55 protein-coding genes and 1 pseudogene (1 of these 56 running past the window's edge) are annotated in these 57,671 nt (G+C 62.7%); 19 read left to right on the forward strand and 37 right to left on the reverse strand.

What is annotated here, in order from left to right; all coding sequences use genetic code 11:
- The 8 genes from RHODMAR_RS24615 to RHODMAR_RS24650 all read left to right on the forward strand — a co-directional run.
- Positions 1-1,807 (forward strand): MMPL family transporter (locus tag RHODMAR_RS24615; RefSeq protein WP_008720260.1); only part of this gene is annotated, 1,807 nt, incomplete at its 5' end.
- Between the two features lie 27 nt (positions 1,808-1,834).
- A complete protein-coding gene (locus RHODMAR_RS24620) occupies positions 1,835-2,086 on the forward strand; it encodes a YgaP-like transmembrane domain (RefSeq protein ID WP_008720262.1) in 252 nt (83 codons plus the stop codon).
- 42 nt (positions 2,087-2,128) lie between these two features.
- Positions 2,129-2,548: a DUF302 domain-containing protein gene (locus RHODMAR_RS24625; protein ID WP_008720265.1), complete on the forward strand. Its 420-nt coding sequence runs from the start codon at positions 2,129-2,131 to the stop codon at positions 2,546-2,548.
- Positions 2,548-3,321 carry a sulfite exporter TauE/SafE family protein gene (locus RHODMAR_RS24630; protein WP_008720267.1) on the forward strand — a complete coding sequence of 258 codons (774 nt, stop codon included), beginning with the start codon at positions 2,548-2,550 and terminating at the stop codon, positions 3,319-3,321. The genes RHODMAR_RS24625 and RHODMAR_RS24630 overlap by 1 nt, the downstream gene beginning before the upstream one ends.
- A 79-nt stretch (positions 3,322-3,400) precedes the next feature.
- Entirely contained in the window at positions 3,401-3,670 is a 270-nt protein-coding gene (locus RHODMAR_RS24635) for a metal-sensitive transcriptional regulator (protein WP_042940267.1), read from the forward strand.
- A gap of 53 nt (positions 3,671-3,723) precedes the next feature.
- Positions 3,724-5,091: an MBL fold metallo-hydrolase gene (locus RHODMAR_RS24640; RefSeq protein WP_008720269.1), complete on the forward strand. Its 1,368-nt coding sequence runs from the start codon at positions 3,724-3,726 to the stop codon at positions 5,089-5,091.
- A 187-nt stretch (positions 5,092-5,278) separates the two neighbouring features.
- Positions 5,279-5,608, forward strand: a complete 330-nt coding sequence (locus RHODMAR_RS24645) for a histone-like nucleoid-structuring protein Lsr2 (RefSeq protein ID WP_442970098.1) — start codon at positions 5,279-5,281, stop codon at positions 5,606-5,608.
- 111 nt (positions 5,609-5,719) lie between these two features.
- The gene (locus RHODMAR_RS24650; RefSeq protein ID WP_042940269.1) at positions 5,720-6,082 is read left to right on the forward strand and encodes a hypothetical protein; all 363 of its coding nucleotides are present in this window, start codon (positions 5,720-5,722) and stop codon (positions 6,080-6,082) included.
- Positions 6,083-6,178: 96 nt separating this feature from the next.
- Here the strand turns inward: RHODMAR_RS24650 and RHODMAR_RS24655 are convergent, their stop codons facing one another.
- From RHODMAR_RS24655 to RHODMAR_RS24735, 17 genes are all read right to left on the reverse strand, one after another.
- Positions 6,179-8,566 (reverse strand): DNA topoisomerase III, encoded by a 2,388-nt coding sequence (locus tag RHODMAR_RS24655; RefSeq protein ID WP_008720283.1) that lies wholly within the window; start codon positions 8,564-8,566, stop codon positions 6,179-6,181.
- Positions 8,567-8,635: 69 nt separating this feature from the next.
- Positions 8,636-9,208 (reverse strand): hypothetical protein, encoded by a 573-nt coding sequence (locus RHODMAR_RS24660; protein ID WP_008720284.1) that lies wholly within the window; start codon positions 9,206-9,208, stop codon positions 8,636-8,638.
- The gene (locus RHODMAR_RS28425; protein ID WP_155288950.1) at positions 9,205-9,351 is read right to left on the reverse strand and encodes a hypothetical protein; all 147 of its coding nucleotides are present in this window, start codon (positions 9,349-9,351) and stop codon (positions 9,205-9,207) included. The genes RHODMAR_RS24660 and RHODMAR_RS28425 overlap by 4 nt, the downstream gene beginning before the upstream one ends.
- A 73-nt stretch (positions 9,352-9,424) precedes the next feature.
- The gene (locus RHODMAR_RS24665; RefSeq protein WP_008720287.1) at positions 9,425-9,823 is read right to left on the reverse strand and encodes a hypothetical protein; all 399 of its coding nucleotides are present in this window, start codon (positions 9,821-9,823) and stop codon (positions 9,425-9,427) included.
- Positions 9,824-9,859: 36 nt separating this feature from the next.
- Complete coding sequence (locus RHODMAR_RS24670) at positions 9,860-11,488, reverse strand: M23 family metallopeptidase (protein WP_008720289.1); 1,629 nt, start codon at positions 11,486-11,488, stop codon at positions 9,860-9,862.
- Positions 11,485-11,823: a hypothetical protein gene (locus RHODMAR_RS24675; protein WP_008720291.1), complete on the reverse strand. Its 339-nt coding sequence runs from the start codon at positions 11,821-11,823 to the stop codon at positions 11,485-11,487. Before RHODMAR_RS24675 ends, RHODMAR_RS24670 begins: the two co-directional genes overlap by 4 nt.
- Entirely contained in the window at positions 11,823-13,694 is a 1,872-nt protein-coding gene (locus RHODMAR_RS24680) for an ATP/GTP-binding protein (protein WP_008720293.1), read from the reverse strand. The genes RHODMAR_RS24675 and RHODMAR_RS24680 overlap by 1 nt, the downstream gene beginning before the upstream one ends.
- A 52-nt stretch (positions 13,695-13,746) precedes the next feature.
- Positions 13,747-15,252: an SCO6880 family protein gene (locus RHODMAR_RS24685; protein WP_008720296.1), complete on the reverse strand. Its 1,506-nt coding sequence runs from the start codon at positions 15,250-15,252 to the stop codon at positions 13,747-13,749.
- Positions 15,249-16,811, reverse strand: coding sequence for a hypothetical protein (locus RHODMAR_RS24690; protein WP_157226202.1), 1,563 nt, complete (start codon positions 16,809-16,811; stop codon positions 15,249-15,251). Before RHODMAR_RS24690 ends, RHODMAR_RS24685 begins: the two co-directional genes overlap by 4 nt.
- Positions 16,808-17,644: a hypothetical protein gene (locus RHODMAR_RS27165; RefSeq protein WP_008720300.1), complete on the reverse strand. Its 837-nt coding sequence runs from the start codon at positions 17,642-17,644 to the stop codon at positions 16,808-16,810. The genes RHODMAR_RS24690 and RHODMAR_RS27165 overlap by 4 nt, the downstream gene beginning before the upstream one ends.
- Positions 17,641-18,279, reverse strand: coding sequence for a hypothetical protein (locus RHODMAR_RS24700; protein WP_008720301.1), 639 nt, complete (start codon positions 18,277-18,279; stop codon positions 17,641-17,643). The genes RHODMAR_RS27165 and RHODMAR_RS24700 overlap by 4 nt, the downstream gene beginning before the upstream one ends.
- 54 nt (positions 18,280-18,333) lie before the next feature.
- The gene (locus tag RHODMAR_RS24705; RefSeq protein ID WP_042940271.1) at positions 18,334-18,609 is read right to left on the reverse strand and encodes a hypothetical protein; all 276 of its coding nucleotides are present in this window, start codon (positions 18,607-18,609) and stop codon (positions 18,334-18,336) included.
- Positions 18,610-18,772: 163 nt separating this feature from the next.
- The gene (locus tag RHODMAR_RS24710; RefSeq protein WP_008720303.1) at positions 18,773-19,063 is read right to left on the reverse strand and encodes a hypothetical protein; all 291 of its coding nucleotides are present in this window, start codon (positions 19,061-19,063) and stop codon (positions 18,773-18,775) included.
- A gap of 42 nt (positions 19,064-19,105) precedes the next feature.
- The gene (locus RHODMAR_RS24715) at positions 19,106-19,744 is read right to left on the reverse strand and encodes a DUF6668 family protein (protein ID WP_008720305.1); all 639 of its coding nucleotides are present in this window, start codon (positions 19,742-19,744) and stop codon (positions 19,106-19,108) included.
- 32 nt (positions 19,745-19,776) lie between these two features.
- Positions 19,777-21,465, reverse strand: coding sequence for a cutinase family protein (locus RHODMAR_RS24720; protein ID WP_198289532.1), 1,689 nt, complete (start codon positions 21,463-21,465; stop codon positions 19,777-19,779).
- A 50-nt stretch (positions 21,466-21,515) separates the two neighbouring features.
- The gene (locus RHODMAR_RS27170) at positions 21,516-22,415 is read right to left on the reverse strand and encodes a hypothetical protein (protein WP_008720309.1); all 900 of its coding nucleotides are present in this window, start codon (positions 22,413-22,415) and stop codon (positions 21,516-21,518) included.
- Positions 22,416-22,508: 93 nt separating this feature from the next.
- The gene (locus RHODMAR_RS24735; protein ID WP_042940276.1) at positions 22,509-23,765 is read right to left on the reverse strand and encodes a hypothetical protein; all 1,257 of its coding nucleotides are present in this window, start codon (positions 23,763-23,765) and stop codon (positions 22,509-22,511) included.
- Positions 23,766-24,166: 401 nt separating this feature from the next.
- On the opposite strand from RHODMAR_RS24735, the gene RHODMAR_RS28430 reads away from it, so the two are divergent.
- The 4 genes from RHODMAR_RS28430 (at position 24,167) to RHODMAR_RS27180 (ending at position 26,479) form a co-directional block, all read left to right on the forward strand.
- Complete coding sequence (locus RHODMAR_RS28430; protein ID WP_157226203.1) at positions 24,167-24,304, forward strand: hypothetical protein; 138 nt, start codon at positions 24,167-24,169, stop codon at positions 24,302-24,304.
- A 480-nt stretch (positions 24,305-24,784) separates the two neighbouring features.
- Positions 24,785-25,216 (forward strand): helix-turn-helix domain-containing protein, encoded by a 432-nt coding sequence (locus tag RHODMAR_RS27760; protein WP_042940277.1) that lies wholly within the window; start codon positions 24,785-24,787, stop codon positions 25,214-25,216.
- A 251-nt stretch (positions 25,217-25,467) separates the two neighbouring features.
- Positions 25,468-26,100: a hypothetical protein gene (locus RHODMAR_RS27175; RefSeq protein WP_008720315.1), complete on the forward strand. Its 633-nt coding sequence runs from the start codon at positions 25,468-25,470 to the stop codon at positions 26,098-26,100.
- Positions 26,093-26,479 carry a hypothetical protein gene (locus RHODMAR_RS27180; protein WP_008720316.1) on the forward strand — a complete coding sequence of 129 codons (387 nt, stop codon included), beginning with the start codon at positions 26,093-26,095 and terminating at the stop codon, positions 26,477-26,479. Before RHODMAR_RS27175 ends, RHODMAR_RS27180 begins: the two co-directional genes overlap by 8 nt.
- A gap of 7 nt (positions 26,480-26,486) precedes the next feature.
- Here RHODMAR_RS27180 and RHODMAR_RS24755 read toward each other — a convergent pair whose 3' ends face one another.
- The 3 genes from RHODMAR_RS24755 to RHODMAR_RS24765 are packed head-to-tail and all read right to left on the reverse strand — an operon-like array spanning position 26,487 to position 29,576.
- Complete coding sequence (locus tag RHODMAR_RS24755) at positions 26,487-27,884, reverse strand: cytochrome P450 (protein WP_157226204.1); 1,398 nt, start codon at positions 27,882-27,884, stop codon at positions 26,487-26,489.
- 34 nt (positions 27,885-27,918) lie between these two features.
- Positions 27,919-29,031: a DUF6545 domain-containing protein gene (locus RHODMAR_RS24760; RefSeq protein WP_157226205.1), complete on the reverse strand. Its 1,113-nt coding sequence runs from the start codon at positions 29,029-29,031 to the stop codon at positions 27,919-27,921.
- Positions 29,032-29,072: 41 nt separating this feature from the next.
- Positions 29,073-29,576 carry a hypothetical protein gene (locus tag RHODMAR_RS24765; RefSeq protein ID WP_157226206.1) on the reverse strand — a complete coding sequence of 168 codons (504 nt, stop codon included), beginning with the start codon at positions 29,574-29,576 and terminating at the stop codon, positions 29,073-29,075.
- 291 nt (positions 29,577-29,867) lie between these two features.
- On the opposite strand from RHODMAR_RS24765, the gene RHODMAR_RS24770 reads away from it, so the two are divergent.
- Entirely contained in the window at positions 29,868-30,080 is a 213-nt protein-coding gene (locus RHODMAR_RS24770) for a hypothetical protein (protein WP_037174519.1), read from the forward strand.
- Positions 30,081-30,288: 208 nt separating this feature from the next.
- Positions 30,289-32,118: a hypothetical protein gene (locus tag RHODMAR_RS24775; RefSeq protein WP_157226207.1), complete on the forward strand. Its 1,830-nt coding sequence runs from the start codon at positions 30,289-30,291 to the stop codon at positions 32,116-32,118.
- A 203-nt stretch (positions 32,119-32,321) separates the two neighbouring features.
- Here the strand turns inward: RHODMAR_RS24775 and RHODMAR_RS24780 are convergent, their stop codons facing one another.
- The 14 genes from RHODMAR_RS24780 to RHODMAR_RS24840 form a co-directional block, all read right to left on the reverse strand.
- A complete protein-coding gene (locus tag RHODMAR_RS24780) occupies positions 32,322-33,494 on the reverse strand; it encodes an ATP-binding protein (protein WP_008720321.1) in 1,173 nt (390 codons plus the stop codon).
- 378 nt (positions 33,495-33,872) lie between these two features.
- Entirely contained in the window at positions 33,873-34,871 is a 999-nt protein-coding gene (locus RHODMAR_RS24785) for a hypothetical protein (protein WP_198289533.1), read from the reverse strand.
- 32 nt (positions 34,872-34,903) lie between these two features.
- On the reverse strand, positions 34,904-35,029 hold the full coding sequence (locus tag RHODMAR_RS29460) for a hypothetical protein (RefSeq protein ID WP_269744645.1): 126 nt from the start codon (positions 35,027-35,029) through the stop codon (positions 34,904-34,906).
- A 47-nt stretch (positions 35,030-35,076) separates the two neighbouring features.
- Positions 35,077-35,283 (reverse strand): hypothetical protein, encoded by a 207-nt coding sequence (locus tag RHODMAR_RS24790; protein ID WP_008720325.1) that lies wholly within the window; start codon positions 35,281-35,283, stop codon positions 35,077-35,079.
- Positions 35,284-35,432: 149 nt separating this feature from the next.
- Positions 35,433-36,068 (reverse strand): hypothetical protein, encoded by a 636-nt coding sequence (locus RHODMAR_RS24795; RefSeq protein ID WP_008720328.1) that lies wholly within the window; start codon positions 36,066-36,068, stop codon positions 35,433-35,435.
- A gap of 82 nt (positions 36,069-36,150) precedes the next feature.
- Positions 36,151-36,669, reverse strand: coding sequence for a hypothetical protein (locus RHODMAR_RS24800; RefSeq protein WP_008720330.1), 519 nt, complete (start codon positions 36,667-36,669; stop codon positions 36,151-36,153).
- 238 nt (positions 36,670-36,907) lie between these two features.
- Complete coding sequence (locus RHODMAR_RS27185; protein WP_008720333.1) at positions 36,908-38,836, reverse strand: hypothetical protein; 1,929 nt, start codon at positions 38,834-38,836, stop codon at positions 36,908-36,910.
- Between the two features lie 33 nt (positions 38,837-38,869).
- Positions 38,870-40,576 (reverse strand): DUF3732 domain-containing protein, encoded by a 1,707-nt coding sequence (locus RHODMAR_RS24810; RefSeq protein ID WP_198289534.1) that lies wholly within the window; start codon positions 40,574-40,576, stop codon positions 38,870-38,872.
- Positions 40,577-40,898: 322 nt separating this feature from the next.
- Positions 40,899-41,432 (reverse strand): three component ABC system middle component, encoded by a 534-nt coding sequence (locus RHODMAR_RS29640; RefSeq protein WP_051048268.1) that lies wholly within the window; start codon positions 41,430-41,432, stop codon positions 40,899-40,901.
- 33 nt (positions 41,433-41,465) lie between these two features.
- Positions 41,466-42,527, reverse strand: coding sequence for an ABC-three component system protein (locus tag RHODMAR_RS24820; RefSeq protein WP_051048269.1), 1,062 nt, complete (start codon positions 42,525-42,527; stop codon positions 41,466-41,468).
- Between the two features lie 308 nt (positions 42,528-42,835).
- Positions 42,836-44,011: a site-specific integrase gene (locus RHODMAR_RS24825; RefSeq protein WP_008720342.1), complete on the reverse strand. Its 1,176-nt coding sequence runs from the start codon at positions 44,009-44,011 to the stop codon at positions 42,836-42,838.
- 309 nt (positions 44,012-44,320) lie between these two features.
- On the reverse strand, positions 44,321-44,602 hold the full coding sequence (locus RHODMAR_RS24830) for a transposase (RefSeq protein ID WP_157226208.1): 282 nt from the start codon (positions 44,600-44,602) through the stop codon (positions 44,321-44,323).
- Between the two features lie 259 nt (positions 44,603-44,861).
- Entirely contained in the window at positions 44,862-45,572 is a 711-nt protein-coding gene (locus RHODMAR_RS24835) for a ParB/RepB/Spo0J family partition protein (protein ID WP_232433755.1), read from the reverse strand.
- Positions 45,573-45,740: 168 nt separating this feature from the next.
- Complete coding sequence (locus RHODMAR_RS24840; RefSeq protein ID WP_008720348.1) at positions 45,741-46,430, reverse strand: ParA family protein; 690 nt, start codon at positions 46,428-46,430, stop codon at positions 45,741-45,743.
- A 1,749-nt stretch (positions 46,431-48,179) separates the two neighbouring features.
- Between RHODMAR_RS24840 and RHODMAR_RS24845 the strand changes: the two genes are divergently transcribed.
- The gene (locus tag RHODMAR_RS24845) at positions 48,180-48,659 is read left to right on the forward strand and encodes a hypothetical protein (protein ID WP_157226209.1); all 480 of its coding nucleotides are present in this window, start codon (positions 48,180-48,182) and stop codon (positions 48,657-48,659) included.
- Between the two features lie 137 nt (positions 48,660-48,796).
- Here the strand turns inward: RHODMAR_RS24845 and RHODMAR_RS24850 are convergent.
- From RHODMAR_RS24850 to RHODMAR_RS24865, 3 genes and pseudogenes are all read right to left on the reverse strand, one after another.
- Positions 48,797-49,809 (reverse strand): annotated as a pseudogene (locus RHODMAR_RS24850) (helix-turn-helix domain-containing protein).
- 198 nt (positions 49,810-50,007) lie between these two features.
- The gene (locus RHODMAR_RS24855; protein WP_081606108.1) at positions 50,008-50,670 is read right to left on the reverse strand and encodes a TetR family transcriptional regulator; all 663 of its coding nucleotides are present in this window, start codon (positions 50,668-50,670) and stop codon (positions 50,008-50,010) included.
- Positions 50,671-51,783: 1,113 nt separating this feature from the next.
- Positions 51,784-53,037, reverse strand: coding sequence for a PucR family transcriptional regulator (locus tag RHODMAR_RS24865; protein WP_042940281.1), 1,254 nt, complete (start codon positions 53,035-53,037; stop codon positions 51,784-51,786).
- A gap of 430 nt (positions 53,038-53,467) precedes the next feature.
- Between RHODMAR_RS24865 and RHODMAR_RS24870 the strand changes: the two genes are divergently transcribed.
- The 4 genes from RHODMAR_RS24870 to RHODMAR_RS24885 form a co-directional block, all read left to right on the forward strand.
- Entirely contained in the window at positions 53,468-55,219 is a 1,752-nt protein-coding gene (locus RHODMAR_RS24870) for an FAD-dependent oxidoreductase (RefSeq protein ID WP_008720356.1), read from the forward strand.
- A 226-nt stretch (positions 55,220-55,445) separates the two neighbouring features.
- Positions 55,446-55,766, forward strand: coding sequence for a 2Fe-2S iron-sulfur cluster-binding protein (locus tag RHODMAR_RS24875; RefSeq protein WP_008720357.1), 321 nt, complete (start codon positions 55,446-55,448; stop codon positions 55,764-55,766).
- A gap of 24 nt (positions 55,767-55,790) precedes the next feature.
- Positions 55,791-57,179 (forward strand): cytochrome P450, encoded by a 1,389-nt coding sequence (locus RHODMAR_RS24880; RefSeq protein ID WP_008720358.1) that lies wholly within the window; start codon positions 55,791-55,793, stop codon positions 57,177-57,179.
- Positions 57,176-57,671: the beginning of an NAD(P)/FAD-dependent oxidoreductase gene (locus tag RHODMAR_RS24885; RefSeq protein ID WP_008720359.1), read on the forward strand. The gene runs 713 nt beyond the window's last position; the window shows 496 of its 1,209 coding nt (coding positions 1-496); it begins with the start codon at positions 57,176-57,178; its stop codon lies beyond the right edge, outside the window. The genes RHODMAR_RS24880 and RHODMAR_RS24885 overlap by 4 nt, the downstream gene beginning before the upstream one ends.

The following is a 57,671-nucleotide window of genomic DNA, read 5'->3' on the forward strand; positions in this document are numbered from 1 at the left end:
GTTCGACGGTGACACTCGCTTCGGTGAGGTCATCGCCCCCCAGCCGGGCATGACGATCAGTCCCGACGGTCGGACCGGCATCCTCATCGCCGGCGCGAACGCGAGTACCGACGACATGGTCAAGGCCGTCGACGAAGTGAAGGGCGAGCTGACCGCACTGTCCGGCGACGGCATCGAGGTCTACCCCACCGGGTCCTCCGCACTGTGGTCGGACTTCAACAAAGCCAACCACGATGCCATGATCCAGGCCGAATTGTTCTCCTGGCCGGTCACTTTGGCGATCATGGTGCTCGCTTTCGGCTCCCTCGTCGCCGCGGGATTGCCGCTGCTACTCACCGTTGCCGGCCTGGTCGCATCCGCAGGCGGACTCGTTCTGCTCAACGGCGTCACCCCGATCTCGGTGTGGGCGATGAACTTCGCGATGATGTTCGCCCTCGCCCTCGGAATCGACTACGCCCTGTTCATCGTCGCCCGGTTCCGCGACGCACTGCGCAATGCCGACCCTCGGGCCGCGGTCGCCGAAACCATGGACACCGCAGGCAAAGCCGTCGTCCTGTCCGGTTTGACGGTCCTGGTGAGCCTTTCGGCAGTCCTGCTCGTTCCCGCACCGGCGGTGCGCACCATGGCCGTGGGCATCATGCTCGCCGTCACCTTCGTACTGATCGCCACCATGACCCTGCTCCCGGCCACATTGGGGGCACTCGGCTCCAAGGTCAACGCCGCATCCCTGCCCTACGCCAAGCGTCAGCAGCACCGCTCCCCGAAGTTCGCAGCCTGGGGTGAACTGCTACACAAGCATCCCTGGCCTTTCGCGCTGGTCTCCGTCGGCATCCTCATCGCCCTCGCCCTTCCGGTCCTCGGACTGAAAGTCGCGATGCCCTCGATCTCCGTCGTCCCAGAAGACGCACCGGTCCGCCAGGGCTACGAGCTCGTCCAGGCCCAGTTCGGTGAGGGCGCACCGGGCGCACTGCAGATCGTCGTCCCGTCCTCGGATGCCGCCGCGACCGCCACCGCAGCCACTACCGTCGACGGGATCTCCATGGTCACCCCACCCCAACCTGCGGCGGACGGCTCGAATTACTCTCTGCTACAGGCACTTCCCACCGTCGATCCCTCGGACGAGAGAATGGGCACGATCCTCGGTGACCTTCGCGCGCAGCTGCCGGAATCCGCACTCGTCGGCGGTGCGCCTGCGGAGAACCTCGATCTGCAGCAAGCCCTCAACGACTATCTACCGTTGGTGATCGGCATCATCCTGGCCCTCGGCTTCGTTCTGCTGCTCGTGGCTCTGCAGGCGCCACTGATCGCGGTCCTCGGCACCGCAGTCAGTCTGCTCTCCACCGCCGCCGCATTCGGTGTCGCGAAGCTGATCTTCCAGGACGGGCACGGTGCGTCATTGCTCGGCTTCACCCCACAAGGGTTCCTCGACGGTTGGGGGCCGGTGTTCTTCTTCGCGATGATCTTCGCGATCGCCATGGACTACACCGTGTTCCTGCTCGCCACCGCCAAAGAGCACTACGAGAAGACCGGGGACCCGAAGTCTGCTCAGGTAGACGGGCTCGCCCACTCCGGCCGGGTCATCTTCGCGGCCGCCGCGGTGATGGTCGCTGTGTTCTTTACCTTCGCTCTCTCCGATCCGCTCCCACCGAAAGAAATGGGCATCATTCTCGGAGTCGCGGTATTGCTCGACGCCTTCCTGATCAGGCTGATCCTGCTGCCGGTCCTGCTGCGTCTGACCGGACATGCCGCATGGTGGTCGCCGGTTTGGCTGCGCAAGATATTGCCGTCGATCAGCTTCTCGCACTGACGCCCTCTCACCCCGAACGGAGAGATCATGATCGACCCGAACACCACCCACTCGGCCGCGTTCGCGGGATGGCCGATCGAACGTATCGTTCCCGCCCTCGCTGCCGGCGTCACCGCCACCGGCTTGGTCCTCGGCGAACTCCACGCACCGCAGTGGCGACTGCTGAGCGCGTTCGCTGCCGCGAACCTCGCCCTGTACGCAGCGGTCGGGTGGTGCCCGGCCAGCGCACTCCTCGCCAGGGTGGGCGTGCCGAGTATTCGCCGTCCCCGAATCGGGTAGGCACACATCACCGCAGTTCGATAATCGAAAGGAACTTCCCTCATGAACATCGCGCTCTCGACCACCCTGACCGACACCGACTTCGATACCGCAGTCGACGCCGTCAAAGCCGCCCTCTCCGACCAAGGCTTCGGTGTTCTCACCGAAATCGACATGCAGGCCACGTTGAAGGCCAAACTCGGCGAGGACATGGAGCAGTATTTGATCCTCGGTGCCTGCAATCCCACCCTCGCGCACCGCGCCCTTGGAGTCATGCGCCAGATCGGCTTGCTGTTGCCGTGCAATGTCGTCGTCCGCGCCGACACCGCCACATCCGGATCGATCATCGTCGACGCGATGAACCCCGACATCATGGTCCAAGCCACCGGCGAACCAGCACTCTCCGACGTCGCGGCCGAGGCCACCACCAAGCTTGAGGCCGCCATCGACGCACTCGGTGGCCAGGACACAGCCCACAGCTGATGACCTTCACCCTGGCACTGGTTCTCGGCGTAGCCGTCGGCATCCTGCTCGGTCTCCTCGGAGGCGGCGGGTCGATCCTCGCCGTCCCGGTTCTCGTCTACGCCCTTGGAATGGACCTGTCGGAGGCGATACCGACATCGTTGCTGGTGATCGGTGTCGCCTCGGCGACCGGGGCCATCCCTAAGGTGCGGGCCAAGCTCGTCGAATGGCGACTGGCGGCGATCTTCGCGGCCACCGGCATCGTCGGCACTCTGGTCGGCAGCGCCCTGGGCAGGCATCTGCCCGAGGCCGCCGTGCTGATCGGCTTCGCGATCGTCATGATCATCGCCGGGACGCGGATGCTGCGCAGCAACGACGATGTCGGGACCGCCTGCAAAACCGGCAATTCCGGGATCGACTGGCGGCGATGCGCACCACGGTCCATCCCGACCGGTTTCGGTGTCGGTGTCCTCACCGGACTGTTCGGCGTCGGCGGAGGATTTCTGATCATCCCCGCACTGGTGCTGTTGCTGGGAATCGAGATGAGCGTCGCTGTCGGAACATCGCTGGTGGTCATCGTCGCCAACTCCGCCGCCGGACTGATCGCTCAGGCCGACGGGCTCGGCGGAAACTGGCCACTGACAGCCGCGTTCGCCGGTGCTGCGATCGCAGGCTCGCTGGTCGCCGGAAAACTGAGCACACGCATCGACACCGACAAGCTGCGCACGTGGTTCGCCTACCTGGTGTTCGCCGTCGCGGGCTACGTACTTGTCGACACCCTCGTTCTGTCATGACCGACTGCACACACCGAACCGATGCCCCCGGGGGTAATCTGGAACCACTACCACCACAACACACCATCAGGAGACCGCAATGATCGGCGACGAAGACAGCATCGCACTGGTACTCAACCGTCTGCGCCGCGCACACGGCCAACTCGCCGGAGTGATCGGCATGATCGAGAACGGACGCGACTGCAAAGACGTCGTCACCCAACTCGCCGCAGTCTCTCGTGCTCTCGACAAAGCAGGCTTCAAGATCGTCGCCACCGGTCTCCGCGAATGCATGACCGGCGACACAGGCGACAACAAAGAACCTATGACCGAAGCAGAACTGGAAAAACTCTTCCTCGCACTGGCCTGAGCCCTCTTCACGTCGGAGACGAGGCCGACCCGACTACACCGTAGGAGTACCCCGTGAGCACGACCGATCCAGACATCGCCATCATCGAAACGTCGAGCCTAGGCGACCGCAGCTATCTGATCAGCCACGACGGCATCGCCGTCGTGATCGATCCCCAACGTGACATCGACCGCGTCCTGGCACTGGCCACGGAGAAGAACGCCGCGATCACCCACGTACTCGAAACCCACATCCACAACGATTACGTCACCGGCGGACTCGAACTCGCACGCGCTACCGGAGCCGAATACGTTGTGCCCGATGGTGACCCGGTCGAATACGAGCGACGAGCGGTCGGCGACGGTGATGTCGTCGACGCGGGATCGGCGACATTTCAGGTGATGCACACCCCGGGCCATACACATCATCACGTCAGCTACGTACTACACATGGGCGACGAGCCGATCGCGATCTTCACCGGCGGCTCGATGCTCTACGGATCGACCGGCCGCACCGACCTGCTCGGCTCCGAGCACACCGACGAGCTCACCCACGCTCAGTTCCACTCGGTCCGTCGTATCGCCGCCGAACTGCCCGCTGATGTCGAGGTCTACCCCACCCACGGGTTCGGTAGCTTCTGCTCCGCGACCCCCACCAGTGGAGATTCGTCGACGATCGGTGAACAGCAGCAGTCCAATCCCGCATTGACCCAGGACGAGCAGACCTACGTCGACGAGTTGATCGCAGGACTGTCGGCCTACCCCGCGTACTACGCCCACATGGGCGTCATCAACACCGCAGGCCCGGCCCCGATCGATCTGACCACCCCTCAACCCGTCGACCCCGACGAACTACGCAGGCGCATCGACGCCGGACAGTGGGTCGTCGACCTTCGGGCGCGGACCGCCTTCGCGGCCGGACATCTCGACGGCTCCCTCGGTTTCGAGCTGTCGACCACGTTCGTCACCTACCTCGGGTGGCTCTACCAGTGGGGTGCACCGCTGACCTTGATCGGCGACACATCCGATCAAATCGACGAGGCCACCAGAGAATTGGCGCGCATCGGCATCGACAGCCCCTCCGGTTCCGCTGTCGGAGAGATTCATTCGCTGGCCGGTGATGGGCGCGTACGGTCCTACGAGGTGTCCGACTTCGCTGGACTCGCCGCAGCCACCGCCGAACGCAAGGTAGCCGTGCTCGACACGCGTCAACAGTCTGAGCACGCGGACGGTCATATCCCCGGTGCTGTCAACATCCCTCTCCACGAGCTGCCGCACCGACTCTCAGAAGTCCCCGACGGCGAAGTATGGGTGCACTGCGCCTCCGGCTATCGCGCCTCGATCGCGGCCTCACTGCTCGACCGCGAACACCGCACCGTGACGCTGATCGACGACGACTACGACCACGCCGTACAGCTCAAGCTTCACACTGCGCGCACCTGACGGACGCGCCGGACAGGCCCACCCGCTAACACGAGTACACGCCTACAACTGAGCCGCCTGACTGAAGTGCTCGACCTGAAGCCCAGGTCCTACAGGGTCGGAAGTTCGCTCGCCGCTTCCACGCCTCCGGCGACGTTCGAGGTCGAGCCGCTTACGGCGGGGTGGGATCGACGTCGAATTGTCCGGGGTGAGCGGTCCTGACGTACCGTACTGCGGTGGTGTTACCGATGCCGAAAACGGTCATCAACGTGACGGGATCGACCTGAAAGCGAAGAACGCCAACGACTTTCATAGAAAGCTCGACTATTACATCGAGCATTCGACCCGGGTCGGCGGCCGCAAGCGCAAGCCCTCCCCCGTCGGCGCGACGACGCCCGCGAAGACCGGGATACCGGCCACGCGTGATCCTGCGCAGACACGCGCGATTCGGCAGTGGGCATTCGATCAAGGTCACCCGATCAGCGATCGCGGACGTATCCCGGCCGACATCGAAGAAGCGTACAACGCCGCTCACTGACCAGCCCGTGGAGTCTCTTCAGCTCAGCAACAGTGCGAAGAGGGAAGCTTTCTAGTGCTCGTCGCCCCCTATGACCCAAAATCTGTCCGGAGGAACGCTAGATTGCCCCGTATGAGCGAGAACGTTGGCGTGGCTGCGGTGCCCGATCACGTGCTCGATGGGCTTGCCGAGGTTCTGATCGACCGGATCGATCAACTCCTCGATCGGGTGACCGATCGGGCTGTGGGCGCGCCGCCGCCGGGATCGGCGGCGTGGGAGTTGGAGTGGAGTGCCCGAGACACTGCGATCGGACGTGCACGCGTGGCCGAACGCTCGCGTGTGCGAGAGGAATTGGCGCGCCGCGCGTGCGCCGAACTCGGTATCGCCGAAGGTTCCGCAGCGGCGGTGCCGGCTCGGCACGCTCCCCCGGTCCGACCCCGACGGACGAAGTCCGGACGTGTCCGCGTCGACGAGGCACAGCTGACCTTCTTCTGAACCGGCTGCTCGGACTCGTTTCCCGATGTGTGCAGGCGTACGACCCCGTTGTTGTGGCCTCGTGGACGGCTTGTTCGGCCCGCGTGCGGCACCGGTTTACCGTCGCACGGTGCGTTTCTTGGTGCCTGCGGTGGATTTGCGGTCCTCGAACTTCAGCTTGAATCCGAATGTCTTGCTGCCCTGGTAGGTGCCTGCGGCCAGTGCGCCTTTGGCCCGGTACGTCTTACCTGTCTTGCTTGTGGCGTCGAATTCGATGGTGTCCCCGGCCAGCAGCGACGCGAGTTCCTGCTCGGTGAAGTCCTTCCCCGACCAGTGGTCGTTGGCACCCCATCCGCGGCCTTTGAACGTGACCGGTTTGCCTTTCCACACTCCACTGACCAGGTCTGTGCGAGGTGCGCGTTCTTCGAATTGAGGGTTGAAGCTCACGTGTGGGTACTGCTTGCCGTCCTTGTCCCTCACTCCTGGTTCTAGTTTTCCCGTGCAGGTGAACGTCTTTCCCGACTTCGCGCTCGTCGCGGCGATCTCGATGACCTGTCCGGCGAGCAGTGCCGCTACTTCGGTGTCGGTGAACCGGTGGCCACCGAAGACCCGCTTCGCCCGGGTCACGACCGTGCCTGCATGGGTGAAATGCAGCTCCGGCGGCAGGTCGATCATCTCCACCGTTTCCCTGGTCACCCCGGCTTTGCCCATCCGTGCCGTGAGTTCGCCGGACAGCATGCTCGCATTTGCCGTCATCGTCTTCAGGTCGTGACGAACGAGATCGGCCACGAGGGACAGGTAGTCGGCTGCTTCGCCGGTTCCGGCCTGGATCTGCGCCATCTGCTCGAAGACCTGCTCGGTGATCGTCAGATCCCCGATGTGTGTGCCCGGCAGGATCCGATGGTTGAGTTCACCGATCGCGCTGAGGGTGATCTTGCCGCGCTTGTCGACCATTAAGGCCTTGCCGGCCGAGTTGTTCGTGACCTCGGCATAGGTGCTCGTTCGGGTCGCGCCTGTACCTACGCTCCGCTTCTCGAGCTGTTTCATCAACCATCCCATTGTCGGATGCGGCGGCCGCGGCGGGAAGCCCTCGTGGACGAACGGGTCCGCGACAGTACCCAACGCCGTCGCACCAGTGGGTTGCTCGTCGCGCTCGCCGTGCTCCTCCTCGACGACGAACACACCTTTCCATCCGAGCACTGCGGGCACATTCAGCGAGCCGACGAAGCTCGGGTACTGCTCGACGTGGCCGCGATGCTGGTCGTACTCGTAATCGGGCGCGAGCATCGTCAGGTAGTTCTTCGCGAGGAGCTCGTAGATCTCTTTGCCCAGCTCGCCGTAGGCCTTCTCCACTGCCGCGAGGCTCGGCGGTACGTTGGGCCCCGGACGGTTGGCACCGTGCGCGCCACCGGACTTGACGTGGCTCGTACGTGGGCCGCGATGGCTCAGCGCCGCCGGATCCACGCCCACCACACCGGCGATCGCGTCGACCGATGGAAGCAGCTCGTTGAACTGCTCGATCGAGATGAACTTGTCCTCGGTGCGCGGGTAGGACACCACCTGCGCCTCGTACATCTTCTGATAGGTGTCGAGAACGTTCTTGGCTCCAAAGCCCTTCTTCGCGAGCAGTGACGACAGTCCGGCCAGGTCCATCAGTTTCGGCGGTCCCGTTTTCTTGCGTGTGGTCCCGTCGTGGACGACCGGTGACGACTGCAGGCCGCCAGGAACATCGTTCTCGTTCTCGAATCGATCGACCTCGGGGTCGGTGTACGTCACGCCGTTCTCGTCCCGAAACCGGTTCTCGTAGAACGCCTTCTTGACGTATCCGTGGTGCGCGTCGAGCCCGTCACCGACGATCACGACCATTGCGGACTTGAGTCGGCCGTTACGTAGCACGGTGGTCGCGCCCGCGGTCTTGGTCGCGAGTCTGGTGAACTGCATCGAGAGCATGTCCCACTTCGACCGGAAGTCGGCCTTGCGGTAGTCGCCTTCGGCGGCGATCGCGGTGACCGGGCGACGGGCTGTGAAGGCCTTACGCAGCGATGCAGGGGTTTCGTCCAGGAACTCCATGCGTTCGAGCTTCTTGTTCTCGAGGCCCAGGTACTCCACGATCTCCCAGCCCAGCAGTGAGCCTTCACCGGTGGGATCGAGATCGGCTGCATTGCAGATGCTCTCGCAGCCCGAGAGGGTCGCCTTCAGCTCAAGGAGCAGGCTTTTGGCGTCCGGATCGGTGACCAGCTTGCCGCCGGACACCCGGCGCCGGATCTCTCGCTCCCAGCGGAAGTCGTCGGCGTTCCACGGGAGATGCTCGAGCTCCCAGCTCTTGTACTTGTCGGTAAGAGGCGCGGGCACCATTGCGGAAGGGTCTTTCAATTCCAGCAGGTGGCCGCGAGCGTGGACGATGACGTACTCCGTGCCTGCGAACGTGCCACTCATACCGCCCAAAGCGGTCGCGAAGTTACGAGCTGCGGAGGGCTTTTCGGTGAGGATTCCGACTTTTCCCATGACAATAGATCCTTCTCTGCGGTTCGTGCGGCGTGTGGACAGCGAGGGTGTTGCCGGTGGCCAGTCGGGCTAGAGACCTGCGCTGACGAGGCGATAGTTCGCGACTTTCCAGCCGTCGTCGGTGCGTTCGAGGTCGACGGCTCCGGTGTAGCCGGTGAACGGGGTGATCTCACCGCTGCGGTGTTGGACGACGCGGTCGATGACGACAGCCACGGTGGCCTGGTTGTCACCGTCCGTCTCGGCGGCTGTGCCGTCGGCGTAGATGCTGGTGTCCGGTCGAGCGACGGCGGTGACGACGTCTCCGCTGCGCGCCCACGCCGGCCATTCCGGGATCGGTTGCGGCGCTGGATCGGGTGGCGTGGTCGCGGCGGTGGCCATCGATCCGGTCACGTTGTCGCGTTGCGCGTGCAGGGCATCCCACGGTGAATCCTGCACTGCGGGTTGCCAGGTGTACACAGCGGACATCACCGACGTCGCGACACCCACGGGGTCGGTGGCGGACGGGTCGATGGCGATTCCGGCGTCGGTACCCGGTGGTGGCGGTGTGTCCGAACCACGGGACAGGAACACGATCACGGCCGCGATGGTCACCACCCCGACGAGACCGAGACACGCGAACACGATGCCTGCTCTTCGGCTCATCTCGTGGTCTCCTGCGAGTCGGAGTCGTTCGCTGATTCAGCGTCGGTGTCGCAGATCTGGCCCAGCGCAGCGGCTTTGGCGATGACTTCGAGCCAATCGACGATCGGTGCATCCGCCTGGCGGTTGTGGAGGATCTGTGCCATATCTGTGCTCCTTGGTCTGTGATGGTGCCAGTGTCCTGGTGGCCACCGACAACAAATGTGGTTGTGGGCCTTGCTAGCCGACGGTGGGCACTCCTGCTGCGGCGACAACGCTCACCGTCCATATCGCCGACATGACGAGCGCGGTCGCCGCCAAGTGGATGGCTTTGCGGAGCGCAGTGACAGTCCAGTTCTGCGCTCGCGCAGAGGCGTCGGCGACAGCGATGAGGCTGCCTATGGTCATCGCCGCGGTGACGACGATGACGGCCCACCAACCATGCGCGAGAACGTCGCGGGTCGCTGCGGCGCGGCCGCTGTCCTCGATCGTGGTGATCATCGACTCCAGGATCAGTCGGGCGACGGGAACAGCCCACACCGTCCATACGATGACCGAGGTCAGAGCCAGGGCTGTCAGTGCTCGATGCCGATCGTGGGACGTCAGGTGGTGGCTGGTGCGTGTCGGTGCGGTGCTCATGAGTGGGCCTTTCCGTCGAGCATTGGTCGGTGGCGGCTATCGGGCCAGGTCGTAGTCGGATGCGGTGGCGGTGATGGTGGTGACGTAGTTCTGGGTCTCCGAGTACGGCGGGACGCCGCCGAACTGTTGGACCGCGCCGGGGCCGGCGTTGTATCCGGCGAGCATCAGCTCGACGGGATCGCCGGTGATGGCACCGGATTCGATCTCCGGGCGCAGGGTGTCGGCGACCGAGCAGTTGTAGCGGCCCTGCGCCATGACAGCATCACCGATGTCGTTGGGGTCCCCCTCCCCCGCTGCACCAGTGACCACTCCCTGTTCGTCGACGGGAAAACCGAACGACGCCCAGGTACCGGGAAGGAACTGCGCATACCCCTCGGCACCGGCGGGGCTGGTCAGGCCGGGTGTGAAGCCGGATTCCTGTTTGAGCTGAGCGGCGAGGACCGCGGGTGAGAGTTCGCGGCATTGCTCGGCCGAGAGGGTGAGCCACGGCTCGAACTCGGGCGGTATCTGGCCGGCGGCGAGTTGTCCGTGATCGCCGAGTCCGGCACCGGGTGCGGTGGTGCAGGTGCCGGTTGCTTTGGGTGCGGATCCACTGCCGCCGGGGACGGGCCCGTAGGTCTGACCGGGTGCCGGTGCGCCGTGGCCGACGGTGGTGACGTGGACGTGGTCGAAGTGGTTCTGGGTGGGCGATCCCCTGTCCTCCATGGTGTTCGGTTCACCTTGGGAGGGGATGTATTCCTGTCGCCAGATCATGTACTCGATCTGGAAGTAGTCGCGGTTGCTCCACAGGTAGTCCTTGACCTGGTCGCCGAGTGCTCTTCCTTCCTCGGAGGACCAGTTGTCGATCATGATGTCCGCGGCCCGGCCGGAGGGGTGGTCGTCGAATCCCCCACCGTCGGCGCGCCACCCGCCGATCGTGGTGATCTGCGGGAACTTCGCGTGCACGGCGCGGGCGACGCGGACGGTGTCGACCTGGAAGTGCTCTTCGGATCCGACGGTGGCTGGGAGAGCGGCCATCTCGGCGGAGCCGCCGGTCGAGGGCGCGAGGGTGGCCGGGGTGCCCGTTGACGGGAGTGGGCTTTGGCCGGCCGGGCCGGTGCCGGGGTCGGCGGCGGCGTCGTAGAAGGGTTGCGGGTCGATCGCGTTGCCCTGTGCCCAGCCGCCGGGGTGGTACTCGAAGTGCAGGTGCGCACCGGTCGACTGTCCGTTGTTGCCGATGTCGGCGATGTGCTGACCGGCGGTGACGCGGTCCCCGACCTGCACGAGCACACCGTCGGGGAACATGTGGCCGTAGACGGTGGAGACGACCGCGCCGTCGATGTTGTGATCGAGGACGATCCACATGCCGAACCCGTCGGCGGGTCCGGCTTTCGAGACGACGCCGTCGGCGTAGGCGTAGATCGGTGTCCCGACCGGACCTGCGAGGTCGATGCCGTTGTGGTTGGTGCCCCACCGCGTCCCGAACGGGCTCGAGACGGTTGATTCGGTGGTCTTGACCGGCTTGGCGAACGACCCGGCCGGAACCCCGCCTGCAGCAGAGGAAATGCCCTTCCCGGGAAGACAATCGGTCGGCACTTCCTCGCGGACACCGGTGGTGACGAACAGGACCACGAACAGGGCCAGCGCGAGGACGACGGTCAGAGCGATCGCGCCGCCCTTTTTCACAACGCGGCCGCCGACATCGACTCCGCGCCGATCGATCGCGGGGCGTGAGCGGCCAAACGCTCGCTGAGGGAACGGTTCTCCGACCGCAGCCGGGCGATCTCCTCCTCGGCGGCGCGTAGTCGTGCGGTCACCTCGTCCGCTGCGGGGCGACGCGGCGAGCCGTACTTGTCCTTGATCCACCGGGCCACGGTGTTCTCGTGTGCCCCGATCGAGACAGCCAAGGCTGCAACGCATTCGGCGCGGGAGGCGTAGTTGTGGCGCGATTTCTCGTATTGATCGAGCGCCCACGAGTGGGTCTGCGCCGAGTATTCGGCGCGGGGGTACTCGGCGGTCATCACTGCGCTCCGACCAGTACAGAGTCTTGGCCGTAGTGGGCGTCGTCGGTATCGGCGGCGTGGTGCTGGCCACCAGCGAAGTACTCGGCGAAGCGGGCATTGGTGTCGTGGACCCCGGTGTCGTATTCGACGTCGGTGAGCACCGTCTGGATGGGGATACCGGGGGTGTTGTCCTTGGCGACCTTGATCAGGAACTTCCCGCGCCCGATCGGGTTCCGGACCGTGCGTCGTTCCGAGCCCCGGAGTGCTGCCCCGCGCGACCAGGACGTGACCATGCCTGCTTCGGCGGCGGTGAACTTCAGCTCCCCGGACAGGCGTTCGACCTCACCGATCGGCAGTCCCCCGCACACGACCATGCCGGCGCGGTCGATGAACCCCTTGGCGGTCTTGATATCGGCTTCAGTGGGCAGGGTTTCGAGGTCACGGCCGGTGTGGGTGATCATTAGCAAACCCGTTGCGTCGGTGCGGTTGAGGCGGGTGATCTCGTTGACGCGGGCAACCATGCCCGGTCCGGCTCCGATGACCTGCCACAGCTCGTCGAGCGCCATCAGGAACAACCGTTGCCGGTCCAGGCCTGCGTCGGCGAGCAGGTGCGCCGCTTCCACGGTGCCGTAGGCATCGGCCCAGCAGGAGAGCATCACGGCCGCTTTGAGAGTGGTGTCTCCGCGGTCGAGGCTCGAGACGTCGATGCAGATCATCGGCGCATCGAGGTCGATCGGCTCGGTGGTGTGGTCGGCGAAGATGTCCCCGAGCGGGCCGGAGGTCAGTGCGCCGAGGGCCTGCATCAGTTCGGTGATCGCCTCGCGGTAGCCCTCACGATTGGTCTTGTAAGCAGCTTGAAGCATGGCCGGTGATCCGGTGTCGATGCGGGCGTAGAGGTCTTTGAGCAGCGGCGGGTGGGTGTAGGAGAATCCGCCGTCGGCGTACAGCTCGCGCAGCGCGATACCGATCAGGGAATTCTCGAAGGCCTTCACCGAGTGCGTGTCGTAACGGATCAGCTCGACCAGGGCGCAGACGGCGTTGATCTGGCGGGTGGAGATGGTGATGGTCGCGACGTCGATCAGCTCGTCGAGCTCGGCGATCCGATCGGGGTCGGTGGCCTCGTCGCGGGCGGCGATCGCGCGGACGACGGCTTGGCCGAGGGCTCCGGCGGCGAGGGGGTTGAGATGTCCACCGCCGTGCCCGAGGGTGATGACCTGACCGCCGACCAGGTGGGTGAGCTTGACGTATTCGCCCTTGATGTCGCCCGCGACGATCGGGGTCTGCCCCCACCCGCACGCCCCGAGCAGGATCTTGCGGATCAGCGTCGACTTCCCCAGACCGGGCAGGGACAACACGAACATCGAGGGGTTGCCGATGAGCTTGTCGCGGAAGTACGCGAACGGATCGCACGAGACGGCGTTGCCGGTGATGGCGTGCTGACCGACGATGGTGCCCGCCGAGGGTGCGGCTGCGCCGATCGCCCACGGGTTGAGCCCGCACATCTGCACCGAGGTCGCTTCGTACTCGATCGGGGCCGGGACGGTCGACATCCGGCCACCACCGGCACCTTTGAGCCCGCGGGTGCTCGACGACAGTGCTGCCCGCCACCAGGGGTCTCCCGCTGCCTCGTGGACGGCTTGTTCGGCCTGCGGGTGGTCGTTGCGCCACCGGGTCAGCCCGAGGCCGCGCCGGGAGAGCGTGGAGGGCTCTTCGGCGTCGCCGGTGGCGATGAGGGCGGCGAGCTCGGCGTAGTCGGTGTCGCCGATGATCCACCGCACGAACGCTGACGGCTGCGGCGCTGACGTCTCGTACAGGCCAGGCTCGTCTGACCTCATCTCGTCGTATCGCGGGTCGTAGTTCCTGCGCGGGCGGTGGTCGGTCGTCGTCATTGTGGGTGTCTCTTTTCTCGGGCAGGGTGGGCCGGATGCGGTCGGCGGCGCTCTAGCTGCGGCGCACGAGGATCGAGGTGGAGATTTGATCGGGAAGGAGTACTCCGACGCCGAGCCCGGCGGCGAACGCGGCGTCCTGGAAGGCGAACGCGCGCCGCAGCCGCAGGCGGGAGCGGGCGGCGAGTGATTCGGTGACGGCGGCGGCGTTGGCGATCTCTTCGACCGATCCGACGGTGATGGTCAGTAGCGCCGAGTAGCGTTCGTATCCGGCTCCGGAGACCATTTCGCGTCGGGCCTGCTCGGCGATCTCGTGCCGCTTCTCCGACCCGGCGGAGGTGATCTTGTTGCCGCGAGAGTTGATCGCGTGCAGGGCGTCTCGGTGTTGCTTGTCGACCTTCTTCGCGGCGTCACCGGCGGTGTAGGGGCGGTAGACGAGAGTGAGGCGCTTGCGCGGGAGGTCGTCGTGTGGCTGCAGCAGCGGTTTGAGGACGGTGTCGGTGAACACCGACTCGGGAGGCGCGGCCATTTCCCAGACGACCGAGACTCCGCCGTCGTGGCGGTAGTGACCCCACTCGGTCTTCGCCCGTCCCGGTCCGGCGTCGTCCCAGTCGACGCCGTGCTCTTCGCCGGAGATCTCGAGTTCCTCGAAGTCGTTCTCGGTCGAGGGGTTGTAGGAGCGGTGCACGACCGCGGTGATCTCGGCGGCGGTCATCGGTTGTGCGTCGATCCCGGCACCGGAGAGCGACTCGTACAGATCCGGTAGACGGCGGGCCAGTTCGGTGGCCATCTCTTCTGGATCCTTCTGCCGCTCACGGGTGGTAGCGCGGAAGGTGATCGACAACCGGGCCAGGGTGCGGTGCCGACCCGAGGGCATCCGGACGGCGGACTGCTCGACGAACGCTGTCGCCAACGGCGGTGCGCTCGCCACGAGTTCGTGTTCGGCTCGCCGCGCCAGGCGGAGCCCGGTGGCGGGAATGTTCTCCACCACCACCACGGCACCGACGATGTCGCCGGGCAGGCCGAGGTCGGCGAGGTAGACACCCCAGTCGGCCGTGTAGAGATCCTTGTCGCGCTGCACGATCGCCTCGTCGCCGCCGGGCAGGGCATCGAAGACGACGGTGTAGCGGTGATCGTCGGGGTTGTGAATCATCCCGAATTCGTTGCCGTGCCGATCGATTCCCATGTAGACCTTGGTGCGGGGGAGCAGCCCGGGGAGCTTGTAGCGGCCACCGGGGATCCTTGAGTGCGGTCCGGCGTGATATTCGGTGGACTTGTCGATATGCTTGCGCCGCAGCCATTGCATTCTCAGTTGTCCTGTCTCGTAGAGGGTTCGGCCGTTCGGGGCTATGACCAAAGGGGCGAGGACGAGCGCGCCGACACCCATCAACGCGAGTCCGACGACAACGTGGACGAAGATCAGAACCGCGAACGAGACCGCGAAAAATCCTGCGCCGTAGGCGATGACCTTCGTCGGTAAGCCGAACGCGAACGTCGACTGCGGCCGGTTGCCCGCGGAGTAGATCGGCGGCTCGTACGGGGCTTCGAGTTGCGCGCTCATCGTTGGATCCGTCCGTGGTAGTTGCCGACTGCGCCTTCTGCAGCCGAGCCGAGAGCAGTCGAGGCCGAGCCGGCGGTGCGGCCGGCGTTGCCGGCTGCCTTCAGCGCACCCGCTGCCCCACGCAGGCCTGCCGAGGATGCTGTGCGCCCTGCCGACCCGACGGCCGAGCCGACCCTGCGGGCTGCGCCCATCGGACCGGACGATGCGCCCGCGTGCGAGGGACTCGATCCCCCGTTGTAGCGGCCCTGAAAACCGGGAGACGAACGTGCGCCGGTACCTGCGGCACCCGAAGATCCGCCTCTGCCGCCGCCACCGGAGGATCCGGCGATGGTGTTCGCCGCTGCCCCGAGGGTGCGCGATGCCGCCATCCCGCCTACCCCCATCACCGCACCCCCTGCTGCGCCGAGCGCCCCTACTTCCCGCCCACCGGCGGAGATGGTTTCCGCTGCGGGAGCGACGATCTTGACCAAGGTGGGCAGGGAGAACCCGACGACGGCTAGCAGGATCGAGCCGATGATGACCGTGGCGATCTGATCCGAACTCGATGCCGAGGATGCCCAGAACGCGAACAGATACAGAAGCGTCGCTACCGGCTTGAACAGCAGCGCGCCGAGAGTGAACGCGATCATCGACTTGTAGGAGCTACGCCCGGTGCCGGTGGCCGACGCGGCCGCGGCGAGCGGGATGACGGCGACGACGACGCACAGCACGGCCTCACGGATCAGCAGGGCGATGAGCTGGGCAACCGAGCCGAGGAAGGCGAACCCGGCGCAGGCGAGAGCGAGGATCGGGCCGAGACCGGTCTTGTCGTCGAACGCGGTGATGGCGGTGATCTTCTCGTTCAGGTCCCCGCCGACGAACTTCTCGAGCGCGTAGGCCGAGGCGACGTCTCCGACCTGGTGGAACATCAACACCAGGATTGGTAGTAGCGACACGGTGACGACGGTGCGCACCAGCATGCTGGCTGTTTCGGTGGCTCCTTCCATCACGGCTTGTTTGCGGGCGATGGCGAGTTTGGTCATGGCGAACACGATCGAGGCGAACAAGGCGATGACGGTGAATCCGGTGATGATGTTGCGTAGCCCCGACATGGCGTTCTCGGCGGCGAGTCCTGGTATGCCCGAGGACATCCAGAAGGTCATGACGGTGCGGAATGCCTGGCTGTTTCCTTCCATCACGGCTTTGGTGAAGTCGCCGACGGGGTCGCCCCAGAAGGCGGACGTCGCGGAGGAGACGGCAGTGGATATCGCGTCGCCGGGGTTGTCCTCGAACGAATTGGTGAGGCAGAACGTCTCGGGGACGATGTTGCCGGTGATGTCGTTCATGAAATCTTGGAAGCCGTTTCTGTCACTCGCATTATCGGCGAGGCACTCGCGGCGATCCTTCTGAAAGTCGTTGCCTTGGTCCGCGATATCAGCGACACCGGGTACCTCTGCGGGTGGATCCTGTGCGTAGGCGACGGCATTGCTGCCAGCCACGATGCCCAGGGTGATCACCGCGAGCATCAGCACCCGGACAGTGGCGCTACGCAACCGTGCAGCCACGGTCGGCCGCATCACGCGAAGCTCCAGCGGGTGAAGGAGCTGATGTCGGTGATCTCGGTGTTGCCGGAGACCGATCGAGAGTCCAGACGTGCTTTCCAGTGGTCGCCGTCGTAGAACAAGCCGGCGCGCAGCACCGAGAACACCGGTGTGGTGCGGCGTCGTCCGTTTTCGTCGACGGGCACTTCGATGGCGTATTCGACAGAGGCAAAATCGTCGGTGCAGGAGACCACGTGGAAGCCGACAGGGGCGGGGAGCGCCGATGCGGCCGACGATGCAGGGTTGTCCCATCGTTCGTTGGCGGTGAGGGCTTCGAGTTCGGCGGTTTGCACGGTGAGCTGCTCGTAGGCGTCTTTGGCGACCGCTCCGGGGCCGTAGAGCGCGGCCAGCCAGTTCCAGCCCGCCAATGCCGCACCCTGCGGGCTGCGGCTGTATCCGGTGAGAACGTTTCCACTGATAGCGTCCGGGCCGTCTGTGGTCGACACAAGCATCGGCACCGCGGTGGTCTGCTGGATCTGTACCCCGGTCGGTGAGGTGACCGGTGTGTTGGTCGGGGTGCATTCGACCCGTGGCTCCGGTGGGCTCTGCGGAAGCGGCTGCCCGATCGGGTTGTTGGGGACGGTGACCTTGCGCCCGAGGATGTCGACGACCGGTGTCCCGAAACCGCGTTGCCCGTTGCTGCCCGAGCCCGATGCGTCGGTGGGTTCCGGTTGGGTGCTCGACGGTGCGGCCACGGGCGGTGCGCTGTCGTCCTCGTTCATGTTCGGGACGATGAAGAAGATCGTTCCGACGATTGCTACGACGACGAGGGCCGCGACTGCGATCAGAATGCTGCGGATGTGGCGGCTCATGAGGTGCGCTCCAAAGTGGTGTAGCCGTCGAGGGTGTCGAGTTCGACGGCGTCTATGTTCTCCTCGGCGGTCGGTAGGACAATGCGCCAGTCATCGGATATCCATTGCAGAGCAACGGGATAGGAGTAGACCTGGTCGTCGGTGCCGATGGTTTGCGCGACCGACACTGCTGCCGAGAGCGGGTTGTCGGTGTAGTCGGTGACCTCGAAGCCGACGAACTTCGGTGCGGCGTCGGCGGGGACCGATCCGGAGACGGTGACGGCGGTGCGTGCGGCCGCGAATTCGTCTCGCCCTGGTCCGGGTGCGGTGACGGTGTTGACCACTTCCGGCCATGCGCGGTCGTCGGCGACAGCGAGTGCGGTCTGCCCGTTGATCGCAGCGAGCACCGCGCCTTGCGGGGTCTGGGTGTATCCGCTGCGGTTCACCGATGTGCCGGCGAAGGGCCCGGCGACCCGTGAGGTCGGCACCGATACCCCCGCGATCTCGCGCCAGGTCAGCTCGGCCGGGGCGGAGTGCAGATCGGGTGCTGCGTCCGGGGTGGCGGTCGGTGTGTCGTCGTTGCCGGATCCGCACGCAGCGAGTGCGAGGACGGTCGCCGCTGTCGCGGCGATCCGGAGTGTGCGGGAGTCGGTCATCAGATGAGGCCTTTCGGGTCGAATGCAGCTCGGGCGCAGCGAATGTCGGGGTTCTCAGGCGAGGACGGCTTTGGCGATTCCGGATGCGGAGCCGATGACGGCGGCGCAGATGAGGATGCGGGCCAGGGTGGCGTCCTCGACGACTTGTGTTCCGGTGGATTTGCGTTGGTTGACGAACATCGCCCCGCACACGAACAGTGCTGCGATGCAGGTGATGATGGCGAACCAGAGCAGCCACGACAGGCCCTCCATGATCGGCTGCCACACCTCGTCGGGCCACTCCACTGGTTCCGTGGGTGGTTGCGCCAAGACCACGGCAGGTGTGTTCACGTCGTTGTTCCCGCGGCGGGAGAGTTGCCGAAACTCAGACGGATGCCGAGGGCGATACGCATACCGCAGGAGATCAGTGGCCCGCTCCCCAGGCATTTGTGAGGCAGGTACCCCATCTCGTCTGCCGTGTCGTACAGCCCGTCAAGCTCGCTGGGCTGGGAGGTCAAAACACGAGCCCGTTGATTAGACCCGCCGCAGCACCGACGACCACGGCCCCAACAAGGTTCCACATGATGGCGGACCCGCCGTCAGATCCTCCGCTTTTCTTAGATATTCCGAGTGCGGCGGCGGCGTAGACGAGTGCACCGACCAACCAGACGATGGCGCCCCACATCAACCAGCCCAGCAACATGGATACTTTGTCGCCAATTTCACCGGTGGGTACCTGCGGGCTTACGTCGCCGATGTTCTGGGCTAAGAGGTCGGTGGCCGACGCGGCGAGGGTGGTGATCATGATGGTCTCCTTGTGTAGTAGTCGGTGTTGTGCAGTGAATGGTCAGCGACCTGCGGCGATGCGGGCTGCGGTGAATATCTCCCGCCCGATCGCGGCGAGTTCGGGGTTCGGGGTGGTGGTCGAGGGAGCGGGTGCCCGCAACCGCCCGGGTGGGGGTGGGTCGGGCTCGGTGGGGGTCCAGATCGCGAGCTCGCTCTGCCTGTGGATGCGCAGATCCTCGACGTACGGGATCCGCCACACCGCTGGTGCTGCGGAGGCGACGACGTCCGCCCATCGGCGCAGGGTCTTGGGGAGTGGGCCGGGAGCGTCGGGTACCAGGACCAGTCCGAGGAGAGTGCAGTCGCCGACGAGGCCGGCCTGAGCTTGCAGGAGAAGGTCGTGGGCGGCGTCGAGGCCGGCGCGGTCGGTGCGGCAGACGACGACGACATTGCGGTGCCGGTCGGCGGCGGGCCAGCCCCGGCGAGCATCGCCCGCCGGGGCCCAGATCTGAGCGAGTGTGCCTGCGCCGGAGCGCCCGTGAGCGGCGAGGAGCCACATCACGGGCGGGCGACCGTGGACCGCGACCGGGACGTCGTGAATCGGTGCTCGACGTTCGGGCGGCGGTATCCGCAGCCCTGCCGGGGTGACCGACACGTCGTCGTCTCGGTAATAGTCATGGTGCTCAGCTGGTTGTGCGGCCATCTCGGGCGCACCTCCTTCTCCGGCGTTCTCGGTCACCGAGTGGTGGTTGGTGAGACGGTGGTCGGCACAGCGGCAGAAACAGAGGGGGTCGTCGTGGTGGCCGCTGTGGTCGTCGTTGCGGTGCCGGTGGCCCCGACGGTGGCGTGGGCGGCGAGGATGCTTCCCGCGCTGCGGACGGCGTCAGTGGTGGCGAACAGCGACGCACCCTGTGTGATCACTGCCCCGACCTTGTCGGCGAGGCTCTGATCGCCGGTCAGGTCAGCGGCGAGCGCGACGATCCACCGCACGGTCAGCTCGACGGGGGTCTCACCTTTGGACCCGACCGGAACACTGTCGTAGGAGCCGTGTTTGGTCGCGGTGTTCCAGTACGAGGTGTCGGTGACGAGCTGCGCGAGACCGGCGTTCTCGTCGATCGTGTTCGACACTTCTTTGAACGCGACGTCGACGGCCGAGTCGATGGTCGCCGGGGGCACGAGCTTGACCGCGGACGAAAGGACCTTGGTCGCGAGAATGCCCAGGGCTGCGGGTGGGTTGGTCAGGCCGACGGTGGCGAGCTGGCCGATCGTCTCGGGGGTGATGACGTCCTTGGCGACGGTGATCGCCGCGCCGATGGCCATACCGGCGATCTTGGTGACCGCGCCGACCGCTTCGTCGATCATCTCGTCGGTCGAGGTGGCGGAGGGGTCGGAGTACTTCGCCATCTTCGACAGAACAGTCTCCGATGACGAATTGACCTCGAATCGTCCTGCCTTGGAGTCGAAGTCGATGTTGTCGTTGATCACCGACGCACCGGTCATCAGGGCAGTGCGCCCGACGGCGGTGGAGACGTCGGTGAGGATCCGGACGGGGTCGCGGGTGTCCATCGAGGACTGTCCGGCGATGGAGGCAACGAGCTTGGCGGCGGGGGCGTCGATGGGGGTGTCGCACGCGAGATCGCCTGCGGTGCAGTACGAGGCGACCCGGTCGGAGACTGCTCCGAATCCGGCGATCTTCGGTGTCGGTGCGATACCGCCGCCTGCGGGGGCGGCTGCGGCGACGGCTGGGGCGAGTTGGACGGTGTCCACGGCTGCACCGATGGTGCCCGGAGCCGGAGCGGGTGTCGATCCCCCGCTGGCGATGACGTCTTCGCCTTCGGCGCGGGTGGGGTCGGAGAACAATGCTGCGCCGGCGAAGTGGTCGGCGTCGACGGGGCCGGTTCCTGCTCCGATCTCGCGGGTGACCTGGGAGGCGACCTCGCCTCCCTGGGAGTAGCCGGAGAGGAAAACCTTCGTGCCGGGGCAGCGTGCGGCGATGTCGGAGATCATCTTGGTGGTGTTCTCGACGCCGATGTCGACGGACTGGGCGTAGGGAACGGCGGAGCGATCACCGGGCTTACCGCCGAATGATGCCGGGTAGGGAACGTAGCTGCGTTCGAGAGCGGGTCCGTCGCCGGAGTTCGCATCACGCATCGCCGGGACGGTCAGCCGGGAGAAGAAACCGGAATCGGCGTCGGGTGAGGAGTTCTCGTCGATCTCGGTGGTACCGGGGACGACGACCAGGTGCAGCACCGGGCAGTCGCCGTCGGTGCTGGATCGGCTGGTGGTGGCCGATCCGGACGGGGTAGGTGTGGCGGACGGCTGCGCGGCCGCGACGCCGCTGGCGGAGACCACGATGGTCACCGCGGCGGTAGCGGCGAGCAGGCGCACAGTGAGGCGGCGAACCTGGTCGATGGATGTGTGCACGGCTTCTCTCTTCTTTGGTGGGATCCAGCGGATATGCCTGGTCATGGGGGTCAGCGGGAGACGATGGCGGAGATGAGCGTCGTGCCGTCCTGCTGCTTGGTGGTGGTGATCCGTTGGCGACTCATGCGCCCGTCGATGCCGGGTCCGCGCTCGACGACGGTGACGTCGTAGATCCCGGCGTCGATCGGGTCGGCCAGGACACAGAACTCGACATCGGGTTCGAGCTGGTCGATCCCTGACTGGAGGCGCTGCGCGGACGCCATCACCGCATCGGGTGCACCTGCGGCGCGGGCGGCGACCCCGTCGCGGTCGAAGTAGAAGGCCTTCTCGAACCGCCAGATCGCCACCGCGCCGGGGTCGGCACTGTCTTCGGTGACCGGGTCACCGTCGGCTTGCCCCCGGCACCAGGTGACATCGGCTGCGGCCGCACCGGCCGCCGCGGGAGCGGTCGAGGTCGGAGCTGCTGTGGTGGTGACGATCTCGTCGGGAAGCAGTACGGGCGTTGGTTGCGGTTCGTCACCGAATCCGGTGAGCACCAGCCCGGCTCCCACTACTCCCCCGATCAGGACCGCGAGTGCGGTCGTGACGGCGACGGCGGAGCGGTGGCGTCGCCACCATGACTGTGGAGCCGGTCTGGGTGCGGTGTAGGGGCCTCCAGCGCGAAGTAGAGAGGTCCGTTCGTCGAAGGAGCCGTATGCATCCGTTGGCTGGGATGCGGGGCCACGGTCAGGGTGGTCCACAGCGATGTCGTCGGTAGGGTGCTCGACGAACCAGTCGTCGTCCGGCTCGGTGTCGGCGGACTGGTGCTCGGTCATGACTGTCAGTCTGCGCTCGGTCGGATAGTCGGAAGCTGCTGCGGCAGTCTCGATCTCGGCAACGACCGGGTCGGCGAACCAGTCGTCGGTGCCGTGGTGGGTGTCGGCGTCGGTGGTGCGGTCTCGAGGTGCCACAACAGGCCTTTCCAAGGGTCGAGGTGAGGAACGAACGGGGTCGAACCTTCGGATACAGCCCGGCCACCAGAGGTCGGGCTGCACACCCGGAGGTCAGATCGCGAGGTTCAGACCCGCCAGTGCTGCTTTCGCCTGGTCGAGAACAGGCGCGGCGGCGGTGTTGACCGCCGCTACGGTGTCCGCCACGGCAGGCTGCTCGAGCACCGTCGAGGTGAACTGTTGGACCTGCTCGTAGGCAGGTTCGGTCCACCCCTGGACCGCCGTGGCGGCCTGGTCGACGTCGGCCGGGGCGAGGTTGAGGCTGCCCTGGATCTGGTCGACGGTGGTGTCGATGGCGTTCTGCACGCTGGGGGAATCGACGGTCAGCGGCGCAGCAGGGGAAGCCGGAATGCTTTCGGGTGCCGGAAGCGGTGCGGGCTCTTCGATGATCTGCTGCTCGCCGCCGAGGACGGTGGCACCGAGGATGCCGCCGATGACCGCACCTGTGCCGGTCAGGCCCAGCACGATCGGAGCCGAAAGGGCAGCGCCGACTCCTGCTCCGGCGAGTGCTGCTGCGCCGGGGATGAAGACCCATCCGACCGGTCCGCCCCAGACGATGGCTCCGGTGCCGGTGGTGGCTGCTACGCCGAGTCCGCCGCCGATGGCGGCTGCGGTGCCGGTGATCACTGCGGCAGGGGCCACGGAAGCGGCAAGGCCGACAGCGCCACCGGTGAGGACACCGGTGGCGGTGCCGGCGGCGATGCGGTCGGCGCGGGATGCGTCGGCGAATCCGTTGTCCACGAGCCAGTTTCCGCCGTCGGCCTGTACCGCGGCTCCGGTGTTGTTGAACTGTTCGACCAGGTTCGGGTCGAGCAGGTTCGGGTCGTACGGGACGAGTTCGCCGCCGACGAGGACGTAGCCGTCGGGTGCGTCGATCGGTGCGATGACCTTGCGCTGCACAGTCGGGACAGGCGGTGGGGGCGGCGGGGTCGCTTGCAGGGCAGGGGGTGCGTCGGTCGGTGCGGCTTGCGGCGCGGGAGTGGGCTCGTAGTAGGTGGTCTTGTACGAGGACTGCTGATTGCCGGACCGGTAGTCGTCGTAGCTACGCCACTGCGACTGCTGCACCTGCGGTGAGGCCTGGTAGCCGGGCAGGAACGGACGTTCACTGGTCGGGGCCGGCGGCGGCGCGACGGGGGTGGTGTCGGTGATTCCGGACTGCGCGGTGTCGGGGGCGGTCACGAAGTCCTGCGGTGCCGCGTGGGCGGTCGCGGTGCCCCACGCCAGTGCGACGGCGACCGGCACGGCAGTGAGAACGAGTGCCCGTTCCCTGCGGCGGCGATGACGCCCACCGATTCCTTGCTGAGGAGACATGACTGGTGGTGCCTTTCGTAAGGCGCTGCGATGCAGCGGTATTGGGTGATGTGTGGCAGGAGTCGTTGATGGTGGAACCACCACCGTCCGCGCTGGGAAACGACCGAAAACGAGGGTCAGCCTTCGGGTGAACCCTCAGCGCGGACGACGGTTGATGCCTTGGGCGTGAAGATCCAAGGCATCGGGCGTATTCCTTTCTGTCAGTTGAGGTGTGGGGATTGGTTCGATGTCCCGGCGGGGTCGCGCAGTTCGGCAGACGATGAGCGGTCGAAGCGTCACCGTGCGACCCTCGCGCCGGTCCACCAAATGAGCTACGGCGCAGTCTCAGGAGTCGGACTGTCGCTGTAGCTCTCGACTGGGTGTCAGGCGGGACCCCCAGTCGAGACTGGGGGTCAGGCCACGTGACTGAACTCGAGATCGCCCTGGAGTTCGTTGGCGGGCAGGCGAAACGTTTTGTCCGCGTCGGTCCACTCACCAAGGAGTTCACCGGTCGTCTCGCACCGCAGCTGGTGGGTCTCATGGGAGCCCTCGGGCAGTGAGCACACGACGAAGTCGAGGATTGTCGCGGTCGTCGCCGGGCAAAGCTGCGGGTTACAGCCAGGATTGAGCTGTAGCAACGTGCCTGGATGAGAAGATGTCATAGTCGTCCTCCCGAACCGATTGCAGTTCGTTTACGGCGAAGCGTGGGTGCCAGCCCGCGCTTGCCTAGATCAGTGATTGGACTTGGAGCTCGATGGAGAAAAGAACCCTCAGCGCCGCCAGAGACGCCAATCAACGATGGCGCTGAGGGTTCCTCTGCAATCCGGATGTGCAGGGTTCTGCTGCTTCCCCGGACCGCATCGCTCAGACAATGGTCTGTGCAAGATCATGTGAACTTTGCTTCAAGTCCCCGCGAGGGCTTAGAAGGTGATCCACCTATCTCGTTTATCGTAACGGTTTATAGCAACAGTGTATAGCGACAGTTTGTGACAACAGAGCAGGGGTCGGGCAGCATGGATCGTTATGTTCGGGTGCCCAGGATGAGTCGACGCCCTTTGGAGGGGTTTGAGCCTTCGCGGCTCCTTGAGGCGAGACTGAACAAGGGCTTCTCTCAAGGAGAACTGGCTCTGCGGGCGTCTGTCAGCTCGGCATCCATATCGGCCTGGGAGGTGGGACGATCGACACCTCAGGTGGACCGACTTCAGCGCGTCGCGCAGGTACTGGGCCTTGAGATGGCCGAGCTGATTCACATACCCGAGACCGAGTGCAAGCTCGTTAATCTCCGCGAGCTCGCCGGTTGGACGCAAGCTCAACTTGCCCAGCGTGCAGGAATTTCGACACCGCTGCTTGCGGCGCTCGAGCGCGGGCATGCGTCGCTTACTGACGCCGTGTGTGGACGGATTGCCGTCGAGTTGAAGCTCCCGGATGCGGCTGTCGCCGAGGCGTTCGAGAGGGGTCGAACCAGACAGTGAAAAGGGTGCAAGGCGCTCGGGTAACACCGTCATAGTCACCGCCGACAAACACCCACCCCCGTTGCGCATACGCAAACCATACGCAAGTGTTCACATCACGCAAGTGGTTGAGGTGTCTGCATGTTGATGGGATCCGATCACTTTGAACAGCAGTTCGACCTTCAATCAGAAGATTTACAGGTACTCTTCGAGTGGCACGGAGGCGTGTAACTCGCAAGTTGTACGCAAATGCCGAAATGAGAGCAGGCAGCATGGGTGGGAGCGCCGCAGAACGCCTGCGTGCAGCTGTCCTGGCAAGGCGGGATCAGCTTAAATTCAGCCGTCGGCAGGTGTCTCTCAATGGAGGGCCGTCCGAACCGACGCTATTAAAAATCGAGCGGGGCCAAGGCGACGACCTTGGGGCGGCGACATTCCGCAAGCTCGATATCGGGTTGCAATGGGAGGCTGGATCAGCGGCGAGAGTCGCAGTAGGCGGCACGCCCGCGGCAGCGGCAAGATCTGACGTCGCTCTCGCCTCTGGTGGCCTCTCGGTTCCGGTAGCCGCCGTAGCCGAAGTAACCAAGCTTGTCGGCGAACTGCAGGACCTGGCCGACGTCAGGGAAGACCAATCGCTGCGATCGATCTCGGAGCGCCTGGCGCTGGCTATTCGACCAATCTACGGCTCGTATGTCACCAGCGTGCTTGAAGCTAACCGGCGTTCCTCTCCGGGTGGACTTGCCGCAATCCTCCAGCTGTTAGGGCCGTTCCTCGACGAGCCGATACCGACCGACGCAGCTGATGTCTCAGAATGGCAATATCGGCGGTGGCTCGCCGGCCAAACCGATGGTCTGACCAAAGCGCAGGAACAACGATTTCAACGGCGGTTGGAGCAGTCCGATGAGTAAATTCCCGATGCGCCGCAGGATCGACGCACTCTTCGATACTTTCCATCTTATCGACGAGGCCGAAACGTCCAACGAGACTGTCGTGGAATATCTGGTCGAGCGTGGGCACAACATCTCCGTTGAGGCCTTCGAGCAGCTTCGATCAGGTGCTGGAACTCCAGAGATGCCATCTGCAGCGGTTGTTTCCGACATCGCTGGCTTCTTCCGCTTCTCAAGCGATTACCTCACAGCAACGGAGGACGACCAGCGCTTCAAAGACTTGCAGGAGCAGCTCGATACGCTGAGGGTATTCCGGCAACAAGGGGTGAAACGGCTGCGGTTTCGGGGGCAACCAACATCCTCGGATCGAGCCGCTCTGATTCGCGCTTTGCGCGGCTGAGCCCAAGTCACGTCCGAGGATGCAATTTCACGCGTAGCCCCTCAGGCTTCAACGTGATGGTCTCCCGCACCTGCAACGTGTAATCGGGATCCGGCTCGATGTCGAAGTCCTTGATAATGGTCGCCAAGACGATCAGGATCTCGTGGTACGCAAACTGCCTGCCGATGCAGGCCCGCATCCCTACCCCAAAAGGTCTGTAGATTTCGGGATGCCGACCACGCGTCCTCTCAGGGAGGAAGCGGTCGGGGTTGAACTCTTCGGCGTCCGATCCCCACAGGGCGTTACGGTGCAATTGCAGTAAGACGACGAACACCCACTCACCCTTCTCGAATGGATGTCGACCTCCAAGCATTGTGTCGGCGTTCGCCTTTCGGAAGTACCCAGGTGCCACCGGCCACAGGCGTAGGGTTTCGTCGACTATTCGTCGGGTTGCTCTGAGCTTCGACACCTGCTCGAACGTAGGGGTGCCGTCCGTCCAGACAGATTCGATTTCGCGGCGTGCTTCCTTGACCACTTCAGGGTGGAGCGACAAGTAGTGCAGTGCAAATGCGAGAGCCCCCGCCGACGTCTCGTGACCCGCCACAAGGAACGTCAGAATCTGGTTTCGGACGTTGGCGTCGTCCAACAGCTCCCCGCTGTCCGGATCGGCCTCGACCAGCATGCGGTCGAGCAGGTCGCCTTTGCCACCCGGCCCGGTGGCTTTTCGGGTTGCAACGACATCATCAACCAGGGCGTGCACCATCCGCACGTCCTCGCGGTGCTGCTTCAACTGATTGCGAAAGATAGTCTTCTCGACGAGGGGATGCGAGTAGGCGGCACGGTTGATGTAGCGCAGCTCTCTCAGCATGGCACCAACCAGAACGTGTTCACCAGAGTCGGTGAAGGAGTCGAAGTCGTAGCCGAACGCGCAGCGGCCGATGATTTCGAGCGTTGTCTTGTTCATGTCGGCCGACACATCGATCCATGACTCAGCGGGCTTACTGTGCCACAGCGAGGTCAATTGCCCGGCCGCCTCGACCATCGTCTGGTGATAACCGCGCATCGCTTGAGCTGTGAACGACGGAGCAAGAATGGCGTGAGCTTTCGCCCAGTTCGGTTCTCTGTTGTGTGCGGTGAACAGGCCATCTCGGACAATTTCTCGAAGGTTCCGGATGGGTACTCCCAGAAACTTCGACCAATTCCGATCGTCGTTGATCTCGACCAGCAGGTCAGGGTCCGAGACATACGTGACGCGGGTGCCGACAATGTTTCGCTCGTAGATACCGCCGTACCGCTGCGCTCCCTTCATACCCCACTGACTCGAATCGGTGATGTGAAGGTCCCAAAGATCACCGAGAAGGGGTATTCGATGGGGTGGGTGCGGCAGCACCCTATCCTTCGCCTTGATACGTAGGGGATTGCTCACAGACTGGCTCAATGTGACTACTTCCTGAACGTTGTTAAGCGTGGGTTGAGATGGCCGATTGCTTTGCTGTTTCCCACCGGCACGCGATCTTGTTCAGCGCGCGCACTTCCTCGATAAGGTCGCGATCCCTGTCAGCGGCGTGTAGTCGTATGTAGTCGCCCGGGGCCCCGCCGGAACGTTTTCGTTCCAGAGCTGCGGCGACTTGGAACGCGGAAGCCGTAGCTGGGTCAGTGTGGTCGTCGATGGGCGTCGCGAACCGTCCGAGCACCAGTAAGCAGTCGCGGATCTCGACCGTCATCCGTTGTAAGGCTTCTATACGTCCTGATCCGGCGGCTGCGTGGTACTTCTTATCCAAACCGGGAATATCGTCCTTGCAGGTGGCGACTAGGTCCTCGCGAAGTGGCTGGAGCTTCCGAATGGACCGAGTTGCCGGGTCGAGGTCTGCGAGTTCGAGTAGTAGATAGATTGGCCGAATAATGGCGACAATTGCACCAAGAAGTAGAATATAAACGAAGTTATTCTCATTTGCTGCGAATCTGAACTCGACAAACGACGTGCCAGTTCCGGTTGCGGCAAATACCGAACTCGCGAAGATGGAGATTGCCTCTTCCGTCGCCCAAGCACCAGCGACCAGAAGAACTAGGTATGTTGCGATGTGTTTTCCTCGAAGTTGTCCCCGGACGAGATCGCGCACGCTGACGTAGACCAGAGGGACGCTTACGGCGGCGCACCAGGCGGAAAAGATCGAGAAGTATGCGACCGTTTGCCAACCTTCGGTTCGGTCGATGTATTGGTCGAGCACCCGAGCGTGGGTGCCGAACACGAGCATGAGCGGGACGGATATGTAGCCAGCTAGCCATACCGGCTTGTCCGTGATCCACCGGTCGGAGAATCGAGATCGTGCCCACGACGACACCAGCACTAGGACCAACGGCACGTAAGCCATGACGATCATGGTCGTACCAAGTTGGCGGGTGAACCCGACGGATAGCCCGACGTGGACTGCCATGAAGTTCTGGGCCTCTTCTTCACGGAAGACAGCAGCCAGGATTGCAAAACCGAGCGCGTACGTCACCAGCCGCTCTGTGTGTGAACCGGAACGCCCGAACAGCAGAATCATTCGCGCAATGAATGTTGCGACCGACATCAGGATGATTGTCCAGCTGATAAGTCCCGGAACGGAGCTAGTCATGCCGTCCCCCACAACGATCGCATAGCGGCCGAATCGCGGAAATGCGAGACCTTTGTCATCACCAAATCCGCCAAGAGTTCAGCCTCGCTCTCCTGCTCATTTGAAACGAGGTTGCGACCTAGAGCGCTGCGAAGAGCGTCCGGGGGTACATCGGAAAGTAGTAGCCGCAACCAGTCTTCGTCCGGCTCCTGGTCGGATGAGTGACCAAGGACCATGTGGGCCGCCTCGTGGCACAGCACCTGAATTAGATGGCGCTCTGTCATTCCCAGGTCGTACAGGATGATGTCTTTATCTGTGCAGTCACACCACACGCCGCATGGTGAAGACTGAAGATCGCTGTACAGCTCGCTGCTATCCGATGACCGCACCCCACGAAGTTCGATTGGCCGGCCGCGGTATTGCGAGAGAGCGTCGATGAACGCGTCGCGGTTCCACGGGGAGGGAATCATCGCTTCAATAGTTGCGCGCGCCTCGAAGACATCTGCCATCGAATCGTTCATAGGAGCCCCCCAGCTGCCGTCTTCAGATTGCGGTGCCAGGGTACGGCATCGCTGCGAGGCTCTCCGAGCAGCAGTTCTCCACACCCTCCGGCCACAAAGGGACACCGGGCGGTCCACCGCTTCCAGTCGCGAGACCGGGAATCGCTCTACCGTCTAGCCTCAAGGACGCGGGCGACTCACATCGATGTAATTTGTTCGGTCGCTTACGGCGTGTCTGAGCCCGCCGAACGTGATTCTGCATCAGGATAGGCACTGGTTGGGACCGATGATGCAGATGAAGGAGGCCACGCGATGCCGATGCCCAGTAAGGGTGACCGGAAGCCGTTGACTGTCCGAATCCCGCTAGAGCTGATCAAGACGCTCGAAGAACAACAGAGTTCAGCAGGTGTGACGTCTTTGGGTCAATACCTGGCCGACCTCATCGCGATCGTGAACGACCGCGAGGACCTCGCACTTGAACTCAACCGACCGCAGAACCAAGGGGTGTTGCCCCTGACTGCGTGATCGTTTAGTTCCGAACCGACATTCGGGACACACGTTCAACTGAATTAGCGCAGCACAGATAACGAAAAACCCCCGGCGGGCGGGCCGAGGGTTCTCGAAATCAGAGAAGCGAGTGACTAGCTCGCAACTCGGGTGTTGCTACTCCCCGAAGGGACTTGTCTTGCGTGACATGTCTCAGGGTACATCGTGCCCTGAAGTAGGTACAAGATTGAATGCTCGTGTCGTCCACCCGGATGCGACTGCGGACCGACTGTGGCATCGATTCGCACCGGCCATTGCTGCGCGCCGATCGATGAGGCTGTACGACCCGACGACGCGTAAATACGTGTCGTCGGGGCCGTTGACGGTCAAAAGGCCGGCACTGCCATCAGCTGTGCCGCTGTTCTCACGCGGGCGCGCCGGCGTCGTTGCTTTGGACTTCGACACCAAACACCACGGCCACGCCTCCGTTGTCGCCGACACCCAGCGTCTGTTGGCCTGGTTGACCGAATGCGGTGGCCGCGCCGTCGTCGACGAATCCACCAGCGGCGGCCGACATGTGCTGATACCGCTGGCACCGGGAAAAACGGTCACCGCAGACGAGGTACGGCCGTTGCTGCGCCTTCTTTCAGCGCGACTTCCCACGTTGGACATCACACCGATGACCAACGACAAAACCGGCTGCATCACCGTCCCAGGCTCACAGTGCAAAGAAGGTGGCTACCGCACCCTCGTCGACCTCGACCCGCCTGCAGCGTCCGACATCCTGACCGTCGGGTCCGATGCCGGCACCCTCCAACGGCTCGAAGCCCTGCTCGGAGGAACGGGCCGCGCGATCACCAGCCCGATCGACACACACATCCGAGCCGAGACGTCCGCCGAACGCGTCCTCGGCAGCAGCGATGACGCCCGATTGCATCCGCGTTTCTGCCGCTCCACCCCTCCCCCGCGCTGCGTCCTCGACTTCGCCAGCACCGGCCGCATCGACACCCGCCGCTGGCCCTCACGCTCGGAAGCACGCCAGTCCGTCATCACCCACGCCGTCCTCGCCGGAGCCAGCACCACCGACATCCTCACCCGCGTCACCGAGCCTGACTGGGCGGGTGTGCGTGCCGCATACGCCCGCTACGCCGAACCCGAACGCGCCATCCGCCGCGACACGGCCCGCGCCCTCGACTGGGCCGCATCAAGCCTCCCCGACCCAGTCCGGGATATCGGGCACAAGCAAAAGCACACAGGGGGTACCTACGATCCAGTACTTCGTTTATGGCTTACCCACGCTCAAACCTGGGTCGCTTCCGAGTTCCTTCACCGGCGAGATCGCTGGACTACACACGCAGTCGTTCAAGCACTGGCGTGGGCTGCTGCAGTGTCGGGCCGGATAGTCGAAGGTGTCCCTACAGTCGGCGTCGGTGGCCGCTCACTGTCCATCGCCGCCGGCATGCTCCCCGAATCAACGGTGTGGTCAGTTCTGGAGCGGCTAAGGGATATGGAAGGCTCACCGCTGTTGTTGATCGAACGCGGGGTAGGTCAGAACCCTGACCGGTATGCGCTTGTGCCGACACACGCAGGACGAGCAATGACAAAGGACACTCTGACAGAGCCCGCGGAGGTCGAGTCGGTACACCCGGCATGGAGTGTCATCGGATGGCGGCACCGCATCCTTTACGACGCAGTAGCCGCTGCATCAGAACGACTCACCCCGGACGAGTTGTTCACCGCAATCGGGATCGGCCGCACCAGCGGGTACGAAACCCTGTTGGATCTGCGTATCGCCGGTCTGCTCACGGTCGTGAACACCCGCGTCGGTGTCGGTCCCGTCGACCTCGACGACATCGGCCATCGTCACGGTCTCACGTCGGCCGTTCGTGCCCGCATCGTGCGCCACCGCGCCGAACGCATCGTCTGGCGAGAATGGCTCGCAGCCCGCGACGAGTCACGTACCCCGAAGGAACCGGATCGGTCGTTGTTCGCGATCGCCGACGATCACCCGGCCGATCCACCCGACCACGACTACATCATGGCGGTGATGAACACCGGCCCACCAGACCCGTTCTGACGCACTGCGTACCGGCCATGAACTGAGAGCAGACGCGAGCGCCGGTTTTGTTCGCATTTCTCGCTCTCACCGCGCCCACCGCGCGGCTGGACGCGGCAACGCCGGATCGAACTGGATTCTTACACCGACGTCGCTGTGTGATGCCGGTGCTGCACGATCTGTCGACGTGCTCGATTCGACTCGGTCGACGTTGGCTGTCGAGCTCAGATAATCGGTGCGTTGGGTTGGCGGCGGATGAAGTCCGCCATCCCGGGAACGGTGAAGGCAACCAGGCCGCGGGCGGGAGACCAGATCAGCCCTTTGCGTATGCACGAGTCACGGTGCGGTGCCATCGACTGCGGGTTCGATCCGAGGGCCTCGGCGAGGGATGCTGTCCGCGGAGTGTCGGTTCCGCTGCGCGCGATGGCAACCAGATAGCGTTTTTCTGCTTCGGTGGCCCGTAGCCACCTTGAGCTGTAGAAGCCGGCATCGAGCGAAGCGTGGCCGGTGTCGACCGCGTCCTCGGCGTCGGCGAGGGTGAACGGGGATTGCTGGGCTGCCTGCCAGAGCTCGTGACCGAACACCTGAAGGAAGTACGGGTATCCATCGCTCGCCGCGACGACGTAGTCGGTTGCCTCGGCGTCGATGGCCTGGTTCAGTCGGGTGATGGGTGTGGCGAGCGCATCGCGGGCCTGATCGTCGGCGAGCGGACCGATGGTCCTGTAGTCGAACTGGCGCTCGGCGTACGACCGTGCATCGGCCAAGGCCTGTGCAAGGTTCGGCAGGCCTGCGCCACACACGAAGAACGGCCATTGGCGCTGGGCTGCACGGTGCTGGGTCGCCAGGATCACCTGCAGCAGCGCAGGTTCGAGCTCCTGCATCTCGTCGATGAACAGCCCCAGCGCGGTGCCGTCCTTGCGGAGTTCCTCGGTCAGATCTTCGACGAGATCCTCGAATTCGACCCCCAAGGTCGGCTTCTCGGTACCGGCGGAGCGAGCGAGCTCGACTCCGACACCGAACGCAGTGGCGGACACCGAGAACTCTTCGGTCAACTGCCGGATCTTGTTCGCGACCGGGCCGGCGAACTGGCGACGACGTACAGCGCGGGAGATGTCCTTGGCGATCCGTCGCCGCAGCGCCTCGGCACCTTCCACGCTGGTCTGGGCCTCGACCTCGACCACCACCCAGTTGTGGCGGCGGGCTTGATCCGCCATCGTCGCCAGGAGTGTGGTCTTGCCTACCCCTCGAAGTCCCTGGAGCATCAACCCGCGGTCGTAGCGCCGCTGTTTCGTACGCGCGACCAACAAGTCGAATCGTTCGAGCTCGGCGGTGCGTCCGACGAGCTCGGGTGGGCGGGTGCCAGATCCTGGTGTGAAGGGGTTCAGTCCGTACTCCATGCACTTAGACTATCGGATCGTATGCATGTGTATTAGATTTTATCTTATATTTGCGGATACAATCTGATATAGCGAACGGCTCGGCGCAAATCCAGGCGCACTACGTCGACAAGCTGTACCCGGCGCGGAAGCAAGTACTGCGACGCCTTTGCGCTGTCGCTGTCGGCTGATGGGGCGGGAAGCGGCTACCGCACCGTCAAGAAATGTTGACAGTGTGCCGGGATGCAGTGCTGGGCCCCGCAGACCACACGTCATTCGTCGCCGACATGAATTCAGGTGCCGGCCCGCGTTGCGGCAACGAAGGTGGTGTCCGGCTTCTGCGCTCGATGAGGTGTACGACGGTGGGGTCTCGGTCCGCTACATCCTGAGCCCAACGTGTCAGGTGCTACCACCGCTGGCGGATGAGTCGAGGAGTTGCAGGGTGCGTTCGAGGAGTTTCTCGATGCGGTCCTCGACGTCGTCGACCATGTCCGGCACATCGGCGAGTGCGGTGTGTGCGCGGCGACGTGCCTCGACACCCGAGCGGTAGTACCCGGAGTCGAGCTTCGCGGCGACCAACTCCGGAGCGGTGATCGGCTCACTCCGATCGGCACCGTCGGACGGTCTGATGATGGGGCGACGTGGAGTGTGCAGCGGAGAAACGCCGGTGCGGTGCCTGGCGATCACCGCTCCGACCTCGGCCGCGGTCAACGCCGTGACCGGCAAAGGCAGGTGGCCCCACCGGTCGATCGGCACCGCGACCGGACCAAGGCGCTGCGGCAACCCGGACATATCGGGAAACGTGTTGCGCTGCATGTGTTCTGCCAGCAACGTTGTCGAGGGGTAGCACTCGGAGAACTGCAGGACCGTGTGCCACCGGTGCCATATCGAGGCTGGCTCGAAACCAGTGGCGCAGTTGGGGGCGATGCCGACTCGATGGCGGCCGTCGATCCACACACTGCCACTGTCGGTGGTGATGTCGGTGCGGTCGAGTTCTGCAATTGCCCTGTAGGACAAGCCGGCTCCGGCGAGAACCAGAAGGACTGCGTCGCGGCGGCCGAACAATGCAGCCGTCGATCCGGAGATCGGCAGTCGGGCCGCGATCGTCTTGTACTGCTCGGCACGCCGAATCGTTCTGTTGCTACGTACCGAGTTCAGTGCGATCCGGATCGAGGTGACGCGTCCGGGAGCGGGATGGCCGGCGTCGAGGTGAGCGCGGTTGATCGCGGAAACCCGGCGCAGCTGGACCGCGTCGCCGGCTGGGTTTTCGGCGAGGAACTCCGCCAGCGTGATCGGCGACGCGGGTAGCGCCTCGACGTCGGCCGCAGCGCACCAGTCGACGAACAGCGACCACTGATAGCTGTAACCGCCCACCGTGCTGCCCCGTCTCGGTGTCACAGTGCGACGGTACCGGGTTGAAGGCCGACCGATCAGAGGCAGCCGCCGAGGGTCGTTCCGCCGCGAACGTGGGGCGCATGCGCGTCGACGGCATCGCTGTCGACGGTCGATGGTGCAGGTACGCCACAGGCATTGATGTCGGCTTGCGATGAATCCACAGGACGTAACCAGTCCTGTGGATTCATCGTCTGTACGTACTCGAGTCTTACTCGGCGAGCTTGGCGATCGACTGCGCCCAGAGGAAGTACTTGTTGCGTCCGAGATCGCCGATGGTCTTGATGTTGAATGCGGCCTTGAGATGCTCGGCATCGCCAGGGCTGACGCCCTGCAGTGCTTCGACGGGTGCGTCGACGAGCTCGGTGAGTGGCTTGTCTTCGTATGCTTTGTCGAGCTTGTCAGCGATTCCAGCCATGGAGGTGCCTCCTTGCGTCTCGGATAGCGGTGCCGGTTCGACACCGCCACCCGAGGGTACGGAACGCCCACTAGAAACCGTTGCGCTGCAGGGACTGCGCCTCGGCGAGCGCGTCGAACGCGCTCTTTGAGCCGTGGCCTTCAGAATACTTAGAACGGTGGGTACGTGGTGGGATCGTCCAGCGTCGTATCAATTCGTGCGGTGCGAAGAAGATCTGAGATAGCGGACTCCCCGGCGCCGATGGTGGCGAAGTGGGGGTCGACATCGTTGGCGATGCACCACGCACGATCGGCCGGCCACACAAACGCAGGTATCGGCAGCTCACCAGAGTCGTCCCGGGCGTCCTTCCACGTCGACACGTCCTCCGCAGTACCTCGGAAGAGGTAGCAGGGCCGCTCCGGGATCGAGACTGTCGCGGCCCTCAAGTGGTCGAGGTTTTCGTAGCCCTCCCAGATCAGGAAATAGCACTCGTCCACAGTCGTGGTGAACCGGGCGAGGGCGGAGACAGTGATTCCGAGCTGGGCGATCCCGGACGGTCCGTCGTTGGTGAAATCGGTGTCCATTTCGCGCTGACCGTCGTAGGTCGGGTCCGGGATGAACCTCAACCGTGCGTAGCGCTCGTACCCCGACGGGCCGCGGGTGACCAGATCCCACCAGTCGCGTCTCTGATCGATCAACCATCGAGCAGGTGAGCCGTCACGACACGGAGTAATGGTCACCTGGACTCCGCCGTCTGCCGACAACGCGCCTGCCCGCACGACACCGGCGAGCGTGAACGGCAACACCAGGTGTTTCGGAGGGTGGCCGCTCCAAGGCGGGCCGTCGCTGCCCGTACTGCCATCTCGGCGCTCTCGCCCTGCCGCAACGTCATTCGACGATGTCCCAGTCCAGCACCCCGTTGTCGACCGCTGCTGTGTACCAGCCGATCGATATCCGATCGGTCACGGCCAACCTGACGTCGCGAACAAATGCTTCCAAAGACGGCCAGGTCGGCACACCCAGGTGCCCGCCGTCGTCTGATCGGTACGACACACTCCCCCGCATCTCTCCCGAACGGGTGTCGCAATACATCAGATTCGAATCCCAAGCCGCGATAGGGACGTACCCCGGTAGGAACAGGTGATCTTCTGCCTCGACGCCCGCCTCGACCAGGTTGTTGACGATCTCGGCGTAGGTCCCGTCGTACATATCTGGTTCTGTTGCAACGATATCCGCCATAACTTCGACCATGTCGGAATGCCGCTGAGGTATCTCCACGACCTGCAGCAGACGTCCAGCCGGAACGACGAGTCCCGCGCCGCCGACCTCGTTCTGACCGTCGTGAAAACCGAAGAACTCGCGAAGCTCGTCCGGCCACGGAACCGTCGCTGCCTTGGCCCGCTTCACCGCGCTCGTCGACGCACATGGCCTGAGCGTTCGCGCCGTCACCGGCGCGCCACGTCATGCAGCGCAGTCACGAGGAGGTTCCACTCATGAGTCAACGACATTGCCCGACCCTACTGCGCAGAGGACTCTTTCAATTATCGCAACGCAGATCGCTTCGCAACAGTTACCGCACCGTCAACGGATGTTGACGCTGTCCCCCCCTACGTTGTCGGTGCGGGATGCTGAGGGGGCATTCGACTCAGGAATTGAATAAGTCTTTGAGCTCAGCTTTTTGTCTCAGGTCGTCGGCTCGCTGCACTTCTGCGAGTCGTCGTTGGTCCATGACGGTTTGCACGTCAGTCCCCGACAGGGCAGAGGTGACGGCATGGCTCAACGCTTGCAGCGACAGCGCCCGGGCGAAGTCCACTACTGAGTCGCATGCGGAGGGCGAGAGCGGCCCTCCGTGGATTGCTGCATTGCGGGTGCGTGTGAGTCGGGCTACTCGAACGTCGACCCGACGTTCTTCTTCGTCGAAGGCATATTGAATCGACCGACCTGAGCTGAGTATGTGTTCGACTTCGCGGAGTCGCCGAATGAGTGGGTGCTTCGTATAGATCGTGTTCAGGTCTGCGATGTAGCCCAGCGCCTTCAGTCGGTCAAAGCTCGTTCGCCATGTGCCGCCTTCGACTTCGTCGCGGATCGTGTCGAGGACAGGTTGAGGTGACGCTGTAGGAGACGTGTCCGGGAGGGTTCGTACGATTGCTTCGAACGTTGTCTGGGTGGCGCGCTCCAGGAAAGCCAACCTGGTGTATTCCTCAGCGAGGTAGGTCTTGACGAACTTGTACCACTTGTCGGTGGCACGGGTTGCCCACGTGTTGAGGTGTTCGATGGCTCGTACCGCTGCCATGACGATCGACTCGGAATCGTTGGCAGACTCGATCTGGTCGATCAGTAGCTGAACGGGCCGTAGGTGGCCGGCTACTTCGGATGTGATGATGTACCCGGAGTTGGAAAGAGCATCCAAATTGGCAGCGGTACAGTCATTTTCCGGAAAGATGGTGGTCTTCCGGCGGTGTTTGGGACCCCAGTCGAGGCGCGGCATCCTGCCCTGGCCGAATAGGAGCTCGCCGTTGAGGACCGTCCAAGTGTCCTTGGATGGACGGGTAAGGGTCAACAGGGCATCGAGGTGAGCGCGGGCTTTTGCCCCCGCGAGATGCGGTTCGGCGGAGGGAATCACGACTCGCGCGTACACGAGCCCCGGTTTGTGCTCAATACCTGTGTACTCGTCTATCTCCCCCGACTGCTGAAAGCTGCTGATCCGATCTGTCAGGAGTTCCTCGGGCACCACGGGGAATATCTCGCGGGCCACGTCATGGTCGATGATCCCACCGGCCAGCACTTGAGCTGGGTAAAAGGTGATGTTGTCATGTGTCAGGCAGCTGAGCGCACGGGTGTATGCGTCTGCGATTCGGAACCACACCACCGACTCAGTACGTCGCGCTCGTCGCACGATCCAACGCTCGGACAGATCCATTCGTCCAGGGTCATCGAGACCGGTAGGACGTGACTGGTGGCGCGGGTCGAACTCGAAGGCTTTGTCCCCCAGCGCTTGCTGGGCTCGGCTCACCTGATGGCCGTGGTCGAAAAGAATACCGACTGCGGTTTGGGACGTTCCCCAGGGTCCGTCATCTTGTCGCCTGTGTCTGATCAGCGCGAGGAGATTGTCCCGTAGGAACGCGATACGGTCGTACGGGTAGACGAGATGGTCGTCGTTTTTGCACGCTGCCACCAGGTCGCGCCAAGACGCGAGAAGGACGATGTCCTCGTCGAGGAGTGCATGCAGGGCTATCGCGTAGCGGGTAACAAGAGCACGTTTGGTGTCGTCGACGTTAGGGTTCTTCCCGTTACGCGGGATGAACAGTTCGTTCCGGATGGCGTCGAGGATCGCTGTGATCGGTGTCGTGAGAATACCTGCCATCTTGGGGCCCAGGTATTTGAGGGCGTCGTCGAGGTCGGTGGCGAGCGACCGCCAAGTCCAGTAGTCATACTTGCCAGGGGCCGCACAGATGTCGCAAATTTCGGAGCTGATCGCAACCAGAGTCATGTATCCAGTTGTGTGAGTGATCAATCCAGCGGTGTTGACGTGGCTGTTCAGTTCTTCCAGCCAACGAGCGTGCTTCTCGAACATCTGCGTCCTAGGGGATCGATGGTAGTGGGAGCCTCAGGCATCTGTGGCGTCCGTAGGACCAGTGTCGGTCCACTCTGCAGGTACTAGACGCGTGCCGTCACGCCATCGATGGACCACTGCGTCTTGGAACCACTGTTCCTCCGCTAGGTCGGCGTGATCGCTGACGATGATCTGCATCCGCGGAGCCAACTCCTCGACCACATCACGCATGACGGTAAACATCGCCAACACTGCGGCGCGGTCTGCATCGTCTACGGCCCCGGCGTTCTTGGCGATCTCTGACGGATAGAAGGCTTGTGTCGGTTGGTCGATCATGAGGAAGCGCGGTACTGGCCGGTTGTTCTCGACGAAGTACTGGTGTAGTGCCAGGTGCGTCGCGAGATGATAGCCAATCCAATTCGCGGCACTACCGATTCGCTGAAGGGGCAATGGTCCATCACTGGAGTCGGTTACCACGGTGAGGTTCGCGAGGTCGAGACGTACACCGTTCTCGACGTGCTCAAGACCCAGTCGTTGCGCCAGTTCGGTCATAGTGCGACCGACGACGTTCAGCCTTGATAGCAATTGCTCCCTGTCGATGTCGGGATCGAGTTCGGAAAGGAGTCGGGCCACTCGTTCGTTGGCGCTGTCCAGGTTGCCGCGGAGGCGAACCAGCGCATCGTTGGTGCCTGTTGATAGGACGCCCAGTAGCGCTTCCACACGCCCCCGTGTGTAATTCCTGGCGGCGTCAGCCTGTCGGTGAAGTCGAATCGTCTCGTCGGCCGCGTCGAGGGCCTGAACAGTCGACTCGACCGCCGCCAATTCTTGGCGGAGCCTGTCGGCCTCGGTTTCGATTGCTACAAGAACATGTCGGTGAGAACTCGGTGCAGCGTCGAGAGATGTCAACTCTTCGCGCAAGCTTTGCAGCCGTTCAGCAAGATTGGTGAACGTCGGGTCGGGCTCCACCAATTGCGATGCGCACACTGGGCACGAGCTTGTTACTTCGGTCGTTTCGCCGTCGCTGGTCGGCAGGAGTTCGAGGCTGGTCAGGCGTCCCGCGTGAAGCTCAACCGCTTCAGTGAAATCGCGTTCGGCGTCAGCGCGGTCGAGCAGCAGGTCTCGGTCATTCATCGCTGCTTCGAGCTGGTCGCGTAGATCTATACGACGCGCTATCAGCGCTCTACGGCGATCTCGGAGTTCCTCTGACTCAGGGTCAGTCGATGAGCCGGCCGCGGATGGTGCCTCTTCGATGTCCGACGCAGACGCATAAACCGCCTCGCGGAGAGCCGCGATGATCTGGGGGCTTTCGGTCAGATGCTGCTCATTCGTCAGTCCCGCGGTGTACGCCTCCTCGAGCAAGCCCCGGAGATTTGCACCCACCGCCGCGGCCTCTTCCTCAGCAGCGTGAAGCGCTGCCTCTGCCCGGCGCTGGGCACGGTTGGCATCTCGAAGTTCCCCCTTTTTCGCAGCGGCATCAGCGGGGACCGCGCCGAGGAAATAGGGGATGGTGTCTTTCAGGTGCTGGGCCACCGTGTACTCAGCTTGCCGGTGGAAAAGCAGGTTCTGGTTTGCGATCTCACCTTGGTCTTGAAGGCATAACCAAGATGCGTGGCCTAGGTGTGCCTCGAATGGGGTCTGACCGACCCCTCCGCCCTTGGGCTCGATTACGTTGTCGGAAATACCTATTCTGCGCCCCAGTTGAAGACGAACGTTGCCACTGTCAGCATTCTCGACCAAGTCTGCGTGGTCGAGTAAATCCATGGTTGGTCCACCGAACTCAAGCATGGCTCGCTGCGTCGATGCTTGCCCCTTCGGAGGGGCAGGCCTACCTACGAACGCACGAGGACCGTCGGGTGCGTCGGTGAGCTGCCACAGCGCTCCGTACCAAGCGACCAAATCAGTGATCGGCCCTGCGGGCACTAGGTATGTGTCGCGTCCGAGACAAAACTCCGTGATGGCGAGCAAAGCGCTCTTACCTGTTTTGGATTCGCCGGTAACGATGTTGAGTCGGCCCGGGGTGAATCGCACGTCTCGGCGGCGACCATCATGCGCGTAAAGCGCCAGCGCTAGTAGCTGCACACCCTTAGACTTTCACACCTAGTAGAGCGAACGCGGTAGCAGACGATTCGAGCTGAGCAAACCATCGACCGACGAAGCCTGCCTTCGAAATTATCTGGGTGACGTCACCAACGACAGCCGGTCGGCGACGCAACTGACCTGAGAGGTGCGGACCGTCCAAATGGAGAGCGCCGCAGCGTAAGCCAAATCGAATGCCCTCTCTGACTGGTTCTGTGAGTGCTTTGGCGCGGGCGCCAAAGCCAGCCGCAAGCAGAGGGTTGGACGTCACCCACCGGGCGAGGTGCGAATCGACGCGCGTCGGTAGTGAGGTCCGCGTGTCACGGTGAAGTACCAATGGCACAACCAAAAAAGACAACTCGAAGGGCATGAGCGTATGGTCGCGGCGCTCGTACTGCACTGCGGCTGCGGCGATGGCTGCGGCGATAATGGCGGGGTTCAACAGATCCGCTACGGCCGAGCTGCGCTGACTCCACGGTTGCATTTGTAAAGATTGCCACGAAACCTTCAAGGTAGATCGAATCAGGTATGTGGCCCACATCGTGTCGTGTTGGTAATTTCGATGAATCGGCCTTTACTCGGCGGGTAGCAATAGTGCGGCGAGGTGTTCCTCGAAGTCGGGATGCCAACCGATGGTCTGAGTCTCTGCTAGTGCATGCCGGCGTCCGCGGGCGTGGAACGGTTCTTGGAACTTAGCCCGGATAGAAAGGGTCGAGTTTCCGAGCGCGTGCAGGAGTTCCCGCCCGGCCGCTCGTTTCTCCGCCTCAGCGGCGTCGACGGGGAGGTTGGAACACATGTGGTCGAACTCTCGCTCCCATTCGTCAATGAGGCGCGTGGTGAACTTGTTCAGCTCGTCGTAGTCGACCAGATGGATGTCGAGCCAACGGGTCTCCTGGAGGTACGCCCGCTGATAATCGATAATTGCTCTATTCAGCGGACGAGGCGCAAGATCAAGAAGTGTCAGCTGGCGCACGTACATTCGATGCTCGTGTTGCAGACTGGCTGGATCGATGTCCTCTGCTTCGATGAGCGAAGGCAAATTGTCCCTCGTGTATTGGTCACGTATCCGTTCAAGCGCAACGAGCATCTCCGTGACCGACATGGCCGGCCGCGCACCCTTCAGCATGTCGATGGCTGTCCGACCCCACCAACCCCAAACCTGATCGAGATACGTGCTGAACTGATCAGTCGGTGCACCTGGACGAAGCAAGGCAGCTACTTCATCCTCGACCCCGTCGAGGTCCGCGGACTGATCCGCGATGTAGATCCGGCCAACGAAGGTTGCACGTTCGGTAGGGTCCAACCGGAGAAACTGCTCCCGGGATGCCTTCGTACCTTCTGCAGTCGAATCGCGCGCGGTTTTCTCCAACCGCGCAAGCGCAGACGTCACGTCACGATCTGACACCCGAAGGTGGGACGCCGCAGACCCCGAACCGGCGGTGCTGTTCGTGACAAGGGTAAACACCGGGCCGTACACATCGCCCGCCCGCCCAGCGTCCATCCACACGCGCAGGGTTCGCCACATGTCATCAGATGCGTCGGTCAGGTTTCGTAGTGCGGAGACATGTAGCTTTAGCTGCTTTAGTTCCGTCGGTGTACCGTCCTGATCCCACGCAATGTCGTCGAACATTTCCATGGTGAGACTTCGGCCGGGGTTCGTGGCGCGTGATCGCAGGAGCTCCAGCAGACCCCACCGCGTCTGGTGAAGGTAACCGAGGGTGCTTGCAGCCGCAGAGTGATCGGTGTTCGACAATGGTCCCTCAGTCATGTCGTCACGCTCCCATCCAACTTCTTTTCACCCCTCGGCTACAACTTATGCGCGTCCGATATCAACGGCCAGTCATACAACAACCGTCACTGAAGGGGCTGAGATCATTTGCATCTCGACTGCCCACCGTAGGCAGCTGACGGCCGATCAGTACCGGGTTGAGGGAAACCGACTGGCTACAGCCCTATCTTGGTGACCGCGTTCCCCATCAGCGGCGCATGCTCGCGTCGGTAAACCTCCACCGAGTTAAGGCTGGCGTGACCAGTCTGACGTGCGATAGCGGATCCGTCGGCACCGTTACGAGTGCCTTGGGTGACAAACCCTGCGCGAAGCGAGTGCCCGCCGAGCTTGGCAACGACGGTGGGGTCGTAGCCTGCTTGCTGCGCGCGGCGTCTGATGCATTGGTGGATTGCCGCCCCGGACAGTGCTGTGGTGCTGAGGTTCCCGTTCTTGGCGATGGCGCGGAATATTGGCGCGCGCGCAGCGGTGCGGGGCACTCCCCCACGGCAGACGTGAGCGTCGAACGGTGCTTGCTTTCGGAGTAGGCGGATCACAGACGGCCTGCCACCGACGTCGAATGCGGCGACAAGCTGGATCCAGCGGATGTAGGCGCATGGTGGGCAGGTCTCGTGGGAGTCGGTGTACGGCAGGGCCTTCACCGCTCCCCTGCCCTCTTGGTCGGTTTTCGACTTCCGCAGCCGCACGTGCAGGCCGTCGTGCCGGTGCACGGTCACGTCCCCACACACCAGGTCGGAGAGTTCGCTGCGGCGGAATGCGCCAGCGAACCCGAGTAACAGAATCGCGGAATCGCGGCGTTCGAGCACCTCGTCTGCCCACCCGCGGCACTGTTCGCGTGCTGTCTTGATGAGGAGCTTGATGTCGTCCACCAGGAGCGGGTCTCGCGGGGTGCGGGGCCGGTCCCCCGCGGCGGCGTACTCCCGCCGAATCCCCGACAGCGTCGCAGTAACCAGTTCGTGCGCGGACGGAGACATATGCCCGGTTGTGCGGTGTTGATGGTTGATCGCGGCGATCCACGTGCCGAAGGTGGCAACGGCGTAGGCCCGCTCTCCTGCTTCGGTGCGGGTGTCGGCGGCATCGACGAGATAGGCGGCGATGGTAATCGGGTGCGCCGGCAACGTCACGTGACCATTCGTCTCGCACCAGGTGGTGAAGCGTCTCCACGCCGCTGCGTAGGTTTTGCGGGTTCCCTCGGACCGGGAGGAGTGCACGGCACTTGCGATCCGCTTCGCGACGGCGGGTGGGATCTCCGGCTCGACCGCGACCGACCTGCCAGTGTCGGCAGTGCCCGCAACAGTGGTCACGGCCAGTGTTCGGCCTGGTCGGAAGTCCATATCGGCAGCCTAGCGCAGGTCACCGACACGCCTGCAGCGCAAAACTGTGCTGAGCTGGCATTTTGCCTCAGACGGTGCGGAAAATGCAATTTACATTGCTTTAATCCTAGAAACTAAGGGTGACTAGTAATAACCATTGATCAGAGTGGCAGGTCCCCGATATTCGGGCCACCGTGGCTCTAGAACACGGTGGCCCGAATATCGGGGACCTGCCAGAGCGGGCAAGCCCAACAGCTTTGCACGCCAGACGTTTCGACAGACTCATGGTGTTCACGAGCATGTCGACGGCGCGGCGCTTTGCAGCTGGGCTCAGAATTTTCCCTTCGCTACCTCCCGCAGTGCATCCTTCTCCAGCTCGGCCTCGGCGAGCAGGCGTTTGAGCTTGCCGTTCTGCTCGCGCAACTCTTTGAGTTCCCTCGCGGCATCGGTGTCCATCCCGCCGTACTGACGACGCCAGTTGTACAACGTCGCCGCCGACACCTCGAGCTCCGCCGCGATCTCCTCCTGCGTCTTGCCCGCAGCAGTGAGCTCATCGGCACGGCGCAGCGTGCGCACGATGTCCTCGTCAGAGTTCCGCTTCCGTCCAGCCATGTTCTCCATCGTCCTATCCGCCCAGCTCATGGGCAACAAGACTCCAAAACGAGATGGCTCCGTTCACTGGGGACACGCCAAGCGCGCCTTTATCAGCCCCGCCGGGGCGCGAGCTGACGTACTGCGCATCTGGCACACACCGGCGTAGCTGGGCGGAAGTGGCCGCTCCACTCCCCCATCGTCCGAATCGGATGATTAGCAACAGGGCCTCGGCGGAAGAACTTCTTCCGCCGAGGCCCTGTCGATTTGAAAAAGTGCGTCAGATGTCCTGAAGCGTATTCACGAGCTCGCGTATGTCTTCCTCGCTGAGCGCTTCTCTGATCACTTCTGCCACTGACTGGGGATCGCTTTTCAGTTTCGTCAGTGCCCGGACGGCGGCGCTGCGGGATGCTATCTGCTTGTCAGCATCGGAGGGGCGGCGTGGCTTCTTGTCGTCTGCTTTCGGCGATGGCGGGTCCTGCTGGCGCGAGGCCCACTTAGCAACCTGCTCCGCAGACGGAATCTGCGCCAGCGCTCGAGCGTCTCGAATCGCGAGATCGCCCGAACGCAGTTTTTCCCGCAACTCAGGCTCTAGTTTGAGCAAGGCGCGCCGCTGCGAGATCCAGCCTTCTGAGCGTCCCAACTTTTGAGCGGCCTTGGTGGCGCTTCCGAGTTCAGTAACAAGGAGGTTGACAGCTTCTGCCTCTTCGATGACGTCAAAGTCTTGCCTGTCCAGGTTTTCAACTATTGATGCCCACAGGATGGCCTCTTTGGATGATGCGAGGCTGTCCTGAACGACTACATCCATTCCCTTGCGGCCATACTTCTCGCTCGCAGCAAGCCGGCGGCAGCCGTTGACCACAACCCAACGTGCAGAACCGATGATGGCGACATCCTCTGGCCAAAGATCGAGCCATCGTGCGCTCGTAACAACCGTCCCAGGTTGAAGCTGCCGCTCTGCGATCGTGGCCAGATCGGCGAGGTCCCCCACCGCTGATCGTGGATTCCGAGGGTTGGCTACTAGTTCGGACAAAGGCACGTCTGGTCTAAATTGGCCATCCACAGGGATGGTTGCATCCACAGGCGACCTATCCCCTACCGAACCAACAAGACTAGAAAAATCGACTCGGCCGCCTCGGGACTTCTGTGAAGTAGCCACTTACTTACCCACTTCCAGCTCGAGGCATAGGCGTTGGAAGTCCTCGCGTGCCTGCAGCGATGCCCGATTCGGCGGGTACTCGGTAACCACTTGCCCTTGAGCTGCGGCTCGACTGTGCACCTTATAGTGCCGAACAACTGTGTTGGCGAGTGGCCAACCTTGCGCTTGGACGAAAGCTTCGGTCTGCTCGAGATCAACTCGGCCGTCTCTTGGATCCCAGTTGTTGATGACGACAATGAACGGGATTCCCTTCGGCTCAAGCACTTTGGAGATCGTGCGGGCTGTCGGGTCGAAGCTGAGTGGCTCCGGGACGATCGGGACAATCGCGAGATCGGTTACTGAAAGTACAGTGTCGAGCGCTTGCCCTGAAGTGCCGTTATCTACCGCCCCGGGGCGATCGCCAATCCAGCCCGGAGTGTCAACGTAAACGTGCTTGATTCCATCCAAGTTCGGTAGATGCCGGAGCATCTCGGGGTCGTCGATCTGAGTGACCCGAAATGGAAGGTCTTGCACTCGTTCGGCCCACCACACTGCTGAGCCCTGAGGGTCTATGGATGCTGCCAAAACTGGCGATTCGCTTTGCTTGGATCCGGATCGAGTCAGAACGTCATTTTTGACTGCCGCCAGGTTCATTGTGAGGGTACTCTTCCCCACTCCGCCCTTCTGGCTAATTATTACGTGTACGGGCATTGAGCCCACCTTCCGTTTGCTTCACCGCGTCGCGGCTACTTCGGTGTGGTGTTCTTGCGATGATCTTTACCGCGGTAAAGATCCGCGAGAACGCGTAGCACTTGGAGTTGCTTGCGCCCTCAAAATGTACATCACGAGGCGCGCTGAGTCCTCGGTTAGAGCTTCGACTCGCCGGAGCATGTATGTGATCCGGTGGATAGCCCTCCCGCCGGGCGTCGGTGCTCACCGGCTCGTTACCGCTGCAGCATTTCTTACCGTCGAGCCTTTACCGCGGTGAACGTCGAAATCGCAGAGAAGGCGGTGCCCTGCCTGTCTGATTCACCATCTAGGTACGGGCAAGCCAGATTGCCGCGTCTGAGCGGATACACCTACACGCCGTTGCATAGTCGTGCGATGGTTCTGCCATAGGTGCAGCGGCCTGAGTGCTGCGGCTGGTGGCCGTCTCCCAACATAGGCTGGGTCGCTGGTCGGTTGAGCAGTTGTCAGGAAGGTTCGGTGCGGCCAGGTTCTGTCCGAAGTTGCGATCTTTACCGCGGTAAAGATCGGATACTTTGACCTAGCTGCAGTGCTGGGCAAGAGCTATTGCAGTTCGTGTAGGTGTGGTTGCATGTTGTTGCAGTGCTTTGCGATCTTTCGCGACCAGGAATTCTGATGCAGTTGCTGACAAAGTCGGAGTTAGTGTGCAATCGTTGTCGGGCGGGTTTCGGACAGTGCCAAGTTGGTTAACACGCCCATTCACGATGGGCGGGTCGTTACGCTATGTTTCCGAGCGGCCGCTGAATCCATGTCTTTACCGCGGTAAAGGGCGGCCTCGCACCGCCGGATGTTAATTGCTGTTCATGCGGGTGAGCCGTGGAAGGGGGAGGTCTAGTGAGTTCGCGTTCCACTATTTGCCATCCCGGCAATTTCAGCCATCCCGTTGCATGCTGGTTTGGCCTGAATTTGTACGGTGCACTTTTGTAAGTGCAATCGCGGTTGGTGCGCTCATTCGTGACCCAGTATCGAGGATATCGGAACCCTACTGTCTTTTGTCACTGTGACGAAAGGACTCGAGTTCAATTCGGGATTTACTGTTTCCGGGGCGATGTCCTGAAAACTCACAGTGCCTCTCCAGGGGCCAGTTGGAGGGCGCAGTCCTTCGAGTGGCGCTATTCGATGGGATCCGCTCTGACGGGCTTGGCCCGCGCTGGGGGAGTGGCATCGTCTATTAGCCCCGTGGTTGAACAAGATCTATGTGATTGCCGGCTGCCGGGCCCCGCATGACGAAGAGGCTGGGCAACCCGATCCGCTTCCTTGTGATCTTTACCGCGGTAAAGGCCGGTCGATAGGGGGCTTGTGCATGTGGAGCTGCACGCTAGCCGTCGAGGTCCCTTTATGGCTACTCGGGCGTGCCTCCGAGGAGGGCCTCAGCGCCATGTTTCGTTGAGGCCGAGTGAGATGTTTGGAAGGCTGCATCATGATGTTGATGGAGCGATATAGCTGCGCACCAATGGGATTGCGGAAATATGGGAGTCGACTTGTGAGGTGGGGGCACGAAAGGTCTTAGCCTGGCTCCTTTGGATCGAATGCTTCATAATTGGAGGAGTGGGACGGAAGTAGCTCAGGTATTGCATGACCGACGTGGCGGTTGCGTAATACATAGTGGGATACAGGTTTCGATTGTATCGCGGTGCGTTCGATGCGATACTGTTGGGGCAGTGGGCGAATTGAGATCTTCACTTGTGCGATTCCATGAGTCGCCAATCCTGTTTGACGTTTGTCATCCGGGCGTATCCGAGCACCCGAATGCTCGCCGACGCTCTCGATGCCGTGGACGGCACCGGGCTCGGCGGATACGACCGGTATTTCGACCCGGCCGGTCAACAGCCGCTGTCGACTGCGATCGACCGGTGGGGCCACACCCCGTTGGCTGCGACCCCGCTGACCGCCCGTGCGGTAGCGGGCATCGTGCGAATGCACCTGGACGGACGGGCACCCACCCACCTGCAGCCCATTGCGCGGTCACAACAGCCGGAGCAGATCGCGGCACCGGATCCAGTACCGCGGGTCCTATTCGACCCCGGCTACTACGAACGCGGAACGCTTGCGCGTAGACACGCCCACGGGCTTCTCGACGACGTGGACTCTGTCCTGGCCGATGTCGAAACGCGCGCGGACAGCCTGTTGGAAGCACTCGTCGACTTTCTCGAATCGGAGACTGCACGCGTGCCGGCCGATACCGTCGAGTGACAAGTGGTTCGTACTCGGGTTTGCACACACTCTTCTTCTCGCGGCAGGGTGGCGGTGACGTCTCCGAAATCTCCGCGATGAAGATCGACCAGGCCGCGGACGAACGAGGCATCGATCTCGACCCCGTTCTGTGGGGTCTACGTCGAATCGGGGTCGTCCGAGAGTCGTGGGTTTCGGAAATCTTTCGGAGAGCGTCCGGTCCAGCGTTTGAAGGCATGAGAGAAGTTGGCGAGGTCGCTGTATCCGAGTTCAGTAGCGATCTCGCTGACCGAAACCGAGCGGTCGAGGAGCCGTAGCATCGCGCGCTCGTACAGCAGCGATTGGCGCACCTTGCTGTAGGTGGTTCCTTCTTCGGCAAGCCGCCGTTTCAACGTGCTGCTGGACATTGACAATGCTTGTGCAACATCATGGTTGGTCCGCTGTCCGAGGTCCTTTTCCAACAGTTGCCTCACCTTCTCGGCGGATGTCATGGACCCACTCCGATGGGCGAGCGTTCGCTGCAGATCAGCGATAGCGAGTCGATATGCGAGAGGGTCCGAGAACCGACAAGCCTTGTTGAGGGTGTCCTCGGGTACGTGGACGAAGGAAATCGGAGCGTCGAAGAACCGGCGATTCGACCCCGGACCTTTGTCGTGGCTCGCCTCGGTCGGCTCCGGCCAGCTCAGATGGAGTGCCACCGGCGAGCATGACCAGCAGTCGTAATAACGCCGCTCACCGTAGGTGATGACCAAGCAGTCCAGTGCCGAATCCCCTGTATGCGCAGTGAGCCCGACGATCAGACCGTAGTCGCCAGCGTGGAACTGCGACTTCAACGCCGTGGAGATCAATGGCAGGTATGTCAGGAGATCGACGATCTCGGCGACCGAACCAGCGCTGATCAAAGGTGAACTCAGGGGCCCGAACGATGTCAACTGGGCCTGCTCGGCAAACGCAAATCCGAGTCGAGTGGCTTGGGCGATATCGAGTCGGGGTAGACCTCCCGAAACCACCGTATCGGTGCCTGCACGTCATGCTGAATGAGCGTCGCTTCACTGGTTCCTCCGCGGTGCATGATCGCACGAAGACGCGCGGCGGCGTCAGGGTCGAGTGCGCGGCGTTCGAGCAACTGAACGAACGCAAGCGGTGGCACACCCTCGTCGCTCAGCTTCACGATGATCCCTTTGACCCGAATTCACAAGTTTATGACTCCACCGAACATAGCCGTCGCTGGCGTTTGCGACGACGCTTTTGTCGATCACGCCAGGAACTGAGGTGGTGGCACGCCGGACGGATTCTTGTCCGGAAGGGCGCTATGAGTCTCTCGGGAATGGGGTATTGCGTGACACAGACCGGCGGTACACCGCTGTCGCTACTGTCGACCGAATCGAGTCGTCTTGCTCAACTCTGGATGGGCTTGTGAATCTTGGAACCCCTCGATGTACGGAGCGAGTAGGTCTGCGATATCGGTGGCGGTCTGGGCTGCGTCAGTCGGGGGCCGTGAGACATACGCCAAGGCCATCTGAACGATGGACGTGCTCAGGATATCGGCTTGGCGTTTCGGGGCTTGCACCCAGCATCGCTGAAATGTGGCAGAGAGGTGATCTGCGGCTCGCTCGACAAGCTGGGTGCTGTCAACAGTAATGAGCCGCAGGAGGTCTGCGGACGCGTCTTCTTCTCTTAGCGATCTGACCAATGGGTCACGTTCGGAGACGGCGAAAAACGCAACCAAACCTCGGGCGAGCGCCAATCTGATATCGCCAACACAAGTGTAGAGGCCATCGTCCACCACACTGACCAGCCGATCGGTCAATCGTATCGCGTAGCTCTCCGCCACACCGCGCCGGGACCCGAACTCGTTATAGATGGTCTGTCGAGACAAACCGGCTTCCTTCGCGACCTCGGACATGGTCACCGACTTCCAACTTTGCCGCAGCAGGAGAGCGCTCAATGCGTCTAACGCGGTCGCACGAAGCAGAGTGGTTGCCGCTGTCCGGTAGCTACCATCAGGGCGCGCAGTGTGGACGGAACTCATGAATAGAAGTCTAGGCGCGTTCGGACATTGGTGGTGGGGGATGATGTTGCTGTCGCCAGCGCGTCGATGCTGCCAGTGATGCGACGAGTGGCGTTATCGGCGGGCGAACGAATCAGGCGCAGCGTTGAGCCGAACACCTACGAAGAACTCATCTGTTCTTTCGGTAGGTTTCCCGAGCGGCGTGCAGCGAACGCAGAGCATGCAACTCGGCACAACTGCCGGCGTGTGGCGTCAGAAAAGCTCTCCATTGCAGAGGTCGGCTACGCACACCCCTCGTCTGCGTAGCTCGACCTACATCTGGCTGGTTTTCACGTCGCGAATATTTCGGCGTTCGATCAGACTCGCGCACCCATGGTAAGTCAACGGAATCCACGCGGGTGCCAACATGAACAGTAGGAGCGGTGTCAATGTGAAGAATGCAAAATCCAGCACGATACCTCGATTTCCACTGCATTCGTGGAGGCCTGAAGAAGCCGTCGTCGTGGTGTCGATCGTACTGGATCGGCACCGTTCTGTGATATGTCCAAGTTGGCCAAAGTCGCAAGGAGTCCTTGTTCTTTATGCACAACTCATCCTTCCCTCTTTGACACATGAGGAATGGCTATCGTACAACTAGGTCGTATCGAGTTCGCTCCCGTACTTAAAGGAATCAACCTTGAATCGAGCATTGGACCGTCTCGCAGTTCGTGGTCGGGTGCTGGTCACACCCTGCCAGGGGGAGCCCGAACTGTGGGACTACGAATCCGATCCACCCTACGAGACGGTTGCTCAGCGAGCTGCGCGTCATAAAACTGCAGCGGACTCTTGCATGAAATGTCATATACTGACCGACTGCGAGCAGTATCTTGCTACTGATCCTTCGCCAGTCGGAGTGTGGGCCGGTCGAATCTTGGAGACGTCCGAAGGATCTGTCGAATCAAATGCGGCGAACATTGCGACAAGTGAAGGAATCGAGGGCAAAGAAATGGATATCAATGACCGAATCAAGTCGCTTTCACCGAATGCGGCATTCGATATTCTGATAGCAACAATCGTGAATCAGCGTGGCAATGGAGTCTGACGAACGTGGCGCTGGAAACCTGGAAGGTTTGAGCCGGGTCGCAGCCACCCTGCTCAAACCGTCAACCGTGCGTCTACTGAGCCGAGCGGTATGGGTAATTTGAGTACTGTGCTGGGTGTCCACCACGCGGCATCCAGCGCAATCCTGAGGTTCATGAGGATGCCGGCATCGTCCAGCTTGCAACCGCACTCTTTCGCTGCTTGTCGGATGCGGTATTTGACCGTGTTGCGATGGATCGTCATGTCGTGAGCGGTCGCGGTAACGCTACAGTTGTTTGCCAGGTAGACTCGCAAGGTCTCGCGGAGCCAGCGGTTCCGCGCACTGTCCAGAAGCAATCCTCCGAGTGAGTCTTCCGCTAGATCCCTTAGGCTTTCCGGATCTTCGAGCAGAAGAGTGATGGCTGCAACTTCCTCGAAAGTTACCACCGGACTGATGTCGACCTTGCCGTCCGAAACCACGCGGGCCGCGCGCTCTGCCTGCCTGGCTGTCTTCCGAAAACCATTTTCACCACTCTGCACGGTTCCAATTGCTGCTCGAATTCGGCCGTACTTCTGAAGAACGTCTGTAACGCTTTCAAGGCAAATCCTTCCGGCGTGAATTATCGGAAACCAAACCAGGGATCGGGCATCGCCTTTACTGTTGACTTGCGGTCGACCGATCGTACCGAGTCTGACGTTAACGGTATCTACGAGCTGGTGCCAGGACTTGCTCGGGAATGGTTCCCGGTCATTCGTCCAAAACTCAATGGCAATATGGTTTCCTGTGAGATTGTAATATGAATCGATTTTGTATGCGTCCAAAGGATCTGTGCATGATGGCGACATTGCGCGTTCGAGTTCCGTGTTTACAGAACTATTTTCTTCACGTATCTTCGATTTCTCCGCTTCGTATTCTGAACATGCGTCCTGACACACGCGGTCTATGAAGACGGCAGACCTGCTGACCAGATGCGCAAGTTGATTCGCGGCCAACGTGTGCGTAGCTCGCGAGAGCGAGAACAGGACATGCTCAAGAAATCTCGATTGGCCCAGGTGATAAGCGCGGGCGAGCGCCGTCAGCGGGACATGCGTGTGTGCGAGAACGCGAGCATGGCACAGGGCGGCATGCGGAGCTCGCAAGTTGTCGTGCTCAGTCCTGTCGGCCAGGAAGTCGATAGCCGCATTGATGTTGGCTTTCACGCTGGTGTGTAGAAGTCCGGTTGCGTCTGCATTGCCGTTCATTTCATGGATTGATGCACTTATGAATGAAGAGATATTCTCGGTCAACTCTGCCTTCCTGTCCTCCATCTCGTCCACAAGTGTTTCCATCAAATGAGTCGATACCATTTTAGTGTCATACCTACCCTGGTAGTTCAATTCTGGAGCGGCACGCCATTTCGGTGACGATCGCTGCGGATCTAGCTTGTCGATCTCGGGGCTTGCCCCGCCGCCTGTGCACCTCGGCTTCTCGTCAGAGCCCTCCTTGCTGGCTTCTGACGCACCGGCTCCTTTCGGTTCGGCTCGCCGGTGACGGAAGCGTCAGCGGCTTGTGGTTGATGAGCTGCATCACTAGTATCTGTACACGCAGGCTTCATCTGTCAATTAATTGGACAAAAAGTCATCGTCTGTATAGTAGTGTGCCCGGGTAGGCAGGCGGTCGGCTTTGGTCTCACCGTCGAGGGGGCGCACTCTTGCGCTGGGGTCCAGGCCCCTGGGGCGAGGAGCAGTTATCCGGTTTGAAGAACCAGAAGGAGACGCCATGGCGACGCCACCGAGCAGTTCAATCGATTACGACGTTCTGATCGTCGGTTCGGGCTTCGGCGGAAGTGTCACCGCGCTGCGGCTGGTGGAGAAGGGGTACCGCGTCGGGATCTTGGAAGCCGGCCAACGCTTCGAGGACAAGGACTTCGCGAAGAACAGCTGGGATCTCAAGCGTTTCCTGTGGGCACCGAAGCTTGGGCTCTACGGCATCCAGCGCGTGCACCTGCTGCGCGATTGCCTCATCCTCGCCGGTGCCGGTGTGGGCGGCGGATCGCTGAACTACGCGAACACCCTCTACAAGCCGCAGGCACCGTTCTTCGAGGACAAGCAGTGGGCGCACATCACCGACTGGAGCAGTGAGCTCTCTCCGTTCTACGACCAGGCCACCCGCATGCTGGGCGTGGTGCGCAATCCGCACATGACCCCCGCCGACGAGGTGATGAAGTCGGTCGCCGAGGACATGGGCGTCGCCGACACTTTCATTCAGACACCGGTGGGCGTGTTTTTCGGTGACGAGCCCGGCAAGACCGTCCCGGACCCGTACTTCGGCGGCGCAGGCCCCGAGCGCACCGGATGCATCGAATGTGGTGAGTGCATGACCGGTTGCCGCCACGGAGCCAAGAACACCCTGCTCAAGAACTACCTCGGTCTCGCCGAGCGCGCAGGAGCCGAGATCGTGCCGATGACGACGGTGTCCGGCCTGCGCCCCCGATCCGACGGCACCTGGGACGTCGACACCGAGCGCACCGGCGCTCGGCTCCGCAAGGGCAAGAAGACCTACAGCGCCGCCAATGTCGTTCTGGCAGCCGGTACCTGGGGCACCCAGAACCTGCTGCACAAGATGAAGGACACCGGCGCGCTGCCCAAGCTGTCGGACACACTCGGCGAACTGACTCGCACCAACTCCGAGTCGATCGTGGGAGCCGCGAAGTTGGCGGTCGATCCGAACATGGACCTCACGCACGGCGTCGCCATCACGTCCTCGTTCCACCCCAGCCCCAACACGCACATAGAGCCGGTCCGGTACGGCAAGGGCTCGAACGCGATGGGCATGCTGCAGACGCTCATGACCGACGGCGGGGGGAGGATCCCGCGATGGCTCAAGTTCGTGTTCGCGATGATCGCGCATCCGATTCAATTCGTCCGCGTCGTCAACGTCCGGCGCTGGAGCGAGCGCACGATCATCGCGCTGGTGATGCAGAACCTGGACAACTCGATCACCACGTTCACCAAGCGTGGGCCGTTCGGCCGCAAGATCTCCAGCAGGCAGGGCCACGGTGAGCCGAACCCGACGTGGATCCCCGAGGGCAACGACGCCACCCGGCGCATTGCCAAGAAGATCGGCGGCCTCGCGGCCGGTACCTGGGGAGAGCTGTTCAACATCCCGCTCACCGCCCACTTCCTCGGCGGCTGCGCCATCGCCTCGGATTCGGCGCACGGCGTCATCGATCCGTACCACCGCGTCCACGGATACCCGACGCTGAGCGTGGTGGACGGGGCGGCCGTGTCGGCAAACCTCGGGGTCAACCCGTCGCTGACCATCAGTGCGCAGGCCGAGCGGTCCGCCGCGCTGTGGCCGAACAAGGGCGAGCTGGATCTTCGCCCGGCACAGGGGCTTCCGTATCAGCGGCTCGATCCCATCGCCCCCAACTCGCCCGTTGTTCCGGTGGACGCTCCGGGTGGACTGAGATTGCCTATCGTCGAGATCCGAAATGGCCATCTGGTCGCCGGTGAGACGGCTTCGCGGTGAAAGAAGTACTTGGTGAGCGCGCATTTCGAAACAGGAGCCCAGCCGCTCGATGCCTTCGTGCGGAGCGCAGAGTTGTCGCACTCCACATCTGGAGTGGACTCAGGTCGGATCTCTGGGGCGAACCGTCTGACCCGAATTCACAAGTTTTTGACTCTACGTAACATGGCCGCCATTCACGTTTGCGGCGACACTGTTATCAATCGCGGAAGAAAATTGAGGAGTTGACATGGCAGTTGTAACTTTCGTCGCCCACGATGGTGAGAAGCACGAGGCGGGCTTGGTCGAAGGTCGATCGTTGATGCAGATTGCAACCGACAATGCTGTGCCGGGGATCGATGGAGACTGTGGGGGCGAAACGGCCTGTGGCACCTGCCATGTGATCGTCGACCCGCAGTGGTCAGGAGAGGTGGGTCTGTCCGGTGCCGACGAGGAGGAGATGCTGGCGATGAACCCCGAGCGTGAACCCACGTCTCGGTTGTCGTGCCAGATGGTGGCCTCGGAAGCGTGGGATGGCCTGATCGTTCGAACACCTGAATTCCAATTGTGATGTGTGAAAGGCAGGCACGACAGCATGAAAGTTTCTGAGTCGATCACCGACAAGGTCCAGTCGACCATCCCTATAGGGCTGCAGATCCAGGGCGCTCATCTGTACGACAAGACCCGACGGTGGGTGACTGGCACGAATGGCAAGAAGATCTTCGTCGAAAGTCCCATCCCACCGGTCGAGGATGTCGAGCTCGCCGACATCGACCTCAGTAACCCCTTTCTTTACAGACAAGGGCGGTGGCAGTCGTACTTCGAGCGCGTGCGGAACGAGGCACCGGTTCATTACCAACCCAACAGTCCGTTCGGCCCGTTCTGGTCGGTCACGCGCCATGCCGATATCGTGGCCGTCGACAAGAACCACGCTGTGTTCTCGGCCGAACCGTTCATCGTCATCGGCGTCCCGCCCCGGTTTCTCGATATCGAGATGTTCATCGCGATGGACCCGCCACGCCACGACAAGCAGCGCGCTGCCGTCCAGGGGGTTGTCGCACCGCAAAACCTCCGGGAGATGGAGGGACTGATCCGATCGCGGGTACGGGAGGTGCTGGACGACCTCCCCTTGAACGAGCCGTTCGACTGGGTGCAGAATGTCTCGATCGAGTTGACAGCTCGGATGCTCGCAACTCTTCTGGATTTCCCCTACGAACAACGCCGCAAACTCGTCTACTGGTCCGATTTGGCAACCTCGATGGAGCAAGCCAACGGTGGGCCCTCGGACAACGACGAGGTGTTCGAGGGCATGCGTGACATGGCCCGTGGCCTCAGCGCTCTCTGGCATGACAAAGCAGCCAGGAGGTCTGCAGGGGAAGAGTCCGGTTTCGATCTGATCACCATGTTGCAGAGCAACGAGGACACCAAGGATCTGATCGATCGTCCGATGGAATTTCTGGGCAACCTCGTCCTGCTGATCGTCGGTGGGAACGACACGACGCGAAACTCGATGAGCGGTGGCGTTCTTGCGTTGAACCAATTCCCCGACCAGTTCGAGAAATTGAAGGCCAATCCCGATTTGATCCCCAACATGAACTCGGAAATTATCCGATGGCAAACACCCTTGGCGTACATGCGCCGAATCGCCAAAGCCGACACCGTTCTGAACGGACAATTCATCCGCAAGGGTGACAAATTGGTGATGTGGTATGCCTCGGGTAACCGCGACGAACGCGTTTTCGAGAATCCTGATGATTTCATCATCGATCGTGCCAATGCGCGCAATCACATCGCGTTCGGATTCGGTGTACACCGGTGTATGGGCAATCGGCTGGCCGAAATGCAGCTGCGGATTCTGTGGGAGGAGTTGCTTCCCCGCTTCGAGAACATCGAGGTCGTCGGCGACCCCGAGTATGTTCAGTCGAATTTCGTGCGGGGCATCAGCAAGATGATGGTGCGCCTGACGCCTACTTCCAGCGCATGACATCGCAACGGGCGATCATCGTCGGCGCAAGCCATGCTGGGGCACAACTGGCAGCTAGTTTGCGCCAAGAAGGTTGGACAGGCGAGATCGTCCTCATCGGTAACGAGTCTGCCACTCCCTATCAACGCCCCCCGCTGTCGAAGGCATACCTGGCGGGCAAATGCGTACTCGACGATATCGCCATTCGCAGCACGGACTTCTACTCCAAGCAAGGTATTCAGCTCCTGAACGCGCAGGTGGAGGCCATCGTTCGGTCGGAAGGCAACGTCGTTCTCGACACCGGGGAGAAGCTGGCCTACGACAAGCTCGCGCTGTGCACGGGAGCCCGTCCTCGTCGGCTCACCGTTCCCGGGGCCGATCTCCACGGGGTCTACTACCTGCGCACCGCAGCGGACGTCGAGAGGATCCGTATGGCCACCGGCCCTGGCCGGCGGGTGGTGATCGTCGGAGGCGGCTACATCGGACTCGAGACAGCGGCATCGCTGCGCGCAC

Origin of the sequence: Rhodococcus sp. AW25M09, from assembly GCF_000333955.1 — a bacterium.
Lineage (GTDB): Bacteria > Actinomycetota > Actinomycetes > Mycobacteriales > Mycobacteriaceae > Rhodococcoides.

What these genes read in the sequence shown, in the direction of transcription:
- RHODMAR_RS24620 (WP_008720262.1), top strand. Translation starts at nt 1,835, where the DNA reads ATGATCGACCCGAACACCACCCACTCGGCCGCGTTCGCGGGATGGCCG.
- RHODMAR_RS24625 (WP_008720265.1), top strand. Translation starts at nt 2,129, where the DNA reads ATGAACATCGCGCTCTCGACCACCCTGACCGACACCGACTTCGATACC.
- RHODMAR_RS24630 (WP_008720267.1), top strand. Translation starts at nt 2,548, where the DNA reads ATGACCTTCACCCTGGCACTGGTTCTCGGCGTAGCCGTCGGCATCCTG.
- RHODMAR_RS24635 (WP_042940267.1), top strand. Translation starts at nt 3,401, where the DNA reads ATGATCGGCGACGAAGACAGCATCGCACTGGTACTCAACCGTCTGCGC.
- RHODMAR_RS24650 (WP_042940269.1), top strand. Translation starts at nt 5,720, where the DNA reads ATGAGCGAGAACGTTGGCGTGGCTGCGGTGCCCGATCACGTGCTCGAT.
- RHODMAR_RS24655 (WP_008720283.1), bottom strand. Translation starts at nt 8,566, where the DNA reads ATGGGAAAAGTCGGAATCCTCACCGAAAAGCCCTCCGCAGCTCGTAAC.
- RHODMAR_RS24660 (WP_008720284.1), bottom strand. Translation starts at nt 9,208, where the DNA reads ATGAGCCGAAGAGCAGGCATCGTGTTCGCGTGTCTCGGTCTCGTCGGG.
- RHODMAR_RS28425 (WP_155288950.1), bottom strand. Translation starts at nt 9,351, where the DNA reads ATGGCACAGATCCTCCACAACCGCCAGGCGGATGCACCGATCGTCGAT.
- RHODMAR_RS24665 (WP_008720287.1), bottom strand. Translation starts at nt 9,823, where the DNA reads ATGAGCACCGCACCGACACGCACCAGCCACCACCTGACGTCCCACGAT.
- RHODMAR_RS24675 (WP_008720291.1), bottom strand. Translation starts at nt 11,823, where the DNA reads ATGACCGCCGAGTACCCCCGCGCCGAATACTCGGCGCAGACCCACTCG.
- RHODMAR_RS24680 (WP_008720293.1), bottom strand. Translation starts at nt 13,694, where the DNA reads ATGACGACGACCGACCACCGCCCGCGCAGGAACTACGACCCGCGATAC.
- RHODMAR_RS24685 (WP_008720296.1), bottom strand. Translation starts at nt 15,252, where the DNA reads ATGAGCGCGCAACTCGAAGCCCCGTACGAGCCGCCGATCTACTCCGCG.
- RHODMAR_RS27165 (WP_008720300.1), bottom strand. Translation starts at nt 17,644, where the DNA reads ATGAGCCGCCACATCCGCAGCATTCTGATCGCAGTCGCGGCCCTCGTC.
- RHODMAR_RS24700 (WP_008720301.1), bottom strand. Translation starts at nt 18,279, where the DNA reads ATGACCGACTCCCGCACACTCCGGATCGCCGCGACAGCGGCGACCGTC.
- RHODMAR_RS24710 (WP_008720303.1), bottom strand. Translation starts at nt 19,063, where the DNA reads ATGATCACCACCCTCGCCGCGTCGGCCACCGACCTCTTAGCCCAGAAC.
- RHODMAR_RS24715 (WP_008720305.1), bottom strand. Translation starts at nt 19,744, where the DNA reads ATGGCCGCACAACCAGCTGAGCACCATGACTATTACCGAGACGACGAC.
- RHODMAR_RS24735 (WP_042940276.1), bottom strand. Translation starts at nt 23,765, where the DNA reads ATGTCTCCTCAGCAAGGAATCGGTGGGCGTCATCGCCGCCGCAGGGAA.
- RHODMAR_RS27760 (WP_042940277.1), top strand. Translation starts at nt 24,785, where the DNA reads ATGAGTCGACGCCCTTTGGAGGGGTTTGAGCCTTCGCGGCTCCTTGAG.
- RHODMAR_RS27175 (WP_008720315.1), top strand. Translation starts at nt 25,468, where the DNA reads ATGGGTGGGAGCGCCGCAGAACGCCTGCGTGCAGCTGTCCTGGCAAGG.
- RHODMAR_RS27180 (WP_008720316.1), top strand. Translation starts at nt 26,093, where the DNA reads ATGAGTAAATTCCCGATGCGCCGCAGGATCGACGCACTCTTCGATACT.
- RHODMAR_RS24760 (WP_157226205.1), bottom strand. Translation starts at nt 29,031, where the DNA reads ATGTCGGTCGCAACATTCATTGCGCGAATGATTCTGCTGTTCGGGCGT.
- RHODMAR_RS24765 (WP_157226206.1), bottom strand. Translation starts at nt 29,576, where the DNA reads ATGAACGATTCGATGGCAGATGTCTTCGAGGCGCGCGCAACTATTGAA.
- RHODMAR_RS24770 (WP_037174519.1), top strand. Translation starts at nt 29,868, where the DNA reads ATGCCGATGCCCAGTAAGGGTGACCGGAAGCCGTTGACTGTCCGAATC.
- RHODMAR_RS24780 (WP_008720321.1), bottom strand. Translation starts at nt 33,494, where the DNA reads ATGGAGTACGGACTGAACCCCTTCACACCAGGATCTGGCACCCGCCCA.
- RHODMAR_RS24790 (WP_008720325.1), bottom strand. Translation starts at nt 35,283, where the DNA reads ATGGCTGGAATCGCTGACAAGCTCGACAAAGCATACGAAGACAAGCCA.
- RHODMAR_RS27185 (WP_008720333.1), bottom strand. Translation starts at nt 38,836, where the DNA reads ATGTTCGAGAAGCACGCTCGTTGGCTGGAAGAACTGAACAGCCACGTC.
- RHODMAR_RS24810 (WP_198289534.1), bottom strand. Translation starts at nt 40,576, where the DNA reads ATGGATTTACTCGACCACGCAGACTTGGTCGAGAATGCTGACAGTGGC.
- RHODMAR_RS29640 (WP_051048268.1), bottom strand. Translation starts at nt 41,432, where the DNA reads ATGTGGGCCACATACCTGATTCGATCTACCTTGAAGGTTTCGTGGCAA.
- RHODMAR_RS24820 (WP_051048269.1), bottom strand. Translation starts at nt 42,527, where the DNA reads ATGGAAATGTTCGACGACATTGCGTGGGATCAGGACGGTACACCGACG.
- RHODMAR_RS24825 (WP_008720342.1), bottom strand. Translation starts at nt 44,011, where the DNA reads ATGGACTTCCGACCAGGCCGAACACTGGCCGTGACCACTGTTGCGGGC.
- RHODMAR_RS24830 (WP_157226208.1), bottom strand. Translation starts at nt 44,602, where the DNA reads ATGGCTGGACGGAAGCGGAACTCTGACGAGGACATCGTGCGCACGCTG.
- RHODMAR_RS24840 (WP_008720348.1), bottom strand. Translation starts at nt 46,430, where the DNA reads ATGCCCGTACACGTAATAATTAGCCAGAAGGGCGGAGTGGGGAAGAGT.
- RHODMAR_RS24855 (WP_081606108.1), bottom strand. Translation starts at nt 50,670, where the DNA reads ATGAGTTCCGTCCACACTGCGCGCCCTGATGGTAGCTACCGGACAGCG.
- RHODMAR_RS24865 (WP_042940281.1), bottom strand. Translation starts at nt 53,037, where the DNA reads ATGGAAACACTTGTGGACGAGATGGAGGACAGGAAGGCAGAGTTGACC.
- RHODMAR_RS24870 (WP_008720356.1), top strand. Translation starts at nt 53,468, where the DNA reads ATGGCGACGCCACCGAGCAGTTCAATCGATTACGACGTTCTGATCGTC.
- RHODMAR_RS24875 (WP_008720357.1), top strand. Translation starts at nt 55,446, where the DNA reads ATGGCAGTTGTAACTTTCGTCGCCCACGATGGTGAGAAGCACGAGGCG.
- RHODMAR_RS24880 (WP_008720358.1), top strand. Translation starts at nt 55,791, where the DNA reads ATGAAAGTTTCTGAGTCGATCACCGACAAGGTCCAGTCGACCATCCCT.